The organism is Pedobacter roseus (assembly GCF_014395225.1).
GTDB classification, from domain to species: domain Bacteria; phylum Bacteroidota; class Bacteroidia; order Sphingobacteriales; family Sphingobacteriaceae; genus Pedobacter; species Pedobacter roseus.
This window is the reverse complement of the sequence record NZ_CP060723.1, coordinates 576,716-634,386: the sequence shown is the minus strand read 5'-3', so window position 1 is coordinate 634,386 and position 57,671 is coordinate 576,716. Positions and strand designations below refer to the sequence as shown.

Below are 57,671 nucleotides of genomic sequence, written 5' to 3'. Positions count from 1 at the left end.
GAAAGAAATTTTGATGATTACAAAACCAACTATCAAAAATTCAGCGACACCAGGAACCTGTATGTACAAAACTGGTATTCTACTGAAGAAAAACAGAACAACCCTTATTGGGAATTAAATAACGATCCTAAACTTTCTACCAGCAACAGGGTAATTGCAACGGCAAAAGCATCTTACGCATTTTTACCCCATTTTAAATTTGATGTACGTGGAAACATTGATTATAACGACAGGTTGTTAGACTACCGTTATGCGGCGGGTGGCAACTCGGTAAGCGTAAGTTCTAATGGTACATGGAATTACGCTAAATATAATGACAAGGCCTTATATGGTGATGCTATTGTAAGCTACGACAACAATTTTGGCAAATTCAGCTTGAATGGTGTAGCGGGAGGAAGTATCCAGGATTATACATTTAACGACGGGATGATTTTTGCTAATGGCACAACACCACTACAATACCCTAACTTTTTCAGTTTCTCAAACCTGCCTTATAACCTGGTGATCAACCAGACCTATAGCAGGGTTCAGAAACAAGGTTTATTTGCCAATGCGTCTTTAGGGTTCAAAGATATGATTTATGTAGATCTGTCAGGGCGTAATGACTGGGCCTCTACCCTGGCAACAACCGGGAACGACTCCTATTTTTATTATTCTGCGGGACTTTCTGCCGTAATCAGCCAGATGTTAAGCCTGCCGAAAGAAATTAGTTTCCTTAAATTAAGGGCATCTACCTCGCAGGTTGGAAATGAGGTACCCTATAACATCGTAAATCCTGGTAACGTAATCGGCGGTGCAGGTGGACCGAACGGTATCGGGGGAATTACCAGAAATACACAGACACCTTTTGCGACATTGGTACCTGAAAAAATAATCAGTAACGAAATTGGATTAGAAGGCCGCTTCCTAAACGATAGGTTAAGTATCGATTTTACCTATTATAAAAACACCAGTACCAATCAGTTTCTATCTTTGCCGGCTCCTTCTGGTTCGGGTTATACCTTTTACTACGTAAACGCGGGTAAAGTGACTAACCAGGGTTTTGAGCTGACATTGGGCGGAGATCCAATAAAAAACGAGAATTTCAAGTGGAATACAACAATTAACCTATCGCAGAACAAAAACAAGATCGTTGAACTGATCGCCGATAATCCTACTTATCAGGTAGGTAGCGATAGCGAAGGTTTTAATTCCATCATTAAAGCCGGCGGGTCTTTCAACGACTTATATATTTACAAATTTGCACGCAATGCATCGGGTCAGATTATCTTGGATGATGCTGGAAAACCAACTAAGGCTGCAACTCAGGAATATGTTGGAAATGTAAATCCAAATCTCATCACGGGGTGGAATAACACATTCACCTACAAAAACTTCAGTTTAAGCGCTTTGGTAGCGGCTAAGTTCGGCGGTGTTGCTTTTTCTAAAACTGAAGCTTTCCTTGATTCTTATGGCGTTAGCAAAAGAAGCGGCGAGGCTAGAGATGCAGGGAGTATCCCAATTAATGCCATTAAAGGCACTACCCCGCAAACCTCGATTGACCCTACGTTGTACTATTCAACAATCGGCGATAGAAATGGAATTATGGAGCCTTATGTATTCTCAAGGACCAATGTTCGTTTAGCGCAGGTATCACTTGCCTATACTGTTCCTGTTAAAGGTTCGGCAATTAAATCGGCATCTGTTTCCTTAATCGGCCGTAACTTATTTTTCTTCTATAAAAAATCACCTTTCGATCCAGAGCAAGCGATGAGTACAAGCAATAGCATGCAGGCAAACGACGTTTTTGCAGTACCTGGTACACGTTCTTACGGGCTAAATCTTAAGTTAAACTTCTAATATCTTAAATAATGAAAAAATTATGTTTAATGGTGCTTGCTTTGATCCTACTCAACTCCTGCACTAAGAATTTCGAAGAGATAAATACAAATCCGAATCAAATATCTGACAAGATGTTAGAGCAGGATTTTAACCTGGTTGGATCTTCCTTCTCGGGTATGTTATTTAACCTGATGGGGCACCAGATTGAAGAAGATCTGTGTTATGATAACTGGATGGGATATATGGGTACGCCAACCCCTTTTGTAGCGAATGTTAATAATACAACCTATTACCTGCGTTGGATTGATGCCTATTGGAACCGTATATACGGTAGCGTGATGTCTCCGTCAAAACAGGTAATAGAGCTTTCCGTAGAAAAAAAGCTGCCATTATTTGGCGATTGGGCTAAATTAGTGAGGATATTGGCGATATCTAAATTAACGGCCATTTACGGTCCTGTAATCTATTCGAACTATGGCACTGCAGGCTTAGGTTCTATCAAATACGACAAAGAGTCGGATTTGTACAACAATATGTTTACCCAGTTGGATCAGATCGAAACCAACTTCAAAGCCAACACCTCCTATATCGGCTTTACCAAATTCGATCCCAGCTATAAAGGAAACATCGCTTCATGGTTAAAATTACTCAATTCAGTACGACTGCGTTTGGCTATGCGCCTGGTTAAGGTTAGCCCTGCATTAGCGAAAACTCAAGGAGAAAAAGCCCTTGCCGATCCTGCCGGATTAATTACCACCAATGCCGAGAATTTTCTGATTTCGTTGAATGGGGAGGTTATGCCTGTTTCGATGATTAGTTTTGACTGGAACGATACCCGTATGGGCGCAACCATGGAATCATTTCTGGTAGGGCTGAAAGATGGTCGCATCACCAAATATTTTGCTGAGGTAAGTGATGCAACTTTAGCTGCTGACCATCCAACATACAAATATAAAGGTATCCGCGGAGGTGCTTACATCAATGCCAAAGATGACAGGGTACCATACTCAACGGTGAGCACAGATTTCAAATCTGCCCAGAACAGAAGAGGTTTTACCGCATCGGAAACTGCCTTTTTAAAAGCAGAAGCAGCTTTAAGGGGATGGGCAAATGCGGGGGATGCCAAAACAAATTATGAAAATGGGGTACGCCTCTCGTTTGCAGACTGGGGAGCAGCCGGTGTTGACGCCTACCTTGCTGATGCAACAAGCAAACCGATCAACTACGTCGACCCAAAAGACAGCAGGAATAATTTCACCGCACTTTCTACCATTACAGTAGCCTGGAATGCAGCTGATGGCAATGAACTGAAACTGGAAAAAATCATCACCCAAAAATACCTAGCTACTTTTACCAATACTTTAGAGGCCTGGGTAGATTTCAGGAGGACAGGTTATCCTAAAATCCCACACGTTGCCAAAAACGACAGCAGTCCGGATTGGGGTGTTATTGCCTCCGACCAATGGATAAAAAGGCTGGTTTTTGTGCCTGCAGAAAGAACTGGGAATGCTGCTGCTGTTGGAGAAGCTGCAACTTTTTTAAGCTCGGGCAAAGATGATATTGCCTCGCGCTTATGGTGGGATACCACCACAGCAAGTAATTTTTAAATTTTAAGATCATAAACAACAAGGCCCCTGCAGATTATTAATCCGCAGGGGCCTTATTGTTTATTTTAGATTTTTTGGTTTATCCGTTTATGGCTTTAACACCCGGCAATTCTTTACCTTCCATATATTCAAGCAAAGCACCACCACCGGTAGAAACATAGCTTACCTCATCTTCTAAACCAAATTTAGCAATCGCTGCAGCCGAATCGCCACCACCGATCAATGAGAAGGCACCGTTATCTTTAGTAGCCGCTACAACTGCTTCTGCAACTGCCTTGGTACCTACCTGGAAACTTTCCATTTCGAAAACACCCATCGGGCCGTTCCATAATAAAGTTTTAGAATTTTTGATGACATCCTGGAACAAAGCAACAGATTTAGGGCCGATATCCAGTCCCATCCAATCTGCAGGAATTTCACCAGAAGTCACATCTTTTTTATCTGCATCATTTGCAAAACGGTCGGCAATTACCGTATCAACAGGCAAAATCAGGTTTACCCCTTTGGCTTTTGCTTTTTCGATCAGTTCTAAAGAAAGTTCCTGTTTATCTGCTTCTAATAATGAAGTACCTATTTCCCCGCCTTGTGCTTTGGCGAAAGTATATGCCATACCACCACCAATAATCAGGTTATCTACTTTATCTAATAATTTTTCGATCAAAAGAATTTTGTCAGATACTTTAGCACCGCCCATAATGGCTGTAAATGGTCTTTCTGCATGGTTTAGGATTTTCTCTGCATTTTCCACTTCTGAAGCCATTAAATAACCAAAGTATTTTGCCTCAGGGAAAAACTGCGCAATAATTGAAGTTGAAGCATGTGCACGGTGTGCTGTACCAAAAGCGTCGTTTACGTAAACATCACCTAATTTTGATAATTTCTCGGCGAAGGCAACATCACCTTTTTCTTCTTCTTTGTAGAAGCGAAGGTTTTCCAACAATAAAACTTCACCTGGTTTTAAATCAGCTGCCTGATTTACCGCGCTTTCGCCAATACAATCGTCAGCAAATTTAACTTCAACACCTACCAAAGCAGATAAATCAGTTAAGATATGTTTTAACGAATATTTATCGGTCGGTCCATCTTTGGGACGGCCTAAGTGCGACATTAAAATAACTGAACCACCATCTTTTAAAATTTTAGAAATGGTTGGCAAAGCAGCCCTGATCCTTTTATCATCGGTGATATTAAATTCATCATCCAAAGGCACATTAAAATCTACCCTGATTAAGGCTTTTTTATCTTTAAAGTCGAACTGGTCAATTGTATTCATATTTAATTATTTTGATTTTAAGTTTAATTTCATTTCGTAATGGAACCCGATGCCGGGGATATCAAATTCAGGCGATTCGGTCGTAAAACCGATCTTTTTGTAAAACGCGGCCGCCGTTGAGCGGGCATTACACCATAAATAATCGGTATTGTATTCTTTGAGGTACTCAATGGCAAAAGTAACCAATGCAGCACCGCAGCCCTTCCCTCCTGCTTCGGGATGGGTAGCCATGCCGCGGAGCTGATAGCCCTCGCCTTCGTCAGGAAAAAAATCGTTGCGCATAAAAGTGGCAATGGATTTTATCTCTCCATCTTTTAAAAAGCCAAGGTGAAAGGTATCATAAGCCAAATCGCCATCGAAAACACATGCTTCAAATGGTTTGCCATTGCGTAAAACCAGGCTTCTTAAAGGTAGAACTTCTTCCGGGAGAATAAATTTGACCATACTTTTTTTATCAATTAGCTTATGCCTGATCTCAGGATATTGCTATAGAGTGCGCCGCAAACGTTTGCAAAGTTAATAAAGCAATTGAAACTCAATAATTATAATGCACAGAAAGTGCTAACATTTTGGGGACAAATTCCTTAAACCAGTTATTTTGCACCAAGCTTTGGAAGCGATTGCCACCAGGCCAGTAATTTATTTTTTAGTTCACCTGCTATGTCTGTCCTGCTTTCTGCCAGGTTATTGCTTTCCTTTTTATCCTTATTGATATTGTATAACTGGATATCACTGCCATCACTGTTCATTAACAGTTTCCACTCACCAGAGCGGACTGCCAGATTTGGGCTTTTATCAACCGGCCTGGGGTATTTGAAAGCAATATCATTTCGCCCGTACTCCCAGAACATCTCCCTGATTCTTGCCGAGGGATTTCCCATTAGCACGCTGCTCCGGTCAATACCATCTCCTTTATAACTGCCAGGCAATTTGATTCCGGCCATTTTAGAGAGTGAAGGCAAAAGATCCAGTGCATTCACAACCGATTGGTCATCGGTTTTACCCTGGGCGATGTGGCCAGGCCAGCTTATGATAAATGGCATCCTGGTGCCTCCCTCATAAAGTGAGAGTTTTGATCCCCTTAAACCTTCAGCCCTACTGCCCCTAAAACTTGGTAAAGGCCCGTTATCACTGGTAAAAATAACAATGGTATTTTGATCTGCCCCAAGCTGTTTCAATCCATCCAACAGCCTTCCAATCTGGACATCATATTCTTTCAACACCAGTTTAAATGCGGCTTCTTCTTCCGGATTCATTGGAAATTTGCCAGTATATTCCGTTTCGCTACGGGGTACCCAGGGCGTGTGCACATCATCCGGCCAAAGATTTACAAAGCAGGGCTGCTCAGGGTGCTGCTTTAAAAATTCGAGGGTTTTATCTACAAAATATTTGGTCCGGTCCCAACGTTTGATACTGTCTTTGTCAGACCATATCCAATCAGTTGCAGTTATTGCGGGATCAGGGTCCGGGCTTTCGTAAGTGCTGGCATGTGCATCAAAACCATACTGCTCAAATCCGGGTGCATTTTTAACATCACGTCCGCCGCCCATGTGCCATTTCCCGAAGTGGCCCGTTGCATAACCTGCAGCTTTGAAAAACTTAGCAAAGGTCGGCGCTTTAGGATCGAGGAAATCGGCCTGCTGGGCATTTTTGTTATGCTTTTTATTATCCAGGTAAGTACTAAAATTCCACCTGCCAGGATACATGCCCGTAAGTAATCCTGCCCTTGATGGAGAGCATATTGGTGCTGCGCTATAATACTGGGTTAGTTTTAAACCATTACCGGCAATACGATCTATATTCGGTGTGGGAACAAATTTTCCACCAAAAGCGCCAACATCGCTAAAACCCATATCATCGGTTAGGATAATAATGATATTTGTTGCCTTTGCTTTTTTGATCTGGGCATTCAGACCTGAGCACACCATCATCAGCAAAAGGCCTAAGCTCAAGAAAATAGCAAACCTATTCATACCTGTTTTTATTAGTCTAAATTGTTAAGTTTCCAGATTAAACTACCAAATCTATAGATTTAACTTTTACCATAATGTAATGAATTTGATAGGTAGAAACCCTTAACAACAATGGTCGCGATAAATTTTAAACAGATAGGCAGATTTATTGTTGAATAGTTATTAGCGCGTAATACACCGGTTATGAAAGAAGAAAACATTAAAACTACAGCAAGAATATTATTAGGGGCAGGTTTGATTACCGCCGGGATCGGTCATCTGACCTTTGCGCGTAAACCTTTCCAGGCACAGGTGCCGGATTGGGTTCCCTTAAAAAAAGATGATACAGTCGTATATTCGGGTTTTGTTGAAATTGCATTGGGCACAGCTTTAGTCCTTGCACCCAAAAAATATGAAGATTTAATCGGTAAAGTAGCTGCAGGTTTGTTTGTTGGCGTATTCCCTGGAAATATCTCCCAATACACCCATAAACGCAGCGCCTTCGGACTTAATACTGATAATAAACGACTTTTACGCCTGTTTTTTCAACCGGCATTGGTTTATTGGGCATTAAAATCTACTCAAAAACCTTAAAATCAACCTTTAGAAAGCGTTTCGATTTTTCTGACAACATCGATTAAACGGCTGCTGTAACCATATTCATTATCATACCAGCCTACTACCTTAACCAGATCGCCGACGATGGAGGTTAACAGGGAGTCGAATATACAGGAATGTGGATTATCGATGATATCAATAGATACGATCGGGTCTTCGGTATATTCCAGTAAGTTTTTGAGCTCATTTTCGGCAGCATTTTTAAAGGCGTCATTGATTTCTTCGATGGTTGTTTTCTTTTTCAAAAGACAAGTAAAATCTGTCAGTGAACCGTTTAAAACCGGAACCCTGATGCCAGCGCCACCCAAGCGTCCCTCAAGCTCCGGAAAAATATGGGTAATGGCTTTGGCTGCACCCGTTGTAGTTGGAATAATGGATGAAGATGCTGCCCTTGCCCTGCGCAGGTCCTTATGGTTCGCATCGTGCAGGTTCTGATCGCCCGTCATCGAGTGGATGGTGGTAATGTATCCTTCTTCTACCCCCCAGTTATCGTTCAGGATTTTGATCATCGGGGCAATATTGTTTGTGGTGCAGCTTGCGTTGGAGAGTATCGGACTTTTCAGATCGATCTGATCATCGTTAACACCCAATACCACCATTGGTATATCTTCTGCAGCTGGCGCAGAAATGAGTACCTGCTTTGCGCCTGCGGTAATGTGTTTTTCCGCCGCCGCTCTGGTCAGGTTTTTACCCGTACAATCAATCACCACATCAACCCGCAATGCTGACCATGGCAGCTCATCAGCTTCTTTTATAGCAAATACAGGAATAGAAAGCTGACCGATTACAAGCGAATCAGGCTTTGCTGAAACTTTACCTGCAAAAACACCGTGAACGGTATCGTATTTAAATAAATGGGCCATGGTTTTCGCGTCGGCAAGATCATTGATTGCCACCACTTCGAATCCCTCAGCCAATGCCAAGCGTAAAAATGTTCTTCCTATTCTACCAAAACCATTTATTGCCAGCCTCATTATATATAAAAATTAGAGCGCAAAATTAGTATTTATTTGTGAAAGCATAGTCCTTATAATATAAGATGGAAATGGAATGATAAAAAAGACAAAAAGCAGTAAAACCGGAAATAAACCAGCGCTATTTTTTTGCCTTTCGCAATAGGCTAATGGTGAGCACACTATTGAATACCATGCAGATACCGATAATGATGAGGATTAAAACGAAGTTCCCCAGATGCTGAAGGGCCATAGTGGCGGCGAGGATAATGATATTAAACCCTAAAGTAGAAAGGACGATCAGACTGGGTTTTAAACCCAGTTTTTCCAACCGGTGGTGAATGTGGTTACGGTCGCCCCTAAATGGCGATCTTCCTTTTATAATCCTTACCGTGAAAACCCTTAAAGAATCGAATATCGGTACAATCAATATCGATACTGCAATTGCGGGTGCAGAATAAAAGGCAGGATGGTTTTTGCCGGTAAACTTATTAAGTTCAATAAACTTGATGGCCAATGCCGCAGAAATAAGTCCGATGATCAAAGCCCCGGTATCGCCCATAAAAATCTTTGCCGGGTACCAGTTGTATTTTACAAATCCTCCCACCGCCCCTGCCAGTGCAAAAGCTATAAACGCATAAGGAATCTGTCCCATTAAGGAAAAAAGCAGGCCGAAAGTCAAACTGGTGAAAATACCTATTCCGCCTGCCAGTCCATCAATACCATCAATGAGGTTAAATGCATTGTTGAGGAAAATAATCAGCGCGATGGAAAAAAGTCCGCCGTAAATAGGTGCCATATCACCAATGCCCAGTACTCCATATAAACTGGTTAGGCGGAAAGCACCAAAGAATACGAGGATAAAGGCAACCACAATCTGCAGTACAAACTTGGTACTGGTATTGGTCCCATAAACATCATCCTTTAAACCCAATGCGGAGAGAATGATACTTGAAGCAATTAAAAAATTGGCTTCCCTAAAATTAATGATCGATGAGAAGAGCAGGATACTGATGGTGAAACTACCTACAATGGCCAAACCACCCAAACGGGAAATATTGCGTTTATGGGTTTTACGGTGCAGATCATTTTTATCGAAAAGCCCATACTTCAATGAAGTATAAATTACGCTTGGAATACTTAAAATTACAATAGAGAAGGCCAGTGTAAAAATGGCCAAATAAAAATAAATGGGACTTGTATGCAGGATGCGCTCAAACAAAATTTTCGGGACTTACAAGCAAAGATAAACATACTCCGATACATTAAAGGTGATTATATAATGTTTAACATGATATTAATCAAATCGCAACATAGATGGATAAAGCAGATATTCATTTTATTGTTCAGAGAATAGCTTTTCTACCTCAAGCGTACTTTTATAGTGCTTTCTTGTTAGAACACTAAAACTGGCCGAGTTTGCTGAGTTTCTTTTTAAACAACACAAAAAATGGATTTGGCACTTTGTTTCTTTTTAATGCCTTATAATCATTAATAAAAGCATAATACCTGCTTTTTAACGATTGATTGCTTAACCCACCCATCCGCATCTTCACCATTAACAGCGGCAGATATACTGTCTTTATTCGATGGGTATAAAAATACCGTAATATCAGTTCGTAATCGGCAGCAGTACCTAAATCAAGAGCATAGATTCCGTATTTTTCAAAAAGTTCCTTTCTAAGGTATAAAGTTGGATGAGCAGGCATCCACCCTCTTTTTAAATCAGTAAGGGTTGTTTGTTTTGACCGCCACTTTCTAATCACTTTATTTGTATCCGGATGAATATAATCCAGGTCACCATAAAGTCCATCAATTGTTGGATTGGCCATAAAAGTTTTCGCAACTGAAGTTAACACATCGTTACTTGCAAACATATCATCCGCATTCAAAACTCCGATAATATCACCTGCAGCTTTTTGAATCCCTTTATTAATGGCATCGTAAAGCCCTTTATCTTTCTCCGAAATAAAATAACCGATATGAGATTGGTTCTGACTAATGATACTCAGCGTTTTATCTGTTGATCCTCCGTCAATTACAATATATTCTACATCAGGATAATTCTGTTGGATCACAGAATTAAAACACTCCTGTAAAAAGGCTTCGCCATTATAAATTACGGTGATGAGGGATATTTTCATGACTTACCAAATGGGATTCTTTGGCTTTCTTTTGGGATGAAGGCAAAAAATTGTGGTAAATATAAGAAATTGAAATACCAACCTGGTGGTTTAAGCAGATTGAAAATTTGTCATGGTTTATTTCTTCTTCTAATTACAAATATACCGAAGAGACCAGCAGCGGCACCCAGGGTCCAGGAATAGTCGTCGAGATTGCATTGTACTGTTGGTATATAGGTAACCAGATCTCCATACAAACAATTTGAGCATACAGCCGCTAAGCCAGGCAATGACACAGATGGACTTCCATAAACGCAACCACCACTAGACTGAACAACAACATTACTCGCCCAACTCAATGTACAAGAAACATTTGTATTGATATTTGGATTTAGATTATATACATAGGACCCTAAACCCAAACTTATTCCTCCACCAAGATCAACACCCAAAAGATACTGTGTAGAACTAGTGTATATTACGTTTCCTCCCATTACCTTACACCCAGTTACTGTTCCTTGTGCATACGAAAGCACTGGAGCAACAAAGATTAAAACCCAAAAGTAGAAACTTCTCATGTATCATTTTTAGTGAATACACGAAGTTACTACTGTTAATAACTACAAACTACGTTCGTTTTGTTCAATAACTCGACTAAAGGTTTGTCTCTCACTATAATACAACTTGTCTTACTTTCCAAAAGCCAAAAAAGCCTAGCGGCAAAAGCATAAAGATAATGCTTTGATCTAATGGCAGGTTATTGGTGGGCGCATTGCAAGGATAGTTAGGATCGCTATTTGAATAATAAGCAGGATTATTATAACTATAGTCCAGTTCAAACCCCTCTCCAGTAGCACTTGTAATGTCGGCACTATATGATGTTACTGCGACACATCGATTTGCTGGAATATCTTTATAGTCACGAATTACTTCATTTACTGCAGGGTACGATACATTATTTTTAGTAAGTGCATCATAAACATTAATTGAGCCACATCTATAACCAGCCCAACCCTGGCCCCTGGCTATATTTACAATATTAGCATTGCTATAAACCTGCACGATAACATTACTGTTGCCATAATATGTGGACTGTCCAAGATAGATAGTGGCAACATTATCGCCAATATTACATCCTTTTCCAGTAGTTTGAGCAAATGATAGATTAAAAAAAGATCCTAAAATAAGGATAGAGACAGACAATAAAAACTTCATAAAAACCAAAAATCAGTAGCTTTAAAACTACATTTAATGCAAATATTGCAAATAAAAAGAGGCATATACCCCTCCTTTATTGACTTGGTTTTTGAAAAAGACATTAGAAAAATAAATCACAGCGCCTCTGGCTACTATAATTTGATCAAAAACTTAACCTAATGATAATTAAAGCGATATTCTATAAATTTAGGCAGGATTACCACCATAATCGAACTATTGACAATTATCATGAACAAAATGAACAGAGGATCTTAGTAAAATTATTAATTACGTCATTATCCTAATCCGCTGAGATGATAAAGCTCTTGGTTATGATGATTATGATTTGATTAGCTGTTTTGAAAAACTAAAAGATTGTTTTTTGAAAGACCAAACGCCAATAAGAGAAACCGGCAAGAGCAAAAAAACAACATAATCATCAATTGGCACCCCACATGGAGCTTGAAAAGTTTGTGAAACAGTATAAATCTGACCAGTATGCATCGAGTCGCCTAACAATGTGCAAGTTCCTTGCGATGATCCGGATATTGAAACGTAAGTATGTGGTCCACAAACCCCTTCATATAAAACAAAATTCACACCATTACCAGTTTTGTAAACGGTGCCGGAACTAACTGCATTGAAAACCTTACTGTAGTCAGGACTATCGTAATTTAAAACTAAACAGCCTGTTTGAGCGGTGGCAGTAAAAGAAATAGCAAAAAAAATTAAAGATAATAATATGGGTTTAGGCATCATTAGGAATAATTTGCCCTAAAGATTATAAAAAGCATTTTAAAAATACTCATAAGTAAATAAAATCATACAATAAATATTTTTTTTGATCATTATTTATGAGTATACGAGTGAATCAGGCAATATTTTATGCTATTTTCATAATATTCTATTACAGCAAGAATTTAACAATACCTTTTCAATTATAAAATCTTAGGGCTTAGCCTTATAAAATCTTATATTTGCAGCAATAGTCGTTTATTTCTAGAAGATGCGTAAATTTTTCGGTATAGCCGTTACAATAATTTGTATGGGTTTGTTGTGCAGTTTAAGTTGTTTGGCTTCAATTCCCAAAAGCAGTATTCCTGCACCCCCAAGCGGCTGCCTTGTTGGTGGCAGAATGTATACCAGGTACATTAGAACCGTATATATTGATGATCCAAATAACGCTAATAACGCTAATGAATATCGTTATATATTTAGCGATGATACTTCTGCCCCGGAAGGATGTGTAAGTGGTGGTAATGACTTTTACGGACCAAGCCCGGATGGCTCTAGTAACACAGTTGCGATTGGCTGTGACATTAACAAGCTCGATTATGCATCAACGGTGCACAATCCATCAAAAAATGGATTTACTATTGTATGTCCTTTAGATACAAATATTTATCTGTTACTCTTTTCTTCCTCAATGCTTGTTTTTTTTCATTTTAAAAGAAAGAACAATAATGTTACGCGCTACTCTCCAGAAAATTGAAATTGGACTAGAATATATCAATAAACAGGATGAAATCAAAGATCTTGATTTGATAAAAGCGTTTCAATAGATCGTGTATCTTAACGCTCAAATAGTGATGAAGCGAAATTTATTTCAACAACAACATTTTCAAAATTATTTTTGTCAAAACACAAGCATAATAACGATTTTTATGATTTCGTTACTTAAATGATGAAATACCTGTTTTTTCGCCAAATTGCAAATCATGATTATAAGTTCATATTTTTTTCTTATACTGTAAATAACTATTTTAAAGGTGGCCTGCTTCCACTTTAACTTTTTTTTAAGCATCTTTAACCCATATTTGAGTGTATTGCCATTGGCAATCCTGATACATCCCGATTCCTGATTATGATCCCAACAAAAGCAATTATAAAATTCCTTTGCATCTTATCTGTTTGCGCCATGTTTGTAAGCTGTGCCTCGCGTAAAGAGCATAGTCTGTTTAATGCGGCAAGTGATATTGTTACCGACACCATTAAACAGGTGTATGTGGTAAATGATCAGGGCATTAGTGATGCTTATTATAAAATAAAGGTGAATGATCAATTGGCGATCCGAAATTTGCAAAATAAAGAATTTGGCGCTAACACATCATCCAGCAATAGTACAGGATTCAATCAAACAGCAAGTGGAACCATTAATAACACACTTTCTTACCTGGTAGATACTGATGGAAAAGTAAACCTGCCCGCTATCGGTAAAGTAGAGGTGTTAGGCCTGAGCAGAAGGGATGCAGCAATAAAAATACAAGATCTATATGCCAAACAACTACTGCGCGATCCGATTATAGAACTTAGCGTGGTAAATTTAAAGGTTACCTTATTAGGCGAATTTGGCCGACAAGGTAATTTCTTACTGGAGCGGGAAAATACAACCCTCATTGACATTATTGGTGAAGCAGGTGGCATAAACAAAACAGCAGATCCTAAAACACTCAAAATCATCCGCGGTGACAGAAGTCATCCGGAAATCATCTATGTTAACCTAAATGATATCAATAGTTTGGCGAGTAAAAAGCTTGTGCTTCAAAATAACGACATCATTGTACTTCAGCAAACCAAAAGTGCTGCACTTAGCGAAAAGTTAACAAGTGTAAACAATATTGTACAGCCCTTTCTTGTAGTAGTCAATCTTGCTGTACTAATCTTTACCCTCACCCGCTAATGGATAATACGACACCAACCGAAAATAACAAGTTAGCCAGCCAGACCATTAATTATTGGAAAATTGCCCTGATTTTCCTGAGCAGATGGTATTGGGTTGCGGGAACAGTACTGATCAGTTTTATTCTGGCCTGGTTATACGTGCGCAGTATTACCCCTATTTATATTACTTCTGCTTCGCTAAAATTAGATGGCGATCAGCAGCAACAGATGGCTTCGCTTCCTGGTTCACCGATAAATTACCGTCCTTTTAATCAGAATCAGATACAGACTGAAGGGATTATTATGCGCTCGGAAGATGTAATTTTAAACGCGTTAAAAAATCTTGATTATAAAATCAGTTATTATTTAGAAGGAAGGGTACGCGTAACCGAACTTTATCCTAAACAACCTTTTCAGGTAGATATTTTAACCCAGGATTCTGTTAATTTCAGTAGGGCCACCTATTCGGTTAAACCAGTTGATAGCAAAACTTTCGAGTTATTCAGTAGCGACGATAATAACAAGAATGCAAAAAAATATCGGTATGGTCAGGCAATTAATGCCGGGAATATGGTATTCACGGTTAAAACCGAAATCCCTTCTGCCGGCAATTATAGTTTCAAATTCAACGGGGTTAGAGATTTGTATGGTAGGGCTGCAGGAGGATTAAACGTATTTGAACAGGAGAAAAACACCAATATCATGGGCGTTACCCATACGGACAGCAATCCGGTATTTTCTGCGAATGTGCTCAACGAGATCATCAAACAATATGTAAAGAATGATGCTCAGCTCAAAAAAAGATCAGCCAAACAAACCATTGATTATTTAGATAGCCAGATTGCATTTCTGGATGCACAGGTTAATAAATCAGGCAATAAACTCTCTGCTTTTCAAAGCAATAATAAACTAATCGATCCAAATAGCGACAAGCAAATAAGCAGTTCGAAACTTAGTAATTTACAAAACCAGATTGCCGAACTTCAATTGCAGGAACTTGGCATTCAACAATTAGAAACCCAGGTAAAAAACAATAAAGACCGAATACAACTTAACCTTAACCTGGAAGGTACCAATAGTACGCTGTTGACTGGTTTGATTACCCAACTTAACGGGCTTATTCTGAACCGGGAAAATAAATTACAAAATTTCAATGCCGATGCACAGCCTATTCAGGATATTAACCGACAGATTAATGAAGTAAAACAGGCCATTGTAACCAATATCCGGTTACTCCACGAGCGCAACCAAAAAACCATTAGTTATATTAACGGACAGATTGGCCAGGCCAATCAGGCACTTGGTAGCATACCGGCCAAACAAAATGATTTCGCCAAGTTGCAGAGTAACTTTGATATCAACCAACGGATGTTCTCGATGTTGTTTGAAAGAAAACTCTCAGCGCAGATCAGCTCTGCAGCGGTGATAGCCGGTGCTACCATTATCAGTGTAGCTCAGCCTTCTTTTTATCCTATTTCTCCGGTCCCTAAAAAGATTTATTCTTCTTACCTGTTTATGGGCTTATTTTCGGGCCTGGGCTTAATTTTATTGGTCAGGATTCTAAATCCGTATCTCTACGATATTGAAACCATCGAAGGCTTAACCGCAACACCGATTATTGGTGTAATTTTAAAATATCCGAAAAAGGTTCAGCCAGGTGAAAGTGTTTTATCAATTGAGCGGCCAAAATCAATATTTGCCGAATCCGTTAGATCTGTCAGAACAAACTTAAGCTTTATGGCAAGTGATCAGGATACCAAGGTAATCTGCATCACTTCTGAAGTTTCGGGTGAAGGAAAATCGTTCGTCAGCTTAAATCTTGCCGGTACACTCTCTATTATTGAGAAAAAAGTAATCATTATAGCTGCTGATTTACGTAAATCAAAACTTCACCATGCTTTTGGTTCTGATAACCGGATTGGTTTAAGCAGTTATTTATCTAAACAGGCTGGCTTATCCGATATTATCTTTACAGATGAAAGGCACAACATCGATTACATTACCTCGGGGCCGGTACCGCCAAACCCTTCAGAGCTTTTGCACCACAAAGCAATGGAAACACTCATCGAAAAACTTAGGGAAACCTATGAATATATCATTATAGATACAGCCCCCGTTGGACTGGTATCAGACTCGATACCGTTGATCAGAAAAGCGGATGTGAATCTTTTTATAATCCGTTCGGGTGTTTCGAAATTCAGGGCTGCAACCATCCCCGATCGCTTATCAAAAGAATACGGGCTTAATAACATTGCCATCATCTTAAATTCATTTGGTGATGAAAAATTACATGCCAATATCTACACCACTAACTATGCCCATAGCAATACAGGAACTTATTACTATTCGAATTATACCGGGTATGGAAAAAGTGGCTATTACGATGATGAAAAGAGCTGGTGGGAGTTTTGGAAGAAAAAAGGGTAAAGCTTAAGCTTAATGGTTGATCAAAATTACAGGTGGTATCCGGTTTATACGCGTTCGAGGGCAGAAAAAAAAGCTCATGAAGAATTAAACAGAAAAGGGATTTTAAGCTATTTACCTCTAAAAAAGACAGTTAAACAATGGAGCGATCGTAAAAAAATCGTAGAGGAGCCCTTGATAAAATCGTATCTGTTTGCTTATATTTCGGCTAAAGAATATGCTGAAGTTTTAATGACCAATGGTGTTGCCAGGTTTATTTATTTCTCCAGCCAAATCGCCTCTATCCCTGACCAACAAATTAATGATCTTAAACTCTTACTCGCTACAGATGCAGATCTTGAGCTTATTGATTATGATATAAAACCAGGAGAAAGAGTATTGATTAAGGCCGGGCCTTTTAAGGGGATAATTGCCGAACTGGTATCTTTACAAAACAAACAGCGTATTATTTTGCGTTTACAAAATATGGGCTATTCGATTAATATCAATACATCGATAGCTTTTGTAGAACCGTTGTAGAAATGTAAAAATAGAGTGGGGATGATGTGGAGATGGGTAAATAAAAGTTAAATTAATAAATACCGATGTTTAGGCACCGGTTTATTCATAAAAATAATCGGTTCATTTTGAATATAAAATGTGACTGAAAGGGCGAAGCTGTATCCAGCGCAATCTATAACATTGAAAATTCGTCGAGATCAAAATACTGATGTGCCGTATAGCAGGTATTATAAATAGCAAAAATTCTTTAGAAAAAGTTAACCAACAGGTAAAAGCCATGTGCGATAGTATGCAGCATGGCGGACCAGACGACCATGGTATCTACATGGCTGGTAACGAATCTGTTTGTTTGGGCAATCGGAGATTAGCTATTTTAGACCTCAGCAGCAATGGTCGCCAACCTTTGGTAAGCCATAAAGAAGATATTGCAATTACCTACAATGGCGAAATTTACAACTATCAAAAAATCAGGATTGAATTAATCAATTTAGGATATATATTCAAAACTCAAACAGATACGGAAGTAATACTTTATGCCTATCAACACTGGGGCGAAAGTGCTTTCGAAAGATTGGATGGGATTTTTGCTTTCTGTATTTATGATAAAAGGCAACAATGTGTGTATCTGGTTCGCGATCAGAATGGGATAAAGCCATTGTATTACCATTTTAACAATGAAACCTTAACTTTTGCTTCTGAAGTAAAAGCATTTAAATATGCCAATATCTCACAAGAGAATGAAAATTGGAGGATTTACTATCTTGCATTTGGTCATATTCCCGAACCTTACACCACGATAAAAAACGTCTATAGCTTGGGCAAAGGCTGTTTTCTAAAATATCATGTCAGAAGCGCCGAACACTTCATACAATCCTATCATGAATTTGAAAGCACTTCAAACATTAGAAATGAAAGTTATGCCATCGAGCTCATCCGCGAACAATTGAGGAACTCCATTAAACAGCAAATGATTTCTGATGTTGATGTTGGCGTACTGTTTAGCGGAGGTCTCGATTCGAGCATTATTACCATTTTGGCCAATCAGCATAATGGCAGAAAACTGTCGTGCATTTCGGCCAATTTTGATGAAATAGATTTTTCAGAAAACAAACAACGCAATAGCTTGCTTCAAAAAATTGAGGTACAAAAAATAGAAAAACTCATCACCTACCGCGATTTTGTACAGAATTTTGAGACCGTTTTAAGCAATATGGATCAGCCCACCAACGATGGGATTAACACCTGGTTTGTATGTAAAACGGCAAAAGAACAGGGAATTAAAGTGGTACTTTCTGGCCTTGGGGCCGACGAACTTTTTGGCGGGTACCCCTCTTTTGACCGGATCCATAAAATACAAAACTTAAACTGGTTAAGTAAAAGTGTTTTACGAAGCATGCGTTTCTCCAACAATACCAAGTACAAAAGATTATATTATCTCAGCCTAAATTCTCCCATTGGTGAGTATTTATGTTTGAGGGGCGTTTATTCTCCAGATGTAATAGCGGAGTTACTGGATATCGACATGCGAACCGTTATCGATTGCCTGGAAGAAATTCCACTGCAGCCCGGCATCAAAAAAACCAGTAACGAAACCCGGGCAAGCTGGTTCGAATTTAACATGTACATGCAAAATCAGTTATTAAAAGATACCGATTTTATGAGCATGAGCCATGGCGTTGAAGTGAGGGTCCCCTTTCTCGACCGCAAGTTTGTCGACCTTGTGCTTTCCATCTCAACAGAAATCAAATTCAGCTACGAACAAAAAAAGAAACTTTTGGTAGAGGCATATAAGGAAGATTTGCCGGTTGAAACATGGAAAAGATCTAAGATGGGTTTCACCTTCCCTTTTCAGGAGTGGATGAGGAAAAACAGCGATATTGCAGATCCATCACGCTACCACAACAAAAGGGCAAAATCGCTCATGAAAAGCTTTGGAGAAAACAAACTGCACTGGAGCTCAGCTTTAGCTTTATACCGGACTTACCATGCCAGTTAAAGTATTATTTTTAACACTTAAAACTTTTAGCTTAACAGGCGGCATTGAAAAAGTGTGTCGAAGTTTATCACGTGTTTTATACGATCTGAGCGAGGAAGAAATTGTTCAATCTACCGTATATTCGATGTACGATAAAAATACAGACCGCGATTCGAGGTACCTGAGCAAACAACAGTTTCAAGGTTTTGGCGGAAAAAAAGAAAGATTTGTAGTTCATTCTTTTTTAAGTGGATTAAAAGCCGACGTTATTTTACTCAGCCATATCCATTTAATCAATATTGTTTATTTCATTAAAAAAATACATCCCAATAAAAAAATATATCTGCTGGCTCATGGAATAGAGATATGGAAAAAATTGTCAGATCCTAAGCTAAAAATTTTAAACCAACTGGATAAAATCATCTGCGTCAGCAATTTTACTGCTCAAAAGATAATGGATATGCACCATATCCCAGTCGATAAAATTGAAATATTGAACAATTGCCTCGACCCATTTTATCACCTTTCTACACAGTTTGAAAAACCGAAAGAATTATTGAATAGGTACCGTTTAAATGATGAAAATATAATCTTGTTTTCATTATCACGCCTATCTTCTTCTGAAAAATATAAAGGATACGATCACACCATTGAGCTTTTACCGAACCTATTAGAAAAATATCCAACTCTGGTTTATTTATTAGGGGGTAAGTGGGATGCAATTGAGAAGAAAAGACTGGACGAACTGATCATCAACAATAACCTTCAGGATCACATTAGAATGGTCGGTTTTATTGATGAAACAGAAATTACCGAACACTTTTTACTGTCTGACATGTTTATCCTACCCAGTAAAAAAGAAGGTTTTGGGATTGTATTTATTGAAGCACTGGCCAGCGGCCTCAGGGTTATTGCAGGCAATAAAGATGGAAGTGTAGATGCGCTTAAGGGCGGAACGCTTGGTGTTCTCGTCGATCCCGATGATCAGGAAGGCATTTTAAACAGCATCTGCAATTTATTAAAGCATAAGCATACTGAAAGCGAAAAAAAGAAGTTACAGGAAAAATGCATGGAGACATTTGGATATGCACCTTACCTTCAATCTATAAAAAACTTGCTTTTAAACGGGGCGATCAATCCTACCCAAAAAGTAAATCTAGAACAATATACAGGAATTGATAAGCCAAAAATTTATGGTTAAAGAAGAGCAACAGTGGACCATTGAGGCTAAATCTTCCTTGCTCGACTTAAAGCTGAATGAGGTTTGGGCCTATCGGGATTTATTGGTACTATTGGTAAGAAGGGACTTTGTTTCCTTTTACAAACAGACTATTTTAGGCCCACTCTGGTTTTTTATTCAACCTTTATTTACCACAATCATCTTTACCTTTATATTTGGCAATTTAGCAGGTATATCAACAGATGGATTACCTAAACCCCTATTTTACATGGCAGGCATCACGGCCTGGAACTATTTTGCAGACTGTTTAACCAAAACATCTTCTGTTTTCAGAGATAATGCAGGTATTTTTGGCAAGGTTTATTTTCCTAGATTAATTATGCCTTTGAGTATAGTGGTGAGTAACCTGGTGCGTTTTGGAGTACAAATGCTTTTGTTTCTCATTTTAATGGCTTATTATTATTTCGCTGGTGCCAACTTTAACATAAGCTGGGCAATTTGCCTATTTCCAGTCATCGTAGTATTAATGGCTTTATTGGGTTTGGGTGCAGGAATGATTATTTCTGCTATGACCACAAAGTATAGGGATCTTGCATTCCTGATCAGTTTTGGTGTACAGTTATTGATGTATGCCACCACGGTAATTTACCCTTTATCTGAGGCGATAAACAAATATCCTGCTTACGCCTGGATAATCGAATATAATTCAATGACTCCTATTATAGAAACATTTCGGTATGGTTTTCTTGGCGAAGGCAGCTTTAGCTGGTTTAGTTTAGGCTATGCAACGATTGTTACGATTTTTTTATTGTTGATTGGTACAGTAGTTTTCAATAAAGTAGAGCGCAATTTTGTTGATACGGTATAAATGGGAAATCGAAGATGTAATATGGATGATGGAAAGCATGACTTTAAGCATATTTTAAATGTCGAACATCGCTATAAAAGTAGAAAATCTTAGCAAAGCTTATCAGTTAGGCCAAATTGGAACCGGAACGATTAGCCGGGATTTAGAGCGTTGGTATGCCCGCATTCGGGGTAAGGAAGATCCTTTTCTACGGATTGGTGAAAGCAACGATCAAAACACCAAAAGCGCAAGTGATGTAGTGTGGAGTTTAAAGGATATTAATTTTGAAATTGAACAAGGAGACGCAGTTGGCATTATTGGCAGAAACGGTGCAGGAAAAAGTACTTTGCTTAAAATTTTAAGTAAAGTAACTGCCCCAACCACTGGGAAAATCTCTGGTAAAGGCCGTATAGCGAGTTTACTTGAAGTTGGAACAGGTTTTCATCCAGAACTCAGTGGCCGTGAAAACATATTTCTCAATGGTGCTATTTTAGGCATGCGCAAAAAAGAAATCCAGCGTAAATTGGAGGAAATTGTAGATTTTGCAGGTATAGAACGTTATTTAGATACGCCGGTTAAAAGATATAGCTCTGGCATGTATGTGCGCCTGGCTTTTGCAGTTGCTGCCCATTTGGAAAGTGAGATTTTAATTGTTGATGAAGTATTAGCGGTCGGCGATGCAGAATTCCAACAGAAATGTTTGGGCAAAATGGGCGAAGTGAGTAAAGGAGAAGGCAGGACTGTGCTGTTTGTGAGCCATAATATGGGCGCCGTAAAGCAACTTTGCGACAGTGGAATAGTACTTAAAAATGGCCTTGTGAGTTACAAGTCGGATGTTATATCTGAAGTTATTAATAAATACCTGACTACAGAAGATAGAGAACTGTCAAACAGCCTTAATATTGATGGCGAAAAATACAAAAATCAATATTTCAGACCCATGATGATAAATACTAAAAAAACTTCATATAGCCTGAATGAAGAAGTTGAAATTTCTATTTTGGGGGAAGTTTTGGAACCTAATAGCTCGTTGCAAATAGGATTTTCCTTATTTGATGCTGATGGCAATAACCTATTATGGTCATTTCACACAGACACAATTACTCAAAATAGCTTTCCAAAAGGCAAAATCAAACTGACAACTTCCATTACTCCTTACTTGTTGAACGAGGGAAAATACTACATTTCCCTAGGTGTTGCAATATTTAACCAGTTTTGGATTATAGATCCTGATAATAACAATGATAGAATATATTTTGAAATTAATGGCGGTTTTGATTTTTCAAGCTTTTGGACGGAAAAGAGACCAGGGATTCTCGCAAAAAAATTTAACTGGAAATTAGAAAAATGAAATGGGATCGATAACAATGGGGCCTGATAAAAGGCTTGTTGAATTTATAAAAGAAAAATATCAAATTACCAACTTTATAGAAACCGGCACCTACCAAGGCGGTACTACCGAATGGTCAGCTAATGTTTTCAAAAATGTATATTCAATTGAATTTTCTGAACATTGGTATAACTATACTAAAGAAAGACTAAAATCAAGGGGAAATGTAAATCTTTTATTTGGCGATACAAAAAGTATACTTCCAGATCTCCTTCCAAAAGTAAATAACGCCATTTTATGGCTCGATGCACATTGGTGCGGTGACCATTCTTTTGGCGAAAAAGATCAATGCCCCTTATTAGTTGAGTTGGAAATCATTAACAGGTTTAAACATCTGTTCAACAAATTGTTTATCATGATTGATGATGCTCGTTTGTTTTTATCTCCACCTCATCATCCGCATTCGTTAACAGATTATCCTGATCTTGCTGAAATCATGCAAGCACTTACCCCGAACGTCAAATTTATGTATTTAACGATATTATACTGGCCGTTCCAAAATCCTACAAGCACGAATTTAGTATTCTGCTTCAAAACCTGGCTACAGAAGATTTAAAAGTTGATGTAGTGCCAATACCTTCAATCAAAAAACAAATTGTTAGAAAAATCAGCCATAAAATATCAACAATAATAACCCGGAAAAGATAAATTTTTCCTTAAAAAATCATCAAAGAAAAAATTGTTAAGAAAAATTAAAAATAAACTTCGTTATACTGCAGTAGGAAAGCTGTATGGTTATTTCACTTTAAGAAAATTGTTTAGAAAAAAAGTTGAAACTTTTAATGCTGACTTAGCTAATTTCCGATTGAGTGAAGGAAATACTAATCTCAGATTCAATCAAAATTACGATCATTACCCATTATTAGATGACCGAACATCTATCACCGAAATAGAACCTCACTATACTTATCATCCTGCATGGGCAGCGAGAATTTTAGCGAAAACCCAACCAAAAAAACACGTCGATATTTCTTCAATCTTACACTTTAGCACCATAGTATCTGCATTTATACCCGTAGAATTTTATGATTACAGGCCTGCGGAAATTAAGCTGGAGGGACTAGATAACAAACATGCTGATTTAACACAATTGCCATTCAGAAGTAATACGATCGACTCTTTATCATGTATGCATACACTTGAGCATATTGGACTTGGAAGATATGGAGACGAAATTGATTATGATGGCGACCTCAAGGCAATTAACGAATTGGTTAGGGTATTGGCTGTTAATGGAACTTTACTTATAGTTACTCCGATTGGCAAAGCCAAAATAGCATTTAACGCACACCGGATTTACGCATATGATCAGATCATCTCTTACTTTTCAAAACTCGAACTTATTGAGTTTTCCTTGATTCCTGATAAGTTTGAAAATATTGGTATAATTAGAAATGCCAGCAAAAAACAAGCAGATGAGCAAAGCTGGGGCTGTGGCTGTTTTTGGTTTAAAAAACGTTTAAATGATTAGTGTTGAATTACAAGGCAGATTGGGCAATCAGTTATTCCAGTATGCCTTTGCTTACGCTACCGCTAAAAAACTAAATTCGAGGTTTTATTTTGACAGGAGACTGCAGTCTTTATTTATTCCCAAATATTTTGCACAAACAAAAGATATCTTCTATTACTTAGATAAAACGATATTTTCTTTAAAAGGGTTTGATGGTTTTTTTTCAGTTTATCTCAAACAAAAATTTTATGCGTTGTTAAAAAAAATCCTAAATTATGAAGAAGTATATATATCAGATCAGTTGGAGCCGCAGCTGGAGCGCTTAAAACTGAACGATCGGAAATTATTTACCGGCTTTTTCCAATCAGAGTATTATTTCGCTGACTGTAAAGAAGAAATAAAAGCCAAATTTGTTATTAAAGAAAAATATCAGACAGATTTTAGAAATATATTTAACGATCTGCCCCAGGGATATAAATATGTGGTTATGCATGTTAGACGATCGGACTATTTTCACTATGACATACAATTACCAGCAGAATATTATCACAATGCAATTTCGGCCATTGAAAGCGAAAACAATTATTACATATTAATTAGCGACGATACAGATTTTTTAGAGTCTGAATTTGGATACCTGAATAAAAAATATATTTCCCGATCAACGGAAATTATCGATTTTCAGTTTTTAATGCAGGCAGACATTTGTATCATTTCCAATAGTACTTTTAGTTGGTGGGGGCTTATTTAAATGTTAAAAGTGCACCTGTGTATGCACCAAACAAATGGTTTCCAGATTATGGAAAAATAGAATCTCCTTGCAACATTTTATTAGAGAATTGGAATCTCATCCCGGTCTAATGGTTTGCATATTTACACAAATTAAAAAATGAAAACTGTTTCAGTTATTATTCCGACCTATAACAGAGATTTTTTCATAAAATTAACCCTGGAAAGCTTTGTAACACAAAACTATCCTAATATGCTCGAAATTATTGTAATCGATAATAACTCAACAGACAATACATTAGCGGTAGTAAAAGAATTGTGTGAAAAATACCCAATAATAAAGTATTTTGAGGAACCAAGGCAAGGCGTTCACTATGCACGCAATTCTGCAATAAAATACGCAAAAGGTGAAGTATTATATTATACAGATGACGATATGATTGCCGAACCAGATTTGTTAACGAACCTGGTTCCAACTTTCGAACTGAACGATAAAATTGCAGTAGTAAGTGGGCGGGTACTGCCAAAATGGGATATTCATCCTCCAGACTGGATATTAAAATACTGCTTAAATGCTCACTTAAGCCTAAATCTAGATGAAACTCCGTTAATCATTTCCGATCAGATGATTAATATTTTTAGCTGTCATGAAGCAATTTTAAAAGAAGCAATAATAAATGCCGGGGGCTTTAACCCAGAAAACACCAAAGGCGAATGGATAGGAGATGGAGAAACAGGACTATCCATAAAAATTCTTGATCTGGGTTATCTGCAGGCCTACAATGGTTTATCTGTCATTAACCATATTATTCCAAAAAGCAGGATGACGCAAAGTTATTTAAATAAAAGATTTGCAAACCAGGCTAATTGCGATAGTTTTACAATTTACAGGGCTGCCAATGGGTTAAACAATTCAAAACTGTTCACCAACATTCTTAATAATTTTATTGCTGTTTTATATAAATCCTTAGCTACACCTTGGCACTTCATAAGAGCCAAAGATAATTGGAGAATTACAATGGCCCAGGCTTTTTATCATAGCAATCGCATTGCTTACGACATCAAGTTGATGACCAGACATCATATGAGAGATCTTGTATTGAGAGATAACTGGATTGAACAAACCAACTAAATGAAAGATAGCATAACGCGAAAGTCTATTACGTTTTTTATGTTGGTAACCAACCGGGACTGCATGTTTGGAGATTATGGTGTTAAAAGTTTTAAAAAAATATACGACAAGCTTAATCATTCTGAAAAACAACATTTTAAATTATTCATTTATTTGAATGCCCTCACCACAAAAAATCTTAATGAATATGCAGTAAAATGGGCGGCATATCCTTATGTTCAGATCTTTGACAATACAGAAAAAATAAGGACTAAAAATTTTGTTGCTGGTGAAACGATTACTTCTCCTGAAGGAATTGATCGTGTGAGGGATGATATTAACGAAAATTATGATGAACTCTGGACCTCAGAACTTCCCAAATTTAACACAGATTACATTGCAACTGTTGATGCAGATTTTGAAGTATTAGATGCAGAATTTTACTTTCATCTGCTGCTCGCTTTACAAAATCCTGATTGTTTATTCGCTAGTACCTGTTACAATGAAACTGCATATTGTTTTGATAGTTATTCTAATAGAAACATGCATCTATACGAACGAAACCATACCTGGTTTTGTATTTATAAGAAGGAAGCATTTGAGCTATCCGAAAGATCTCACTTTTATTACGAGGAAATCCGTGATGGCGAGGTACATGCATTTGATTCCGCCGCATATTTTCAAAATGAATTAAGAAAAATACCAGGCAAAAAATTTTACCACCTCCCCAATAAATACCAGGCAAATTTTATTCATTACGGGGCCGGGTCAAAAAACATATCTATAAATAAGTCTAACATTTCCTTTTACCGTAAGTTAATGATCACTTGCAAAATTGGTCCGATACGTAAATGGACAAACATAAAAGTTGTTAATCTACTTAATAGAATTGCGCGAAAATTGATCTCAAAAACCTTCAAAAAAAAGATCAATTCATTAAGTACTGAAAGAAGTAAATTTATTTTTAATCAAGCTTAACTATGATAGAAAGCATCACCATAAATGGACTGTTACTCGCACTAATCATAAGGTCAAATTTTCATAAAGAAGGGATAACTTTCTTCACCCCAGAAGATTATTCGCAACAGTTGGGGTACATGAACCGGCCTAAAGGTTATATGATACCGCCGCATGTGCACAAGCTTGTAGAACGAAAAGTAACCCTTACACAAGAAGTACTATACGTTAAAGCAGGTAAAGTACGTGTAGATTTTTACAATGACGACCAGGTTTATGTCGAGAGCAGGACGGTGGAAACAGGAGATGTAATTTTACTTGCTGCAGGTGGGCACGGCTTTGAAATGTTAGAGTCATCAGAGCTCATAGAAATTAAACAAGGTCCGTACTGCGGCGACGAAGACAAAGTGCATTTCGATCCCATTCTTAAAAACATCAAATAATGATCGAAAACTTTAAACTTTACAGTCAGTATTATAACCTACTGTATTATGATAAAGATTATCCTGCGGAAGCAGCTTATATAATCGAGCTCATTCAAGAATACTTCCCTAATGCCCAAAATATTATTGAATTAGGATGTGGCACAGGAAAACATGCATCAGTTTTTGCAGAAAAGGGGTTTTCAGTATTGGGAATCGAACTTAGTGAAGATATGCTCAACATTGCAAGACAAAATGAAAATAACAGACTGAGGTTCCAAAAAGCTAACATCTCTAATTTTAAAGTCGATCAGAAGTTTGAAATTGCACTATCGCTTTTTCATGTAATTAGCTATCTAACTGACAATTCAAGTTTAATCAGAACTTTTCAACTTGTTCATGAGTCTCTCTATGATGGCGGACTGTTTATTTTCGATGTTTGGCATACACCAGCAGTTGTATCTCAAGTACCAGAAGAGCGGATTAAAAAATTAAGCAATGATCAGATTCAAATTATCCGAAGAGCAACACCATCTATCTTTAGTGAAGAAAATATTGTTGAAGTAAACTACGATATAGAAGTAAGTTCATTAAAAGATCCGACACAACTTTCTTTTAAGGAAATTCATCCAATGCGACATTTTTGCAAAAATGAAATCGACCTATTAGCTTATAGTACAGGTTTTGAAATTTTAAAAAGTGAAGAATTCTTAACAAAGAATGTACCCTCAAATTTGACTTGGGGGGTTGCCTACGTCCTTAAAAAAATTAATTCATGAAACCAATTCCGGTAAATACTCCATTATTAAAAGGAAATGAGTTAAAGTACCTTTCAGAATGTATCAGTACTGGGTGGATAAGCAGTGAAGGTCCGTTTATCGGTGCATTCGAAGAGAATTTCAGCACCTACAACAATCGTAAGTACGGAATTGCAGTAAGCAATGGTTCGGCAGCATTAGATATCGCCGTAAAGGCTTTGGGTATTGGTGTCGGAGATGAGGTTATTATGCCCACTTTTACAATTATTTCGCCAGTTCAATCTGTGGTTACGGCAGATGCAATTCCGGTTCTGATTGATAGTGATCCACTCACCTGGAATATGGATGTAACGCAAATCGAAGCCAAGATTACCGCTCGAACTAAGGCAATTTTAGTGGTGCATATTTATGGTCTTCCTGTTGATATGGATCCGGTATTAGCTTTAGCAAAAAAATATAATCTTAAAATAATTGAAGATGCGGCCGAAATGCACGGGCAAACCTATAACAGTAAAATGTGTGGTAGTTTTGGCGATATCAGTATTTTTAGTTTTTATCCCAATAAACATATTACGACCGGTGAAGGCGGGATGTTGCTAACTGATGACGAGCATCTTGCCGCCAGATGCAAAAAATTGCGCAATCTTTGTTTTGAACCCAATGGGCCAAGATTCGTCCATAATGAATTGGGTTGGAATTATCGGATGACCAATATGCAGGCTGCGCTTGGCTTAGCACAATTGGAACAACTGGAGGAATTTATCAGCATCAAGCGCAATATGGGTTTAAACTATCATAGCGCCCTTTCTCATTTGAAACAGAAAGGATACCAGCTACCACTAACCAGTACATCATATGCAGAAAATATTTATTGGGTTTTCGGAATAGTAGCACCAACTGAAAGTGAAAAAGAAGATTTGGTTGATTACTTAACGAAACATAAAATTGGCACCAGGCCATTTTTCTGGTGCATGCATGAACAACCTGTATTTAAAAAAATGGGCTTATTTAAGAATGAAAAATATCCGGTGGCGGAGAAATTGGCCAGAAATGGTTTTTATCTACCCAGCGGATTAGGTTTAACGACTGATGAGCTTACAGCAATAACAACCTGCATTCATGAAAAAATTGTTTAAAATAGGTATCTGGCATTACCATGGCGGAAGCTATGCAAATGGTGGTGCATTTGCATATACGGAAGCATTGCAAGAAATCCTAGCCAAAACCTCGTTTTCAGGCACTGAAATTGTTCACGTTGGATACAACATTGATCAAATCTTTAAACCCGGGTCAAATGCATTGTCGCTCACCCCTATTTACAGAACCAGATGGCCAAAACTCCTCAACTCCATTTGTATCCGGCTACCATTTTTCGGAATTAAATTAAGCAATAGAATCAAAAAAAAATACAATAATAATTTAATTGACAATTTAAAGCATGCTGGAATTGAAGTAATTTACTACATCAATCCGGGAATTGAGATTGACAATTTTCCGCACATATCAACCCTTTGGGATCTTGGCCATATTTCTATGTTTGCTTTTCCTGAAGTAAGTATGCACGGAAAGCTGGAGAGCAGAATCGAAAATCTAAACCGGGATATCAATAAAGCACTAATTATTTGTGCAGAATCTGAGGCGGGAAAAAAAGAACTGATCCGGTATTGCCCAGTTAATCCCGACAGAATTCACGTGATACCGATGATTCCAGGCCTGATTGTAAAAGATCAGATTGCTACCGAGCAGGTAGATATCTTAGCGAATGACAAGTTTTTCATTTACCCTGCCAGGTATTGGCCACATAAAAACCATTACAATCTGCTACTTGCCTTCCAACAATTTATATTTAATTTTCCAAAGGTAAAACTTGTATTTACAGGAGCAAATCAAAATAATATTGATTACATTAATAGTGTCATCCAAAGCTTAGGCCTCGAAAAAAATGTTATCCAACTCGGTGTGGTGAGCCTGCCGCAACTGAAATGGTTATACAAAAATGCCATTTCACTGGTAATGCCAACTTTCCTTGGTCCAACCAATATGCCATTAGTTGAAGCCTACCATTTGGGCTGTAAAGTAATTTGTAGCCGATTAGATGGACATGTTGAACAACTGGGAGAAGCAGCCCGATATTTTGATCCGTTAGATCCGAACGAAATTTTTGTTCAAATGAAAAGCCTCTACGAAGAGTCGATTGGATATCAAAAAAAGGCTGTCGAAATCTACTATGACGAAACAATAACAATTGCTGCTCTAAATTCTCTTTTTAAGAAAGTAAAACATATTAAAAGAACCTGGGGTGCCTTAGACGAAATTTCATAATTTTTGGAAAAAAGGATTTTTTTTATTTCAAGTTCACTTTATCCGGTAAATAACGCTGCTGGCGGAAGTATTGTGCTATATCGGCATTTAAAACTGTTTGAACAGGAAGGTTATCAGGTTACCTTTATTAATTGCAGCCCGGTTAACAAGGAAAATACCAGCTTCAGGCAAATTAACCTAGAAAAAAAAGTCTGGCACCCACCCCTAAGAAAAGCGACTCCGATTTTAACCAACATGAGAACGCGGTTACAAGCAAGATCTCTGGCCAAGGCACTTCGTTTTACCAAAGGCGATATTTTAATCGGGTTATTGGAAGATTATGTAAGTTACCTGGTCTATTTCCTTGCAAAACAAGCTAATATCCCATTTTATCTCTTTTTTCACGATGATAATATTTTCAACCGGTATTTTAAAGAGAACATTCTCTCTAAAAAACAAATCACCAGAATAATTGAAAATTGCGGGCATTTTTTTGTGGTTTCGGAACCCATGAAAGAGATTATTTCTTTGAATGGCGGGAAAAATGTATCTGTTGTTTATCCAATACCCGATGGTTCTTTTATAGCTCAGGGCAAAAGAATAAAATCCGAGAAATTCAATTTTGTTATTTCAGGCATGCTTTTACCCTATTTTTTTGAAAAAACAGTAGAAAAAATTAATGATGCTGTTGAAGAAACTGATACAAACATAATCCTGATTGGTTCTTTTAATCAGGATTACAAAGATTCTTTACAGAATGCGAGCAAAATTTTTTTTTACAAAAAATTTGAAGAACTCTATGATCTTTTCAGCTTCATGGTTGAAGAAACGGATGTAATCATTGTTTTTTATTCTTCAGATACAAATGAAGAAATCAGATCGAGATACAGCTTTCCAAGTAGATTTGTCGAATTCTGTCACTTAGGTATACCAATACTCATAATAGCTCCCCAATCTGCAGCGATAGGCAAATGGGCCATTAAAAACTCTTGGTTAAGCTATGTTAGCAGTGAAACAAAAACAGATTTGGTAACTATCATAAACAAGCTCAAAAATCCAGATTTCAGATCGGCATGTGTTAAGCAATGCCGGTATTTTGCAGAAGAGGATTTTAACCCTGTAATAATCCATAACAGGCTAAAATTATTAATAGAAAATTAACTGAGCCCATTGAGATGTACATTAAAGCTAATTTACAATTAAAATGACTACCGATGTTTTCAAATCTTTAATCCCACTTTTTGAGCAAAAATCTAATCTTGATTCGATAAAAGATTTTCATGAAAAGGTTAACCTTACCTTCCATAATATTGAAGCAAAATATTATGATAAGATCCATGCCGAAATGTGGATTAATCTTCCCGAACAGATTGACCGCATTATTAATCATCTTTGTGCCTGGCTAGACAAGCAAAAAATACAAAAAATTAAAGTTTTGGATCTGGGTTGCGGAACAGGTTTGGCCGCTCAGCTTTTAATAGACTCTTTAGTTGGCAGAAAAATAGCATCCGTGTTTCTGTTAGATCCATCTCATGCTATGTTAGAGCGAGCAAACAAACGCTCATTGAAATGGAATATACCTATAATTTCAAAATGTGGATATATTGAAGATGTAAACGAAAAATTCGATCTAATTATTACTTCTTCCGTTTTGCATCATATTCCAGATATTCCAAAATTCATCTCGGAAATAGAAAATAGGTTAAATGCGAATGGTGTCTTTATAAGCCTGCATGATCCTCTTGCAGAAGCAATCGACTCCAAAACATACCAAAACAGAACAGCACGCCTTATTCAAACTACGAGGGCTAATTTTAAAAACAGGACGCTTAAACAAAGGATTACTGGAAAAATTATACGCATGCTAAAGGGGAATATTAAACTAGAAACCTATATCGCAGAGGTAAATCAAGAATTGATACACTTAAATGTTATTAATAGCCACCTTACTCCGGCAGAAATATGGAGTATTACAGATATCCATGTAGAAGGGCTACCCTATTCAGCCAACAATGGCATTTCTTTAAAAAATCTGGAGGAATCGGTAAAGGGACTTTCCCTGGCATATTTTAATACCTATTGTTTTTTTGGCACGCTAAAATCTGATCTACCAGAAGAATATATGGTGGAGGAAGATAACCTGAGTTTAACTGATGATAAATTCGGCAGAAATTTTAACAGCATGTGGATCAGGAAATAAAAAAATTAAATATTCTCTTTATCCTACCTGAATATTACCCTCATTCAGGAGGAGGAATTTCGACATATTACCTGCAACACATTGATTTTATGAGATCTCATGTTGCAAAAATAAAAGTTGTGGTAGGTAGTGCTTATACCCAATCATTAGATCGCTTTCTGCATCATGATATTGAAGTCGAATACCTCAAACCAGACCTTTTCCATAAATACCTCGAAAGATTCAAAAAATTCGATTTCATACCACAATATAAGAAAGCTATTGCCTCTGCATGGGCCATGTGGGAACAGGTTAACGCAGGTGCAGGGTTTGATCTGGTAGAATGTACCGATTTTGGACTTGGCTTCATTCCCTGGCTAATTCACCACAACATCCCAGTTGTAACCCGTTTGCACGGAAGTTCGGGTCAAATTGAATTACATGAACGGGAACTTCAGGAAATTTTATTTGGAGACCAGTGTAGACAGACAGAACTTTCCTTACTGGAAAAATCAGATGCGCTTGTTACTCACAGTCAGTCTAATTATACATTTTGGCAAGATATTTTTCCTCATAAACAGATTAATCTTATCTCACCGTTATTTAAAGCGAACGCTACTCCTGCTAAATTTATTCAAAAGGAGAATTTCGCTATCGTATGCAGCCGAATCCAGGAATGGAAAGGGCCGGATATTTTATGCCGGGCAGTTAAAACAATAGCTAAACCAGTATTAATCAAATGGTATGGGCGCAACACCATGTTTACCGAGAGTTTATCCAAATCAGATCAACTTCTCCAAAGATTCCCAGAAGTCTGGAACCACACAGTAATACCTCAAGGACAACTTTCTCACCATCAATTGGAAGCGGTTCAAAAAACAGCAAAATTTGCCATCATTCCATCCACATGGGATATGTACAATTTCACCTGCTTAGAATACATGAGCATTGGCACGCCAGTAATTTGTTCAGATGGCGCGGGTGTTTCATCACTCATTAAAAATGGAGTAAATGGCTTTAAATATGCATCCAATGATCATATTGCGCTTGCGTCGTGTATAGAAGCAGTTAACAACATGGATCAAAGTGCTTTTGAAAAGATGACAAGCGAAGCATTAAAAACGGTTAAAAGTCTGATGTCTACCAATATTATTAATGATAACACTAAATTAATGGTTCAGGTTATTCAAAAATTTGAGTTGATTGCTCCCAATCTATTTAACCAGGCATTATATCTCCCATCAGATAAAAAATACGCCATTGATATCGTTCTAAACCAACAGCCATTGAATAAGCTTTTAAAATATATTACCAAAAGATTGAAGAAAAAAATTTTTGGCGGATAAACCAATGAAAGACTTAGTTTACAACAATTTGCATCAATGAAATCTCTAGCACTTTGTATACCTGCCTACAATGCAGCATGGTGTTTACCAAGATTGTTAACATCGGCGCAAAACCAATACATAAAGTTTGATGAAATTTTGGTATATAATGATTGCAGTTCAGACAATACCCAGGAGATAGCCCTAAAATATGGTGCTGTTGTTATCGATGGCGATGTGAACCGCGGTTGCTCTTTCGGAAAAAATAAACTTGCAGGAATGGTAAAGTCTGAATGGATTCATTTTCATGATGCAGATGATGAATTACTCCCAAATTTTACAAACCTGGCGCACAAATGGATGGCTAGCGAAGAATGTCCGGAAGTTGTTCTTTTCAATTATGAATATCGGGATCATATCACAAACGAATTCATCAGTTTAAGAAAGTTCGATAAACATAAGCTGGAAACCGATCCAATTAAATACGCAATTGCAGAACAGATCAATCCTTTTTGCGGTCTTTATAATAAAACTGCATTTCTAAATGCCGGAGGTTATGATCTGGATCCCAAAGTTTTATATAATGAAGATTGTGCCTTGCATATTTCTCTTGCGCTTCATCACCTTCGCTTTTCAAGCGAAGATGAAATAAGCATTATCAATTACAGGATAAGTAATTCTATGTCGCAAAACAACAAAGACAAATGTTTTCAGGCGCAGTTCTATGTAATGGAGAAAACGGCCAGTGCCGCGGCTCCCAAATATTATATAGATATTGCGCAAAGATTTATAGAAATTGCAACCAACCTGGCCTCGATAAATAATTGGGAGAAAACCAAAGCTTCATTAATGTTTGCAAAAAAATTAGGCCTAAATTCTATAAGTGCAGACAGTAATATTCTGTTTAATGTTGTTAGTAAATTTAGTCCTTTCGCCGCCTTTTGGATCAGGGAAAAAATGATTAGGTTATTAAAACCCAGGTTGAGAAGATGAAAAAGCCATTGGTTTCGATTATTATTCCTGCTTATAATGCAGCAAAACATATCGCAGAAACTATACAATCGGCAATTAGCCAAAGCTGGGCTAACAAAGAAGTTATTGTAATTGATGATGGCTCTACAGATGAAACGCTCGACATCATAAAATCATTCGATAACCAGGTGATAAAGGTTTTTCAGCAAGCCAATAAAGGTGCTGCCGCCACTAGAAACAAAGGACTATTAGAAGCAAAAGGCGATTTTATACAATTTTTAGATGCAGACGACATTCTTTCAACAGATAAAATAGAAAAACAGGTGTTAGCCATTGCAAACCATACTAATACTTTGGCTGTCTGCAGTACCGTTCATTTCGATGAACACCAGCCACATGCTTTATTTACACCTTCTCTTTACGAAGAGGAATTTCTGAAAACAAGTGATGAGCCTATTAAGTTTCTAATCAAACTTTGGGGGGGATTTGATGGAAAAGGATCGATGATCCAACCTAATGCATGGCTAATTCCTACGCCTCTGATCAGAAAATCAGGACTATGGAACGAGGAGCTAAGCTTAGACGACGATGGCGAATTCTTTGCAAGAATTATTTTGAATTCAACAAAAATTGTAAAAGTAAGCGACGTCTTCAATTACTATCGAAAATATAAGAAAGAAGGAAACTTGTCTAGTCAAAAGACCCATAAAGATCTATCAAGTCTTTTGGCATCAATCTTATCTAAAAAAAAAGAACTTTTATCAAAAGAGGATTCATTAGCAGCCCGTTTTGCGATTTACCGCCTTCTATATGATGTGGCCGTCAGAAGCTACCCCCAGTTTAAAGATATTTCAAAAAAAGCAATACACGAATTGCCATTGATAACTCCCTTAACCTATAAATTAGATTTTGGCAGAAAGGTTTTAAGCAAGCTGGCTTCTGTTTTAGGATGGAAATCCATCCGTTTAATACAATATAGTTATCAAAACTTGGCGAATAGAATAAGATGATAAAGAAAGCAGTAGTAACAATTGCGGTTGGAAGAATTTATTATCTTCAGCTAGCAAAAAACCTAATAAAATCTTTCCTTATTTGGAATGGAGAATCGGCAATCAAATTGCTAGTGCTAACGGATAACACTACATATTTTGAAGAGTTCAGGAACAACCCAAAGGTTATTGTCAAATTACTGACATTGGAAGAATCTCAAAAATCATTCACTTCAAAATTCTTATTAATTGACCATATTATTGCTGAAGAAAATCTTTTTATAGATTGTGATTGTCTGATCTATAAACCTTTAGATTCTATTTTCGATACCATGTCTGCCTATGATTTTACAGCGATTGGCGAGGAACAAACGTCTGGTGATTTTTTTTGCGACATAAAGGAGATGATTAATAAATTCAACGTTATTTCCATGCCGGTTTTTGTAGGATCTGTTTACTACTTTAAGAACAATCACATTAGCAAATCGGTTTTTGCAAAAGCATTAGAGCTCAAGGAGAGATATGATGAACTAGATTTTATTCGGCTTAGAGGAAAGGAGAACGAAGAGCCTCTATTTGCACTATCAATGGCTTTATATAATCAACACCCTATTCCAGATAATGAAACTATAAAAGCTGATAGAATGTTTTACAATACCTCTAATACCAATGTTTTAAAAGGAAAAACTAAACTGAAAAGAGTAAATCAAGCTGATCGATCGACGATAGTGTGCGAACCCGCAATAGTGCATTTTAATGATAGTTATAGCGAAAGTGCAAATTATCTGATGGAAGAAGCACGATTAAAAATTGCAGGCAGGAACAGCACTTTAGCTGAGATTGACATTATGTTTAGGTATTACTTTAAAGAAAGGGCAACCTCTATATTCAAATTTGTATTTAGGCCTATTTATCATTTCTTTCTTGGACCTTCAAAGGTTCATGGCAATAAAAGAGTCAAATGAAAATATTTCTCTCGTTTTTACAATCTACCACTAAACATCCTATAGCTGCTTATAGCTTTTGGGAACACTACATCAAAAATGGCATTGAAGAGGCAAAATGTAACTGGACAGAGTGTAAGGAAGTAGATTGGGCAAGAGGTTTAATACCGCAATCAAAAAATCAGCTGGATGAGTGGAAGAGTTTTACCTGGGAGAAAACTGTAAAATTTATTAAACAAAATAAACCCGACTTATTTTTAAGCTATTTATATCCCGAACAAATAGACATACAGGCAATTTCCGAAATAAAAAAAATGGGTATTCCTTGTGTTAACTTCTTTTGCGATAACATCAGGATGTTTAAACAGGCACCAAAAGAATATGCAATATTTGATTTAAATTGGGTACCTGAATACATGGCAACAACGCTTTATCAAAATGCAGGGTACCCATATATTAATCTCCCAATGCCAATGTGGGTCGATTATCAATACCGTGGGCAACCTGTTATAGAAAAAAAAGAAATTTCATTTATTGGTTCAAAAGATGTTCAAAGACATTTATTGTTCGAAAAACTATTAAAGGTATATCCAAATCTTGATTTGAATATACGTGGTACAAGCTGGCTGGAGGAGAATGACAACGCTAAAAAACTATATAACCCTATCTGGAAAAAAGCAAAAAATCAAATTGATTTTATTTCCAGATTCGGGATTAAGTCCTATTTAAACAAAATTAAAGATGGCAGAATTAGTCAGCTATCGTCCAGTGCAATTAAAAGCAAGTTAAAAGCAAAGCCAGATTTTAATGACTATATTAAAATAACGCGAGAAAGCCTGATCACCCTTGGCATAAATCGTTATCAAAGCTTTGATTATCCAATCAATACCCCAAATACTTACTCGCGGTTAAGAGATATTGAAGCCCCCATGTATGGTGCATGTTATTTAACCGAATTAGCACCAGGCTTAGATCAAATTTATGAAATCGGAAAAGACATCGAAGTATTTTCAAATCATACAGAACTTTACGAAAAAATTAAAGAACTAGAGGGGAACACTAAAAAGAGAAAAATGATGAGAATAAATGGCCAGGAGAAGGCTTTGCATACCTTATCTATACCTAATTCAATAGCAAAAATAAACACTTATTTCATATCAAATCAATTCCATACCAAATGATCTGGCTTAACCATTTAGTAGAGTAATTACTAAAATTTCAGAAAATAAATCACTTTAAATTGAAAGGTAGGCTCATCATATACTTTAAAAAACAACATCTAAAAGACCGATGGTTTTGGGGAGACCGTTATCTGCGGCCGTTAGTTCATTTTTTCAGAAAAAAAAACATCAGCAGTTTAGAGCGGGTTTTCATAAATCTTTGCAAAGCACTTGAAGCAAAAAAAATATCATTCGTTAAAAACCTACCCTTTGACAAAATTAAAGATGAAGATAAAATTGTAGTACTTGGAATAGGAAAAAATGTGTTAAGAGGTTACCATAAAAAAAACAAGATTATAGCTGGAATAGGTTTAATGACTCATCCAAATGAGTGGCCAACTTTATTTGAGGATTACCCAATAACAACATATCTGCAGCATTCTACATGGACAGCAAGAATATATAATAAATGGTACGGAGAAAATACCTGTACAATATGGCCAGTTGGCATTGATACTTATTATTGGCAAGTCAAAAAAACATCTGCCAGAAAAGACATTTTAGTTTATGTTAAATTTTTATGGAATAAGGAAAGGAATACAACCGAAATTTTAAAACCAATTCTTAATATTCTTGACAACCACCAAGTAAATTATAAATTGATAATTTATGGATCTTACACCATTAAGCAATACAAAAAAATATTAAAGAGCAGTATTGGGATGATCTTCCTTTGCGAGCATGAAAGCCAAGGACTTGCATATCAAGAAGCAATGGCTATGGATGTTCCTATATTTGCCTGGGATCAAGGATTTTGGTTAGATACCAATCGTTTTACCTGGGAAGAAAAAGAACCTGTACTAGCTAGTTCTGTTCCTTATTTTGATGAAACTTGTGGAGAAAAATTTAAGGACTTAGAAGAATTCAATACTAAACTACCAAAATTTATAGAATTCTCAATAAAGGGAAAATATGAACCTAGAGATTACATATTGAAAAACCTATCATTGGAAAAAAGCGCTGAAAGAATACTAGCGATTTTAAACGAAGCTTAAGGATGAAGATTTTATTAATCATGGATCCAGGCATCCCTATTCCACCACCTCAATATGGTGGCCATGAACGTTTGGTTTATATGTTTGCAGAAGAATATACCCGTTTAGGTCATGAGGTGAGCTTATTGGCGGGGCCTGAATCTCATATCTCCGGACAGGTGTATCCTTTCGGAAAAAACAACCTGAAAAGGTCAAAATGGCAAAAAGCAAAAGAGCTATTACTGGTTTGGCAGTTTTTATTAATAAAAAAAAGAGATTTCGACCTGATCCATAATTTTGGGCGTTTAGCCTACCTTCTTCCGGTACTCAAAAGCCATGTAAAAAAGGTAATGACCTATGGAAGACCTGTGGCGCAGGAAGGAGTAAAAGCCGTTACCGCCTGTCCACATAAGAACCTAATTTTTACCGCATGCAGCGACTATTGCGTTTCAACGGGTAACGTATCGGGCCGTTGGGAAACTGTTTATAACGCTATCGATTTTTCAAAGTATGATCCGGCCGATCAGGTGAAGCCTGATGCTCCATTAATGTTCTTGGGCAGGATGGATCAGATCAAAGGCTTGCATACCGCCATAGAAGTCGCACTTGAAACGGGGAACAGGCTTTTAATTGGTGGAAACATTCCTGATACCGCTGACAATTTGAGCTACTTTAAAGAGCAAATTGAACCAAAATTTGATGGTAAGCAGATCATTTATCTTGGTCCTCTAGACGACAGGCAGAAAAGTCATTATCTGAGCCAGGCTAAAGCTTTACTATTCCCTATAGAGTGGAACGAACCTTTTGGCATGGTAATGGTCGAGGCCATGGCATGCGGCACGCCTGTAATTGGATTTAAAAGAGGTTCAGTACCAGAGGTAATTACCGAAGGCAAAAATGGATTTATTGTCGAAAACAAAGAAGCTATGATCCGGGCCCTTCAAAAAATTATAACAATTGACCGAGCTGCTTGCAGAGCATTTGCCTTTAGCAAATTCGATGTCTCAATTATTGCTAAACACTATCTAAATCTATAAGATGTTTAAAAAACTTATATCCAAATTGATCCCTGCTAAATTTGTCCAAAAGTTAAGAAATGATTTAGGTGTGCCGTCGCAACGGAAAAGTTTAGAGGCACTCAAAAAGCTGGGGTTTTCTCCCAATTATGTACTAGACATCGGTGCTTACGAAGGTAACTGGGCGATAGAATTTAATCAAATATTTCCCGAGTCAAAAATCATGATGATTGAAGGCCAGCGACAAAAACATGAAATATTATTACAAAAGAAAAAACTGCTGCCAAATTCAGAAGTCAAAATTGCATTGTTAGGTGCTGAAAATAAGACGGTCAACTTTAATATTTATGATACGGCCAGTTCGATTTATAAAGAAGATAATGAAACGGGAGCTTTGATTGAAGAAATGGAACTACAACTCTTAGATGATATCTTATTAACCACTGCTTTTTGCAAACCTGATTTCATCAAGATAGATACCCAGGGGTTTGAACTTGAAATATTAAAAGGTGCGGCAAAAACTCTCCAATCTGCCAAGGCCGTTCTGTTAGAAGTATCATTCCTCAATATTTATAAAGGGGCACCTTTAGCTTCTGAAGTGATTGCATTTATGAAAAAAAACAGTTTCGTAGTTTATGATATTTGTTCTTTGATGAGGCGTCCATATGATCGTGCACTATTTCAATCAGACTTCCTCTTTTTACAGAAGGATTTTAACCTGAGATCATCAACGAGGTGGGCCTAAGGGGGAAAATAGTACTTGTTACATCCGGTCAGCCTTCACTAAATCCGCGTTTGGTGAAAGAAGCAGACAGCTTATTTGAAGCAGGGTACGATGTTACGGTTGTATATCTATATTGGAACAATTGGGGAACTGATTTAGATAAACAATTGCTAGCGGAGAAAAAATGGAAGTCAATTCGGGTTGGCGGCCATCCAGAAAATAATAAATGGATATATTTTCTAAGCAGAGCAAGGCATAAACTTGCCAATATATTGGTCTCTAAATTTAGTAATCGTTTTAACGTAGCTGAACATGGTATTGCAAGAGGCAGCCAAAATCTTATACGTAAAGCCAAAAGTTTGAAAGCAGATTTATATATAGCACATAATTTAGGTGCATTGCCTGCAGCTGTTTTAGCCGCTAAAACTCATCAGGTTAAATGTGGATTTGATGCAGAGGATTTCCACAGGCAAGAAGTTACCAACGATTACAATTCAAGAGATTTTAAGCTTAAAAAAATTATTGAGGACAGATATCTGCCCAAGATAGATTACTTAACTACTGCCAGTCCTTTAATTAGTGAAGCTTATAAAAAACTATACCCAACAATCAATCCAATAACGATTCTAAACGTTTTTCCATCTGAAAGAGAAATCTTAAAAAAGACGAAAGAAAGACTCAAATTATTTTGGTTCTCTCAAAATATTGGAAAAAACAGAGGTTTAGAAGGTGTAATAAATTCTTTAGCCTATCAGGAAAATATAGAATTGCACTTACTTGGCTGTAGTACAGCACCAATCAGGGAGCATTTCAAGAAACTGGCAGAACAAAGTTCATTCCGACCTGAAAACATCTATTACTATTCCCCTATTCCTTCAACCGAAATCATAAAATTTGCTTCTCAATTTGATATCGGTTTGGCTACAGAAACAGGCTTCCCGTTAAATCGGGATATCTGCTTAACAAACAAAATATTTACTTATATACAAGCGGGCCAGGCTATAATTGCATCTGATACTTCTGCACAAACAAAATTCCTTAAAAGCTATTCTGAAATGGGCTTCATTTATAATAAGTCTAAGGTTTGTCAGCTAACCAGTATTATTCAGAATTATCTATCAAATCCAGAGTTACTGGAAGAGCACCAGGCAAAGGCTTTAAAATATGCCCAGAGTAAATTAAACTGGGAACACGAAGAAAAAAAATTCCTTAAAAATATTATAGATACAATTGGCAAATAAAAAGCTTTTAATTATTTCTCCTTACTTCCCCCCCTCTAACACTGCAGATATGCAACGCATAAGAATGAGTTTACCATATTTTAAGAGATATGGTTGGGAGCCAGAGGTGGTTGTAGTTGATGAAAGCTATAGTGATATGCTTAAGGATGCACTACTTTCGGATTCTATTCCAAAAGAAATAAAAGTTCATAGAGTAAAAGCTTTTTCAAAAAAATGGACTAGCAAATTTGGATTAGGAAGTATTGCTTTAAGATCGTTGTATTTTTACGAAAAAAAAGTCAATAAACTTTTGAAGTATAACCATTTTGATTTAATCTACTTTTCAACAACTCAATTTCCTGTGTGCATTTTGGGTGCATTTTGGAAGAAAAAGTTCGGCATTCCTTATGTAATTGATGTCCAAGACCCTTGGCACTCAAATTATTATCAGGACAAACCAAAATCTGAACGTCCAAAGAAATATTGGCTATCTTATCGTTTAAATAAATATTTAGAACCTATAGCCATGCGAACCGCAGATGGTTTAATCAGTGTATCTGAAGCATATATTAACACATTAAAAACGCGATACCCTGATTTGGCGCATAAACCTTCTAGCATTATAACATTTGGTGCACATGAGTCCGATTTTGATATTGCAGAACAAAATTCATTTTTATCTGAGTCTGTTTACAAAAGGGATAATGGAAAAGTTAATCTGGTTTATATTGGCCGGGGCGGCTTTGATATGCGACAATCGGTGAGTTTATTATTAAAGATGTTTAAAAGAGGAATAGATCAGAATGTTGATGGATTTGAAAAGGTCCATTTTCATTTTATTGGAACCAGTTATGCCCCAAATGGAAGTGGCACGCAAACACTCATGCCGATTGCAAAGAAATTGGGTCTATCAAAATATGTTTCTGAATATACAGATCGTATTGGCTTTTATGAAAGCATAAACCATTTACAAAATGCTGATGGTTTAATTGTCTTAGGATCAAATGATCCTGCTTATACTGCCTCCAAGCTTTATCCATACATTTTGGCAAAACAAAACTTATTAGCTATCCTCCACCCTAAAAGTAGTGCAGTTCAAATAATTGAAGAATGTAATGCTGGCTTTTTAATCACTTTAAATAGCGACATAGAGCAAGCATTCGATGTATTTAACTCTTTTCTAGAGAATGTGAAACTGAACGTTGCCCCATCAACCAATTGGAAAGAGTTTGATAAATATAGATCAGATTGTCTAACCAAAAAACAAGTTGACCTTTTCAACAGCGTAATATCGACTAACTAGCTTGAAAAAACTAGCCATTATTACTACCCACCCCATCCAATATTACGCACCGGTTTTTAAACTGTTGGCCAAAAAAACACAACTAAAAGTATTTTATACCTGGGGTGAACAATCGATGGTTAAATACGACAAGGGGTTTGCCAAACAAATAGAATGGGATATACCATTATTAGATGGATATGATTATCAGTTCTTAGTAAACGCATCAAAAGATCCTGGAACGCACCATTTCAATGGCATTATTAACCCGGGTTTGCAAAGCACAGTAAAATATTTTGAACCAGATGCCATTTTAATTTACGGTTGGGCCTGGAAAAGTCATTTAAAAGCTTTGCGGTTTTTCAAAGGCAAAATCCCAATTTACTTTAGAGGCGATTCTACTTTGCTGGATAAACAAAAAAACTTTAAGGGCTTACTGCGGAAATTGTTTCTTAAATGGATTTACAGCCATGTTGATAAAGCTTTTTACGTAGGTAGTGCTAATAAAAATTACTACAGTCAATTTGGTTTGAAAGAAAAACAATTGTTTTTTACTCCGCATGCTATCGATAATAGTAGATTTGGGAAAACTGACAGGCAGGAAACGATTAAGATAAGAGAAAAACTATCCATTGGTACAGACGGTATCCTTATTCTTTTTGCAGGCAAATTAGAGCCTAAAAAAGCACCCGATTTACTATTAAAAGCTTTAAAACAACTTGCTAATCCTAAGCTTCAGCTCTTATTTGTAGGCAATGGAGAATTGGAAAAAGAATTAAAATTGATGGCAGATAATCTCACTAATGTCCATTTCATGGATTTTCAAAATCAAAGTAAAATGCCTGCCATTTATCAAGCCTGCGACTTATTTTGTTTGCCTTCTAAGGGTCCGAATGAAACTTGGGGCTTAGCTGTTAATGAAGCCATGGCAGCCGGAAAAGCAGTTTTGGTTTCTACAAAGGTGGGCTGTGCCGTAGATCTTGTTAAGCCAGGAATTAATGGAGAAGTATTTAGATCAAATGACTTAGATGAGCTCATGCAAAAATTAGGAGAACTAACAGACAGTAAAGAAAAATTAACAAAAATGGGCATCCAATCCCAACAGATCATCCAAAACTGGTCATTCGAAAAACAGGTGAAAGCAATTGTAGATACTATTTATAGCGATGCAAAATAATAACCCTACAAGACTTATTTTAACTTTATACTTTCCTGTTCTGATTTGCTATTTATTAATCAATAGCCCTATCATATCTTATTTTGTGGCCTGGTTTGGCTCATTATTTATATTCTATACTACCATATTATCACCGGCTGCGATCATTAAGCAGGATTTACCCATCCATAAGCAAATTATGCGCCCTATATTTCTTACACAGCTCATTTTTGCAGGTTTCATGTGTACCACTTCCATTTTTTATTTTATGGATCATTTGGGCTATCGGTATTTAACTGAAGTTAATTATGGGGCACAATTTAAAGAAAGTGAACAAACTGCACTCATTGCCAGTTGCCAACGAATGAGTTTATTGGCTCATGCGGCCTTAGTTACAGGTATGCTTATGGTTCAAAAGAATCGTATCACCATTAAAAGTGTAAAAACCTTTGAAGGTGATGATTTTTTAATATGGCTTGGTATTATCGTTTTCGGGATTGGTTCATTAGCACAACGTTTCTCGGGACTTAGCCAAATTGCCCTTCCACTAACACTGATCGGAATCTCTTGTGCAGCTGTATTATTTGTTAAAGGCTTCAATACCAAAAACATTAAATACCTCGGCATTGGTGCCACAATTTTCATCCTCAACTTTATACACGCATCATTATCTGGCTATAAGGAACCAATTATCATTAACATTATCGTAATTGCCTGTATATTTTTTCCTTATTACAAAAAGTTAATACTCTACTCAGCAATTCCTGTTGCTTATGTATTGCTTTATTTCCTGCCAACCTATAACAACACAGTTAGGCAAAGCTGGAGTGGTGAGGTAAGTGCAGAAGAAGCACAAAACCAGGCATTTGATAATTTAAATTCAAAAAACGAAGAACAGATTGAAGACACTAACTGGGGCTTTCTAACCAGAAGATTAAGTGAAATTGAAATGTTTACTCAATTCGTGGAATATGTACCTGACCACCATCCTTATTATGATTGGGAAATAGTAGAAAATTCTTTGGAGGGACTTGTTCCAAGGATTTTTTGGGCAGGAAAACCCAACATGGAAACCGTATCCATGCAGCGGGTTTACGATGCAGGTGTGGCACATCAAATGTCTACAGTTTCTGCTAAAACCCGCCCGGTTGTAGATGCCTATTTAAGTTGGGGTATTGTCGGTGTATTTTTCTTTATGCTTTTATATGGGATGCTCGTGCAACATTTTTCTGACCTGGCAGAAAGTTTATTCGGCAGTTATGAGCTGGGCTGCGTAATTATGTTCAACAGTATTTTTCAGGGCCTTTGGAGAGGAAATAACTTCGAATTTATGTTCAATAATATTTTTTGGGGTTATGTAATTATGTGGTTTCTGTTTTATCTGCTTAGAACCATAAAAGTATTAAAACCTACATTTGATTAACAAGGAATAAAATTGAAAATCATCCACGTCACTGCCTCATATAAACCTGCGTATATTTACGGCGGCCCAATACAGAGCGTTGCGAAATTATGTGAAGCGATGGTAGAGGTCCGTGATGGTGAAGACCTACAAGTATTAACAACCACCGCCAACGGAACTGAAGAGTTAGAAGTACAAACAGGTAAAGTTAGTTTAATAGATAGTGTGCCAGTTACCTATTTTAAACGCTGGACAAAAGATCACAGCCATTTTTCCCCTAAACTATTGATTCAGTTAAGGAAAACGATACTCCAGAATCAAGACTCCAAAATCATTATCCACATCCATGCATGGTGGAATTTAGTTTCGGTACTAAGCTGCCTAGTCGCTAAATGGCATAAAATACCTGTAGTGTTATCGCCACGTGGCATGCTTACCTCGTACTCTTTCGGGAACCGGAATTCATTTTCGAAAAATTTGATTCATAAATTCATCGGTAAAAGGCTGTTAAAATATTGCCATATACACGCTACAAGCGAACAGGAGAAACAAGATATTCTTAAAATAATTACGCCGAAAAGCATCACTGTTATTTCTAATCTGGTTAGTTTTCCATCATCTGCTCCCAGTCTGCAATCATCAGCAAATAATATATTCCAATTACTCTTCCTTTCCCGAATAGAAGAAAAAAAAGGGCTAGAATTACTTTTTGAAGCTTTAACTCTTGTTGATATCCCCTGGCAATTCACCATTGCAGGTTCAGGAAAAGCAGAATATGTGGAAAGCCTAAAAATTAAAGCCGAAAAGCTTAAGCTTAGCAACAGGATAAAATGGCTTGGCTTGGTGGATAAAGAAAAGAAATTTGATCTGTTGGCAGATCATGATTTAACCGTACTCACTTCTCACAATGAAAATTTCGCTAATGTGGTCATCGAAAGTTTAAGTGTTGGGACGCCTGTGCTAGTCAGCAAATATGTAGGCTTAGCTGATTACGTAACAGATAAAGAACTAGGCTGGGTAACAAGCCTTAAGATTGATGAGATCAAAACTGAGTTGGTTTCTGCTTGCCGGGAGGTTACGATGAGGGAAAAGATAAGAATAGAATCGCCCTCAATAATTAAGGATGATTTCAACGATGTTAATTTGGCAAAAAAATACATTGAACTTTACAATAGAATCTGATTTAAAGCCAGTATGAATAACAATTTCAGCTTCATCATATTAACTTTTAATGAGGAAATGCATCTTTCCAGGTTGTTAGATTCGATAAAAAATCTCAATGCCAAAACATTCATCCTGGATAGCGGAAGTAGCGATTCTACTTTGAAAATTGCTGAAGCTTATGGTGCAGAAGTGAAACAAAATCCCTTTGAAAATCACCCAAAACAATGGGACTTCGCGCTAAAAAATTTTAAAGTAGAAACCCCATGGACTATTGGGCTGGATGCCGATCATACAGTTACACCTGAACTGTTCGAAATGCTGGCCAACTTTAAAGAAGAAGATTATAAAAACATCAATGGCATCTACTTTAACCGTAAAAACTTCTTCCAAGGCCGCTGGATCAAGTTTGGTACTTTTTATCCCTTTTACCTGTTAAAAATGTTTAGGACGGGGATTGGCTTTTCCGACCTTAATGAAAATATGGACCACAGGTTTATCGCTCCCGGCAAAACCAAAATCTGGAAGAAAGGCTGGATCTTAGAAGAAAACCTAAAAGAAAACAATATTGCATTTTGGAAAGCCAAACATGAACGTTACAGTGACCTGGTTGCGCAGGAAGAAATAGAAAGGATGCTAAAATTAAGACTCCAAAGTTTAAAACCCAATTTGCTGGGCAGTCCTGATGAAAAGCGGGCATGGGTAAAACGCCTGTGGTGGGGACTTCCGCTAGGTTTACGTCCATACCTCTATTTTGGTTACCGGATGTTTTTTAAACTTGGTATATTTGAGGGCAGTACCGGTATTAAATTCCACTATCTGCAGGGCTTTTGGTTTAGGCGACTGGTGGATAGAAAAATTAAAGCCATACAGAAAAACAACCGTTAAATTTATATTTGCCGTTAACAATATGACTCCAGAAGAAGCTAAAAAACAGGCTAATAAAAAAGCCATCAAATTTGTGGTTGCCCTATTTATACTTTATATCTTGTTTAGCCAGGGAAACCTGTTTATGAACAGCGTGATGATGCCTGGCTCCAGGTTTTACACCCCCTTTATCTCTGAGCATTTAAATTATGTGCAGGGTTTAAAGTCGGCATTGATCGTACCTGCTGTGTGGATTATCAAAGCCTTTGGCTTTTATGCCATTCACAATGAAATGGATGTATTGGTGGTATCAGGCCCCTATCTTCGGGTCAATTATTCGTGTCTTGGTTTGGGGGTGATGAGCTTTTTAGCTGCTTTTGTACTGGCATTCCCGGCATCATGGAAATCAACTCTTAAAATGTTGGTGATCGGACTAATAGCTATTTATATATTAAATATACTCCGCATTGCAGGCCTTGGCGTATTGCTTGGTTTTTTTAAATCACAGCGTAACAACTTTACTTATCACCACGAGGTATTCAATATCATTGTATATATATGCGTTTTTACCATGTTATACTTCTGGATCAAAAAAAGCAGTAAACCAACCAAAGCTTAACTCAATTATTATCATTAAATAATTAATATACTTTGTTAGAAACGCAATTACGTAAGGATTTTGATACCGGAAACTTTAAAAGAGGTGCCTCTGCATTCAAACAGTTTTTGTGGTATTTTACCGATGTTTTCCTATTTAAAAGCAGGGTGATGCCCGTTAGTAGCGTGCTGGTTTTCTTTCTAAAATTGTTTGGGGCTAAAATTGGTAAAGAAGTACGTATAAAACCAGGCATCCATATTAAATATCCATGGAAACTGGAGGTGGGCGATTACAGTTGGCTGGCCGATTGTTATATTGATAACCTCGATAAGGTTAAAGTAGGTAAAAACTGCTGTATTTCTCAACAAGCAGTACTCATTACCGGTAACCATAACTATAAAGTGACTGGTTTTGACCTGATAACTGCTCCTATAATCCTTGAAGATGGCGCATGGATTGGTGCAGCAGCAAAGGTTTGCCCAGGCGTAACTTTACATAGCCACTCGGTATTAACGCTGGGAAGTATTGCCACAAAAAACTTGATGCCCTATACCATATATCAGGGTAACCCGGCAATTAAAATCAAAGAACGTTTCATAAAAGCATAAAACTTAAACTTTATCGTTATACATATAAGGCCGCTCGTAGCGGCCTTTGTCTTTACTTCAAAAGGGGATAAAAATATAGTGACAAATATCAATTCTTCAAAGTTCTTTTACATTGCAAATTAGGTACGTATCAATTTTTTTTGGAAATTTGCAAGGTCTGTCATCATAAAACTATTTAAGTTGGTAAATTTCAAACTAATGAAGAACAAGTACTCCTTGTCCTCCAAGCTTATTTTAATTACTTTTTTGATAGGAATCGTAAATCTGTTCCTTTACGATTATGAGAGCACGCAGGAAACTATCATATTTATATTCATCCTGTCCCTGCGCTATATTCTATTCATCCTGATTAAACGTAGGTTTGAATGGAGTAAATATTTATTGGTACTTATTATTATAAGAAGTGTTTACCGGTTGTGGATCGTTATGGGAGATATAGACATAAACCCTGTAACAAAAATAAACCTTACGCTACAGCTGATTATTTCATTACTGGCATTCGCAATCCTCATTGTTTTCCCAAAGCTGAAAGAATGGCTCAGCGATAAAAGGGACTATATAACTCCTCCCAGTATATCCAATCCGCAACACTAGCTTTTTCAAAAGAAAATTTCCTGCTCGTAGTGCGCAGTTTTAGAAACCAATACATTAATACGTAGCTAAAAGCGATTGAAGAGATCTTTTTTGAGAAGGTTCAGTTTCCCTGAAATAAATTTAATTTTCTCCGGATAACCAATACTAAACAAAATCATTTTAACTTAATTCTGTATTAGGAATAAGACTTAATTTCAGTATCTTTAGCAAGAGAAACCTCATTTTGGCGTTAATATATGCAGTTTGTAAATTTTCTGGCTGGTACCACCTGTTTTTTCTTACTCCTCATTTCCTTTCATTTATTTTTCGCAAAAACCGGGAACAGAAAACAGAATATTCTATTATCGATCCTGCTATTTGCCCGTTTTGGACAAATACTCAATTCGCTGTTTATTACCAACGGGCATGCACTGCCGCTATCTATCTTTTTTCAATTTTTCACACCACTATACTTTGCAGCTCCAGCATGTTTTTATCTTTACATTACTGGTTTCGTGTTTGAGAAAAAAACAATTGAGAAAAGGGATTTTTTTCATTTCATCCCGGCGGCTCTTGCAATCATACATATTATTCCATGGCCAGGCTTAGCGCCTTTGGACTGGAATTTAATTCTTGTGCAGCTTCATGTCGATACTTACCACTCACTGGAAGCCAAAAGCGGTTTGTTTCCACCGGCATTTCATTATGCGTTACGCCCCATACTCACGCTGACTTATCTAGGCCTAACCTGGTTCGCAGTAATTAAATCCAAGATTCTATGGAAACAGACAATAGACCATGCCACAAGGGACTGGGTGCTTTTTTTACTTAAAATTGCAACCTTCTTTCAAATTTCAGGACTGATGCCATGGATGTTAAGGCTCTTGGAACTTCCGATCGATAATTCTGTTTTTATTGTCATCAATTGTATCTGCATATTGATGATTATTTTATATGCACTGCACAGACCCAGTATTTTTTATGGTTTTTTACTGGTCGCCATTGATTGGAACAAGAACGAATGGAAAGAGAGACTTGTATCTAATCACCTGACCGTTCCAGAAGATTTTGACCTATCAGAGATCATTAAGGTTCCCAGGCCGCTGCTGCTCCCTGCAAAAAAACCTAACCTCTCAGAAGCGCAAATTTCAGCTTACCTAGGATTGATCAAAAAAGAAATGGAAGATGATCGCCTGTACCTAAATCAGGACCTACAGATTATCGACCTGGCGGCGCGAATCAACATCCCTGTTCACCAGTGTTCCTTTCTAATCAATAACCATATTGGAAAGAATTTCCGCGACTGGATCAATAGCTACCGGATCACATATTTTTTGAGCCAATATCCTATCCTTGCAGACAGGATAACCATAGAAGCCATTGCGCAGAAAGCCGGTTTTAAAAACCAGGCCACTTTTTACAATGCGTTTAAAAAAGAGAAAGGTGTTATGCCAACTGCCTATTTTTCTCATGGCGAAAACGTTTCAGGCTAATTTTAGTTTTTATTTTGCTCTAACGGCTGAATCATTAGACACATATCGCTGCTTTTAGTTCCATTTTTTAGGGAATAGCCAATACTTTTGGATAGTCGTTTTCGGGTTACCTAGCGTTGCCCAAAAATATTATTCCCTATCCCTTATTATGATAATTGATTTTGAGAACCGTCTTTTTATGAAGCCATTTTTCAACTATTTGGAAAAGCTTCATCCCCTATCCAATGAGCTCATGGCGTATTATGGGACAAACTGCCAACTCATTGCGGTAAAAAAATACAAACATATACTCTCTCCTATAGATTCAAATAATGCCATGTATTTTATAAATAAGGGCGTGGTGAGGGGTTTTATCAAAGATAAAAAAAAGGATATCAGCACCTGGTTTGGTTTCGAAAACCAGATCATAGAAGCCATCAGTCATCCCGAGCAGCAATCGGCCCATTCTGTTGAGTACCTGCAGGCCCTTGAAGACTGCGAGCTGATCCGTATTCCCTATACCATTACTGACTTCTTATATTCCTACCATCCAGAATCGCATGTTATTGCTCGGAAGATTTTGGAAATACAATATTACCAGGCATCCGAAAGATCAATCATAGCCAGGATACCAAATGCATCGGCCAGGTACCTGAAGCTTGAAAGTACAGCTTTTAACATAGATAGAATACCACAACGCTACCTGGCCAGTTATTTGGGTATGAGACTGGAAACCCTGAGCAGAATACGGAACAGGGCAATCGATCAGGACATAAAAATGTTGGCTTGATTTAAACTAAGATTCAGTTTATCTAAGCTTCTTTGGCAAAAAAATGTCTGTCTATTTTCTAACTTTGCGCCAAGAAATTTACAGAAATGAACGTTATACTGGCCTCAACTTCCAGCCTTTTTGGCGGAAACTACCTGGAATACTTAACAGATGAGCTTATTACCTTATTTAACGGGATAGATGAAATCATTTTTATTCCCTTTGCAAGGCCTGGAGGTATTTCGCACGAAGCCTATACCGAAAAAGCCAGGGATTTTTTCTCCTCAATAAATATCAGCGTAAAAGGATTGCATGAATTTGCCGATCCAACTGAAGCAGTAAATCAGGCTAAAGGTTATTTTACCGGTGGAGGGAATACTTTTCTTTTGGTAAAAACATTGCACGAACTCGGCCTGATGGGGGTTTTGAGTGAGAATATCAAACAGGGTAAAGCCTATTTGGGCTGCAGTGCCGGTAGCAATATTGGCGGCATTAATATGAAGACCACTAATGATATGCCTATTGTTTATCCTTCATCGTTTGACTGTATGGGACTGGTTCCGTTCAACCTTAACCCGCATTACCTGGATCCAAATCCGGAGTTGAAACATAACGGGGAGACCAGGGAAACCAGGATCAATGAGTTTTTAACGCAGAATACAATAAAGGTAGTCGGTCTCCGCGAGGGAAACTGGATCAGGGTAGTGGGCGATAAAATAACTACTGAGGGATCGGAGATGAGCAGGATTTTTGAACCTGGCAAAAGCCCGTATGAGCTTCAGCCAGGAGCATCATTGCTCTAAATAAATATTTAGTGATGTAGTCCTCTTTCTTTCAGGTAGATCAACAGCTCGGCCGGACGATCCGTTTGCAGAATTACAGGGTGATAATTGATCAGCCAGCCCCAGCTTTCTTCCTTCTCACCTTTTTCTACAGCGCGGTCATCATCATGGCCTCCATTTAGCGATGGCCACAAACTGTTCAGCCAGATCAAGGGCTTACCATTCAATTCCTTTATAGTTTTTAGATTGGTTAAAGTATCGGTATCAAAAATAGGCTGCACAATTATTTTTTGGTTAGGCGCATAAGACTTGATGATATCCTGCATTTCATTTTTTTTCACATTAACCACCACCATCAGATAAGCATCCTGCGGAATATTGTTTTTTGCTTTCAAATCTCCGTAAGGCACATCATCGCCCACATTGACTATGGCCTGATCGATGGTAGAGGTTTCGCGCAGTACCTTAAATACCAGATCAAGATGATCATTTCCCTTATCTACATTAATCAGGATTTTACCTTTTGCCGCCAGCATCATCTCGCTCATGCTTGGGATCTGATTTTCTGTAACACGGCCCAGACCGTTCTTGAGCCTGAACTTTTTTAGCTCTTCCAGCGTATAATCACCCACTTTGCCTTTTGCATTGGTGGTGCGGTCGATTGTATTATCATGCATCACCACCATCTGGCTATCCTTGCTCATCTTCACATCAAGTTCCATAATGTCGAAACCTTTTCTGATACTGTTGTAAAGTGCATTTAATGAATTTTCAGGTGCATTTCTCCAATCGCCACGATGTGCGGCAACTAGAATCTGCTTATTATTCCCTTTAAAGACGGTTTTTAGTTTTTCAGCCGGAGTTTGGGCAAGTGAAATGATTGTAATGGTATTCAACACTAGAAAAAGGATACTACGGGAGGTTTTCATACAAAATTGGAAAAAATGATTGATGCGCAAAAGTATTAACCCACCGTTAAGCTGTTGTTTTGGGAATGTTAATTCTAATGCATTAGAATGACAGCTCTTAAAATTCCCTTGAAAACGAACACTTTTTCGCCTGATTTTAAAACCCGTTCGTCGAGAATTTATCAGCGTTGGTATAATACGGGCAAAACGGCTGAAACGTTTCTCAAACCTCAGCGTCTCATTATCAAACAATCACAAATTATTAATTAAAAATATAAATAAAATATTATGAAAACTTTATTCTCAACCTCAGCAAAATCTTTAATGGCAGCTTTAGTATTAAGCGCTTCAATCTTCAGCACTAGCGTAATGGCCGGCGAAAAACAACCTGTGAAAATCTCTGCACCAAAAAACTTTGATAGAGTGGTGGTAAGTGGAAAAGTAGAAGTTACCCTGATCCAGAACGGCAGCGAAGGGATAAGCTACGCAGATGAAAATACCGGAAACGTAAAAGTAATCCAGGACGGATCAGCACTCAAAATTACCTCAACTGATAACAGTCCGGCAAAAATCACTGTATATGTGAAAAACATTTACCGCGTTCAGGCTTCTGATGAGGCTACAGTAAAAACTGAAGGCAAACTTGATGTAAAATATCTTCAGGTGTTCTTATCGGGAAATGCTACCGCAAAAATCAATTCGAAAACAGAAAGTTTATATACTGTAATGGAAGGCAATGCTGATCTGAAATTGAGCGGAGCCACCGGAAACCACAATGTGGTAATGGGCAGTACTCCAAAATTAAACTTAGATAAGTTTGCTGCCTTGAAAACAGAAATGAGCGCGCCACTAGCTGCTACAGTTCAAACTGCAGCACTCTCAAAATAAGTCAACACTAAGACAGAAAAGAGCGGTGGCCATCCACCGCTCTTTTTTTGCGTTTAGGGCACGCAAAAAATATAAAAGAAAAGGCTGGAATTGAAGACGAAACTTACAGTTTCTTTGCATGGACGGTATCACCCTGGATAAAAATCATTTCTCTGACCTCGCCGGCCTTATCTTTTATAAATTCCATTGTTGCCTGGATATCCTTGAAAACAAACTTCGAAGCGGTTTCTGCAAAAGCTTCAATCTTTGATGGTCCGGTGGCCGATGCAAATACCTTTTTCCCTTCCCTGATGATGGTCAACACAAGTTCGGGTGTAAGCTGGTATTTGCCCTGATAACTGTCCAGCTCATGATTTGTAACCGATGCTATGGTAATCGTCCCTTGATCACAATTCTACGAAAGGCACCTCGTGCCAAATGTTTATAGGCTTCCATGACAAAATGCTGTTCGGATAAATAATCAAAGATGCCTATCCGATATCATGTGAGGTAGATGAAGCGCAGGAAGAAGTTGTGCTAAACAGCCTGAAATTCACCTATAACACATTGGTGAGGATATATCCTTAACGACGTTGGCTATTTCTTAAAGATCCATCTAGAGCGTATTTACCTCAAAAGCACCATAACTTACCATTTCCGCGTTGTGGGAAACCTGGAGGTTCAGCTTGAGCTTCTCAATAAGCCTTTTGGCCGTTTCAATTGCATCGTGAATATTATTCATTCCCCTCACCTCTATGCCTGAACGCATTACCTTGAACTTATTCGGTTCAAACTTTTCGATGAATTTTTGGAGGTCTTTAGATAGATTGTTAGCCGTGCTCATAATTTAATATTTACCTAACAATCCCAGATGTCCCACATTTGTTTTGCCTTTTCTTAAGATTGCTACTCCAAATAAAACTAAAATTGCCATTTAGCCTAAACCAAGGATGAGATGAGAATCTATTGAACCTTTTTCAGCACCCATAGGCTGCGCATATAGCTATAACATCTGAACCGCTTGAGCGGCAATCAGAAGAGCAGGTTCCTCATCAACCATGTCCGTACTATCCGCTTCTTATCTGTGCTCCCCGATTATTTCCGCAGGGATATACCTTAAAATGGCGCTTATTAGAAGAATTGGGCATCTGTGGGCAAACCAACTTATTTTACCCCATTGCAGTAATCTATAATTATTTGTAAACTCATTAATAAACAGGACGTTTGGAGAAAAATATCTTTGTTGAGAAGGGGTCAATGAGCTTCGGTTTATCCACTTAATAACGGTTAGCAGCAAAATTGGGGTTTTGATTTTTTTTTGATTCTCAAATCCTGATCAGACCGATGGAAAAGTTTCTGCTTTTTGACTGATTATAATGGCCGTTCGTCGAGAACTTAACCTTGTTGGTATAATACAGCCGAAATGGCTGAAACGTTTCTCAAATCCTTGCGTCTCATTATCAAACAATCACAAATTATTAATTAAAAATATAAATAAAAATATTATGAAAACTTTATTCTCAACCTCAGCAAAATCATTAATGGCAGCTTTAGTATTAAGCGCTTCAATCTTCAGCACTAGCGTGATGGCTGGCGAAAAACAACCTGTGAAAATATCTGCACCAAAAAACTTTGATAAAGTGGTGGTAAGCGGAAAAGTAGAAGTTACCCTGATCCAGAACGGCAGCGAAGGGGTAAGTTATGCAGATGAAAATACCGGAAATGTGAAAGTGATCCAGGACGGATCAGCACTAAAAATTACCTCAACTGATAACAGTCCGGCAAAAATCACTGTATATGTGAAAAACATTTACCGCGTTCAGGCTTCTGATGAGGCTACAGTAAAAACTCAAGGCAAACTTGATGTAAAATATCTTCAAGTATTCTTATCGGGAAATGCTACCGCAAAAATCAATTCGAAAACAGAAAGTTTATATACTGTAATGGAAGGCAATGCTGATCTGAAATTGAGCGGAGCTACCGGAAACCACAATGTGGTAATGGGCAGTACTCCAAAATTAAACTTAGATAAGTTTGCTGCCTTGAAAACAGAAATGAGCGCGCCACTAGCTGCTACAGTTCAAACTGCAGCACTCTCAAAATAAGTCAACACTAAAAACACAAAAAAAGAGCGGTGGCCATCCACCGCTCTTTTTTTTGCGTTTTAACTACGCTAAAGACGAAAAGCTAAAAATACTCCTACGGCGTAGCGGCTAACAGAAGATCAGCGACCGGCCCTATTTCCCTTTTCTCCACCCTGATGCTGCCAGGGAAACTGTTTTGCTACTTTCGGCGGGGGAAGTACCCCATCAAATGGCCGTTTTTTTCCCGGCGGGGGATTTTCCATTGCGGACTGTGTAGCGCCGAAGATATGCTCATCCCTGATGGCTTTCATATCCCTGGAATAAATATCGAGGGTTTTGGCCTTAGGATTTGCAGCTAAATAGACTGGTTCTTCCCTTTCTGCGATTTTGAGAGGAAGTTCTACCAGGTTCCCGAAACGGAGCGCCTTGAGCAAGGCCTCTTTTTTTTCAGGATCTTCAAGCCCTAAAAAAGGATATTTGTCAACTGCCCTTTCAAGATCGTAGCCATATCCCGGGAAAAACCGGTTCATTGGATGGTTTCCCCTGTCATCGCTCACCGATAGATCAAGCTTGAACCATACTGGCACTTTGCTTCGCTGTTCATCCATTGCCTGCGCATTGTTTTTAATGTATATCTCTTTTTGCAGGGAAAGCCCGCAAAGCAGTTTATAACTCTGGAGGGCACTCATCCTGTTATCCCGCTCGAGCTCAAAATTCTGCACAACTGCATCAGCGCTGTTGTACCGCCGCAGTTCTGCCCGGTAGCTATTAAGAAAGTAGACATCTGCATCCTTTGCTTTTGAAAAATGAAGTTCAAAATGCATCTGATCAACCCCCTGACCGGGATCGGACCTGAACTCCCAGGGAATGTAACGCTGGTTGATGCCCAGGGAGAATTTTTCAGGCTTACGGTATATCGAGGAGGCCAGAACTTCGTTGAGGCGCGTTCCAAAACCAAGATAATCAAGTGTTTTCTGCAGGTAGGCTAAATTATTCTCATCCATAATATTCTAATTTTAGTTTATCTGATACCATTCATATGCGCCTGATCAGCGCACTGATATGATTTGTTTATCTCGACAGCCCCCGTTCCCGGTTTGACACGGCAGGGAACTGCCCCATTTCCACCATCTTCTGGGCGCTGTATTTTTGGCCTTCCATCTGCTGATAAGCGCTGTTAAAGGATGGCGTGGCGTAATCGACCTGCCGGGCATTGTCCTTTAGGGAGTTGATCCCACGCAGCAGCAGGTAAGAGATTCCCCCATCCAACAATACCGATAAGATCAGTGCTTTCCTGTCCGAAAGTATACCCAAAGGCTCCGAGGCACG

At 37.6% G+C, this 57,671-nt stretch carries 56 protein-coding genes (2 of these 56 running past the window's edge); 43 read left to right on the top strand and 13 right to left on the bottom strand.

What is annotated here, in order from left to right:
* A protein-coding gene (locus H9L23_RS02810; RefSeq protein ID WP_223191034.1) for a SusC/RagA family TonB-linked outer membrane protein crosses the window boundary here: on the top strand, positions 1 to 1,839 show its 3' portion. 1,317 nt of this gene lie to the left of the window's left edge; 1,839 of the gene's 3,156 nt are visible here — the last part of the coding sequence; the start codon falls outside the window, past its left edge; the stop codon is at positions 1,837 to 1,839.
* 11 nt (positions 1,840 to 1,850) lie between these two features.
* Entirely contained in the window at positions 1,851 to 3,428 is a 1,578-nt protein-coding gene (locus H9L23_RS02805) for a SusD/RagB family nutrient-binding outer membrane lipoprotein (RefSeq protein ID WP_187593573.1), read from the top strand.
* Between the two features lie 79 nt (positions 3,429 to 3,507).
* On the opposite strand, the gene H9L23_RS02800 is transcribed toward H9L23_RS02805, so the two are convergent.
* From H9L23_RS02800 to H9L23_RS02790, 3 genes are all read right to left on the bottom strand, one after another.
* On the bottom strand, positions 3,508 to 4,701 hold the full coding sequence (locus H9L23_RS02800) for a phosphoglycerate kinase (RefSeq protein ID WP_187593572.1): 1,194 nt from the start codon (positions 4,699 to 4,701) through the stop codon (positions 3,508 to 3,510).
* Positions 4,702 to 4,707: 6 nt separating this feature from the next.
* A complete protein-coding gene (locus tag H9L23_RS02795) occupies positions 4,708 to 5,145 on the bottom strand; it encodes a GNAT family N-acetyltransferase (RefSeq protein WP_187593571.1) in 438 nt (145 codons plus the stop codon).
* 149 nt (positions 5,146 to 5,294) lie between these two features.
* On the bottom strand, positions 5,295 to 6,674 hold the full coding sequence (locus H9L23_RS02790; protein ID WP_187593570.1) for a sulfatase-like hydrolase/transferase: 1,380 nt from the start codon (positions 6,672 to 6,674) through the stop codon (positions 5,295 to 5,297).
* A 183-nt stretch (positions 6,675 to 6,857) separates the two neighbouring features.
* Here H9L23_RS02790 and H9L23_RS02785 point away from each other — a divergent pair, with 183 nt between their 5' ends.
* Positions 6,858 to 7,247, top strand: coding sequence for a DoxX family protein (locus H9L23_RS02785; protein WP_187593569.1), 390 nt, complete (start codon positions 6,858 to 6,860; stop codon positions 7,245 to 7,247).
* A 2-nt stretch (positions 7,248 to 7,249) separates the two neighbouring features.
* Here the strand turns inward: H9L23_RS02785 and gap are convergent, their stop codons facing one another.
* From gap to H9L23_RS02760, 5 genes are all read right to left on the bottom strand, one after another.
* Positions 7,250 to 8,245, bottom strand: coding sequence for a type I glyceraldehyde-3-phosphate dehydrogenase (gap, locus tag H9L23_RS02780; RefSeq protein ID WP_187593568.1), 996 nt, complete (start codon positions 8,243 to 8,245; stop codon positions 7,250 to 7,252).
* Positions 8,246 to 8,366: 121 nt separating this feature from the next.
* Positions 8,367 to 9,404, bottom strand: coding sequence for an MraY family glycosyltransferase (locus H9L23_RS02775; RefSeq protein WP_246474825.1), 1,038 nt, complete (start codon positions 9,402 to 9,404; stop codon positions 8,367 to 8,369).
* A gap of 223 nt (positions 9,405 to 9,627) precedes the next feature.
* Positions 9,628 to 10,368, bottom strand: a complete 741-nt coding sequence (locus H9L23_RS02770) for a glycosyltransferase family 2 protein (RefSeq protein ID WP_187593567.1) — start codon at positions 10,366 to 10,368, stop codon at positions 9,628 to 9,630.
* Between the two features lie 651 nt (positions 10,369 to 11,019).
* The gene (locus H9L23_RS02765; protein WP_187593566.1) at positions 11,020 to 11,562 is read right to left on the bottom strand and encodes a hypothetical protein; all 543 of its coding nucleotides are present in this window, start codon (positions 11,560 to 11,562) and stop codon (positions 11,020 to 11,022) included.
* A gap of 321 nt (positions 11,563 to 11,883) precedes the next feature.
* Positions 11,884 to 12,303 carry a hypothetical protein gene (locus H9L23_RS02760; protein WP_187593565.1) on the bottom strand — a complete coding sequence of 140 codons (420 nt, stop codon included), beginning with the start codon at positions 12,301 to 12,303 and terminating at the stop codon, positions 11,884 to 11,886.
* Positions 12,304 to 12,550: 247 nt separating this feature from the next.
* Between H9L23_RS02760 and H9L23_RS02755 the strand changes: the two genes are divergently transcribed.
* From H9L23_RS02755 to pepE, 38 genes are all read left to right on the top strand, one after another.
* Positions 12,551 to 13,036 (top strand): hypothetical protein, encoded by a 486-nt coding sequence (locus tag H9L23_RS02755; RefSeq protein ID WP_187593564.1) that lies wholly within the window; start codon positions 12,551 to 12,553, stop codon positions 13,034 to 13,036.
* Between the two features lie 426 nt (positions 13,037 to 13,462).
* Positions 13,463 to 14,224: a polysaccharide biosynthesis/export family protein gene (locus H9L23_RS02750; RefSeq protein WP_187593563.1), complete on the top strand. Its 762-nt coding sequence runs from the start codon at positions 13,463 to 13,465 to the stop codon at positions 14,222 to 14,224.
* Positions 14,224 to 16,632: a GumC family protein gene (locus tag H9L23_RS02745; protein WP_187593562.1), complete on the top strand. Its 2,409-nt coding sequence runs from the start codon at positions 14,224 to 14,226 to the stop codon at positions 16,630 to 16,632. The genes H9L23_RS02750 and H9L23_RS02745 overlap by 1 nt, the downstream gene beginning before the upstream one ends.
* A gap of 12 nt (positions 16,633 to 16,644) precedes the next feature.
* Positions 16,645 to 17,148: a UpxY family transcription antiterminator gene (locus H9L23_RS02740; RefSeq protein ID WP_187593561.1), complete on the top strand. Its 504-nt coding sequence runs from the start codon at positions 16,645 to 16,647 to the stop codon at positions 17,146 to 17,148.
* 190 nt (positions 17,149 to 17,338) lie between these two features.
* On the top strand, positions 17,339 to 19,126 hold the full coding sequence (asnB, locus tag H9L23_RS02735; protein WP_187593560.1) for an asparagine synthase (glutamine-hydrolyzing): 1,788 nt from the start codon (positions 17,339 to 17,341) through the stop codon (positions 19,124 to 19,126).
* Positions 19,116 to 20,306 (top strand): glycosyltransferase family 4 protein, encoded by a 1,191-nt coding sequence (locus H9L23_RS02730; protein WP_187593559.1) that lies wholly within the window; start codon positions 19,116 to 19,118, stop codon positions 20,304 to 20,306. Before asnB ends, H9L23_RS02730 begins: the two co-directional genes overlap by 11 nt.
* The gene (locus H9L23_RS02725; protein ID WP_187593558.1) at positions 20,299 to 21,153 is read left to right on the top strand and encodes an ABC transporter permease; all 855 of its coding nucleotides are present in this window, start codon (positions 20,299 to 20,301) and stop codon (positions 21,151 to 21,153) included. The genes H9L23_RS02730 and H9L23_RS02725 overlap by 8 nt, the downstream gene beginning before the upstream one ends.
* Before the next feature lie 58 nt (positions 21,154 to 21,211).
* On the top strand, positions 21,212 to 22,483 hold the full coding sequence (locus H9L23_RS02720) for an ABC transporter ATP-binding protein (RefSeq protein ID WP_187593557.1): 1,272 nt from the start codon (positions 21,212 to 21,214) through the stop codon (positions 22,481 to 22,483).
* A gap of 16 nt (positions 22,484 to 22,499) precedes the next feature.
* Positions 22,500 to 23,078, top strand: a complete 579-nt coding sequence (locus H9L23_RS02715) for a class I SAM-dependent methyltransferase (protein ID WP_187593556.1) — start codon at positions 22,500 to 22,502, stop codon at positions 23,076 to 23,078.
* Between the two features lie 123 nt (positions 23,079 to 23,201).
* Entirely contained in the window at positions 23,202 to 23,993 is a 792-nt protein-coding gene (locus H9L23_RS02710; protein ID WP_223191033.1) for a DUF268 domain-containing protein, read from the top strand.
* A complete protein-coding gene (locus H9L23_RS02705) occupies positions 23,986 to 24,723 on the top strand; it encodes an alpha-1,2-fucosyltransferase (RefSeq protein ID WP_187593555.1) in 738 nt (245 codons plus the stop codon). The genes H9L23_RS02710 and H9L23_RS02705 overlap by 8 nt, the downstream gene beginning before the upstream one ends.
* Positions 24,724 to 24,861: 138 nt before the next feature.
* Positions 24,862 to 25,833, top strand: coding sequence for a glycosyltransferase family 2 protein (locus H9L23_RS02700; protein WP_187593554.1), 972 nt, complete (start codon positions 24,862 to 24,864; stop codon positions 25,831 to 25,833).
* Positions 25,834 to 26,790, top strand: coding sequence for a hypothetical protein (locus H9L23_RS02695; protein WP_187593553.1), 957 nt, complete (start codon positions 25,834 to 25,836; stop codon positions 26,788 to 26,790).
* A 140-nt stretch (positions 26,791 to 26,930) separates the two neighbouring features.
* Positions 26,931 to 27,212: a cupin domain-containing protein gene (locus H9L23_RS02690; RefSeq protein ID WP_223191032.1), complete on the top strand. Its 282-nt coding sequence runs from the start codon at positions 26,931 to 26,933 to the stop codon at positions 27,210 to 27,212.
* The gene (locus H9L23_RS02685; RefSeq protein WP_187593551.1) at positions 27,212 to 27,970 is read left to right on the top strand and encodes a class I SAM-dependent DNA methyltransferase; all 759 of its coding nucleotides are present in this window, start codon (positions 27,212 to 27,214) and stop codon (positions 27,968 to 27,970) included. The genes H9L23_RS02690 and H9L23_RS02685 overlap by 1 nt, the downstream gene beginning before the upstream one ends.
* Positions 27,967 to 29,085 (top strand): DegT/DnrJ/EryC1/StrS family aminotransferase, encoded by a 1,119-nt coding sequence (locus H9L23_RS02680; RefSeq protein ID WP_187593550.1) that lies wholly within the window; start codon positions 27,967 to 27,969, stop codon positions 29,083 to 29,085. The genes H9L23_RS02685 and H9L23_RS02680 overlap by 4 nt, the downstream gene beginning before the upstream one ends.
* Complete coding sequence (locus H9L23_RS02675) at positions 29,078 to 30,271, top strand: glycosyltransferase (RefSeq protein ID WP_187593549.1); 1,194 nt, start codon at positions 29,078 to 29,080, stop codon at positions 30,269 to 30,271. Before H9L23_RS02680 ends, H9L23_RS02675 begins: the two co-directional genes overlap by 8 nt.
* Before the next feature lie 309 nt (positions 30,272 to 30,580).
* Positions 30,581 to 31,411: a glycosyltransferase family protein gene (locus H9L23_RS02670; protein ID WP_187593548.1), complete on the top strand. Its 831-nt coding sequence runs from the start codon at positions 30,581 to 30,583 to the stop codon at positions 31,409 to 31,411.
* Between the two features lie 43 nt (positions 31,412 to 31,454).
* The gene (locus H9L23_RS02665) at positions 31,455 to 32,450 is read left to right on the top strand and encodes a class I SAM-dependent methyltransferase (RefSeq protein WP_246474824.1); all 996 of its coding nucleotides are present in this window, start codon (positions 31,455 to 31,457) and stop codon (positions 32,448 to 32,450) included.
* A complete protein-coding gene (locus H9L23_RS02660) occupies positions 32,435 to 33,775 on the top strand; it encodes a glycosyltransferase family 4 protein (RefSeq protein ID WP_187593546.1) in 1,341 nt (446 codons plus the stop codon). Before H9L23_RS02665 ends, H9L23_RS02660 begins: the two co-directional genes overlap by 16 nt.
* Before the next feature lie 36 nt (positions 33,776 to 33,811).
* Entirely contained in the window at positions 33,812 to 34,747 is a 936-nt protein-coding gene (locus H9L23_RS02655; protein WP_187593545.1) for a glycosyltransferase family 2 protein, read from the top strand.
* Positions 34,744 to 35,736, top strand: a complete 993-nt coding sequence (locus H9L23_RS02650; RefSeq protein WP_187593544.1) for a glycosyltransferase family 2 protein — start codon at positions 34,744 to 34,746, stop codon at positions 35,734 to 35,736. Before H9L23_RS02655 ends, H9L23_RS02650 begins: the two co-directional genes overlap by 4 nt.
* A complete protein-coding gene (locus H9L23_RS02645; RefSeq protein WP_187593543.1) occupies positions 35,733 to 36,680 on the top strand; it encodes a hypothetical protein in 948 nt (315 codons plus the stop codon). Before H9L23_RS02650 ends, H9L23_RS02645 begins: the two co-directional genes overlap by 4 nt.
* Positions 36,677 to 37,840, top strand: coding sequence for a glycosyltransferase family protein (locus H9L23_RS02640; RefSeq protein ID WP_187593542.1), 1,164 nt, complete (start codon positions 36,677 to 36,679; stop codon positions 37,838 to 37,840). The genes H9L23_RS02645 and H9L23_RS02640 overlap by 4 nt, the downstream gene beginning before the upstream one ends.
* A gap of 59 nt (positions 37,841 to 37,899) precedes the next feature.
* On the top strand, positions 37,900 to 38,874 hold the full coding sequence (locus H9L23_RS02635) for a glycosyltransferase family protein (RefSeq protein ID WP_187593541.1): 975 nt from the start codon (positions 37,900 to 37,902) through the stop codon (positions 38,872 to 38,874).
* Positions 38,875 to 38,876: 2 nt separating this feature from the next.
* Positions 38,877 to 39,890, top strand: coding sequence for a glycosyltransferase (locus tag H9L23_RS02630; RefSeq protein WP_187593540.1), 1,014 nt, complete (start codon positions 38,877 to 38,879; stop codon positions 39,888 to 39,890).
* A 1-nt stretch (position 39,891) separates the two neighbouring features.
* The gene (locus tag H9L23_RS02625) at positions 39,892 to 40,614 is read left to right on the top strand and encodes an FkbM family methyltransferase (protein WP_187593539.1); all 723 of its coding nucleotides are present in this window, start codon (positions 39,892 to 39,894) and stop codon (positions 40,612 to 40,614) included.
* Positions 40,615 to 40,667: 53 nt separating this feature from the next.
* Complete coding sequence (locus tag H9L23_RS02620; protein ID WP_187593538.1) at positions 40,668 to 41,834, top strand: glycosyltransferase family protein; 1,167 nt, start codon at positions 40,668 to 40,670, stop codon at positions 41,832 to 41,834.
* Positions 41,824 to 43,116 carry a glycosyltransferase gene (locus tag H9L23_RS02615; RefSeq protein WP_246474823.1) on the top strand — a complete coding sequence of 431 codons (1,293 nt, stop codon included), beginning with the start codon at positions 41,824 to 41,826 and terminating at the stop codon, positions 43,114 to 43,116. The genes H9L23_RS02620 and H9L23_RS02615 overlap by 11 nt, the downstream gene beginning before the upstream one ends.
* 64 nt (positions 43,117 to 43,180) lie before the next feature.
* Entirely contained in the window at positions 43,181 to 44,272 is a 1,092-nt protein-coding gene (locus H9L23_RS02610) for a glycosyltransferase family 4 protein (RefSeq protein ID WP_223191031.1), read from the top strand.
* Positions 44,262 to 45,674 (top strand): exosortase Y-associated Wzy-like protein, encoded by a 1,413-nt coding sequence (locus H9L23_RS02605; protein WP_394355234.1) that lies wholly within the window; start codon positions 44,262 to 44,264, stop codon positions 45,672 to 45,674. Before H9L23_RS02610 ends, H9L23_RS02605 begins: the two co-directional genes overlap by 11 nt.
* Before the next feature lie 12 nt (positions 45,675 to 45,686).
* The gene (locus H9L23_RS02600; protein WP_187593535.1) at positions 45,687 to 46,835 is read left to right on the top strand and encodes an XrtY-associated glycosyltransferase XYAG1; all 1,149 of its coding nucleotides are present in this window, start codon (positions 45,687 to 45,689) and stop codon (positions 46,833 to 46,835) included.
* A 12-nt stretch (positions 46,836 to 46,847) separates the two neighbouring features.
* Positions 46,848 to 47,702, top strand: a complete 855-nt coding sequence (locus H9L23_RS02595) for a glycosyltransferase family 2 protein (RefSeq protein ID WP_187593534.1) — start codon at positions 46,848 to 46,850, stop codon at positions 47,700 to 47,702.
* A gap of 22 nt (positions 47,703 to 47,724) precedes the next feature.
* Positions 47,725 to 48,300 carry an exosortase Y gene (gene xrtY, locus H9L23_RS02590; RefSeq protein ID WP_187593533.1) on the top strand — a complete coding sequence of 192 codons (576 nt, stop codon included), beginning with the start codon at positions 47,725 to 47,727 and terminating at the stop codon, positions 48,298 to 48,300.
* Between the two features lie 32 nt (positions 48,301 to 48,332).
* Positions 48,333 to 48,887 (top strand): WcaF family extracellular polysaccharide biosynthesis acetyltransferase, encoded by a 555-nt coding sequence (locus H9L23_RS02585; RefSeq protein ID WP_187593532.1) that lies wholly within the window; start codon positions 48,333 to 48,335, stop codon positions 48,885 to 48,887.
* A gap of 1,088 nt (positions 48,888 to 49,975) precedes the next feature.
* A complete protein-coding gene (locus tag H9L23_RS02580) occupies positions 49,976 to 50,953 on the top strand; it encodes a helix-turn-helix domain-containing protein (protein ID WP_187593531.1) in 978 nt (325 codons plus the stop codon).
* Between the two features lie 178 nt (positions 50,954 to 51,131).
* Entirely contained in the window at positions 51,132 to 51,722 is a 591-nt protein-coding gene (locus tag H9L23_RS02575) for a Crp/Fnr family transcriptional regulator (RefSeq protein WP_187593530.1), read from the top strand.
* An 86-nt stretch (positions 51,723 to 51,808) separates the two neighbouring features.
* Positions 51,809 to 52,504, top strand: coding sequence for a dipeptidase PepE (gene pepE, locus H9L23_RS02570; RefSeq protein WP_187593529.1), 696 nt, complete (start codon positions 51,809 to 51,811; stop codon positions 52,502 to 52,504).
* Positions 52,505 to 52,512: 8 nt separating this feature from the next.
* Here pepE and H9L23_RS02565 read toward each other — a convergent pair whose 3' ends face one another.
* On the bottom strand, positions 52,513 to 53,412 hold the full coding sequence (locus H9L23_RS02565) for a glycerophosphodiester phosphodiesterase family protein (RefSeq protein WP_187593528.1): 900 nt from the start codon (positions 53,410 to 53,412) through the stop codon (positions 52,513 to 52,515).
* 267 nt (positions 53,413 to 53,679) lie between these two features.
* Between H9L23_RS02565 and H9L23_RS02560 the strand changes: the two genes are divergently transcribed.
* Positions 53,680 to 54,279, top strand: a complete 600-nt coding sequence (locus tag H9L23_RS02560; RefSeq protein WP_187593527.1) for a GIN domain-containing protein — start codon at positions 53,680 to 53,682, stop codon at positions 54,277 to 54,279.
* A gap of 103 nt (positions 54,280 to 54,382) precedes the next feature.
* Here H9L23_RS02560 and H9L23_RS02555 read toward each other — a convergent pair whose 3' ends face one another.
* Together H9L23_RS02555 and H9L23_RS02550 are read right to left on the bottom strand one after the other, a co-directional pair.
* Positions 54,383 to 54,583 carry a hypothetical protein gene (locus tag H9L23_RS02555; RefSeq protein ID WP_246474822.1) on the bottom strand — a complete coding sequence of 67 codons (201 nt, stop codon included), beginning with the start codon at positions 54,581 to 54,583 and terminating at the stop codon, positions 54,383 to 54,385.
* 291 nt (positions 54,584 to 54,874) lie between these two features.
* Entirely contained in the window at positions 54,875 to 55,102 is a 228-nt protein-coding gene (locus H9L23_RS02550; protein WP_187593526.1) for a hypothetical protein, read from the bottom strand.
* 661 nt (positions 55,103 to 55,763) lie between these two features.
* On the opposite strand from H9L23_RS02550, the gene H9L23_RS02545 reads away from it, so the two are divergent.
* The gene (locus tag H9L23_RS02545) at positions 55,764 to 56,363 is read left to right on the top strand and encodes a GIN domain-containing protein (RefSeq protein WP_187593525.1); all 600 of its coding nucleotides are present in this window, start codon (positions 55,764 to 55,766) and stop codon (positions 56,361 to 56,363) included.
* Between the two features lie 119 nt (positions 56,364 to 56,482).
* On the opposite strand, the gene H9L23_RS02540 is transcribed toward H9L23_RS02545, so the two are convergent.
* Together H9L23_RS02540 and H9L23_RS02535 are read right to left on the bottom strand one after the other, a co-directional pair.
* Positions 56,483 to 57,346, bottom strand: coding sequence for a hypothetical protein (locus H9L23_RS02540; protein WP_187593524.1), 864 nt, complete (start codon positions 57,344 to 57,346; stop codon positions 56,483 to 56,485).
* A 67-nt stretch (positions 57,347 to 57,413) separates the two neighbouring features.
* Positions 57,414 to 57,671: the final stretch of a DUF4099 domain-containing protein gene (locus H9L23_RS02535; protein ID WP_187593523.1), read on the bottom strand. The gene runs 525 nt beyond the window's last position; only the last 258 of its 783 coding nucleotides appear in the window; the start codon falls outside the window, past its right edge; its stop codon occupies positions 57,414 to 57,416.

What these genes read in the sequence shown, in the direction of transcription:
- H9L23_RS02785 (WP_187593569.1), top strand. Translation starts at nt 6,858, where the DNA reads ATGAAAGAAGAAAACATTAAAACTACAGCAAGAATATTATTAGGGGCA.
- H9L23_RS02690 (WP_223191032.1), top strand. Translation starts at nt 26,931, where the DNA reads ATGATACCGCCGCATGTGCACAAGCTTGTAGAACGAAAAGTAACCCTT.
- xrtY (WP_187593533.1), top strand. Translation starts at nt 47,725, where the DNA reads ATGACTCCAGAAGAAGCTAAAAAACAGGCTAATAAAAAAGCCATCAAA.
- H9L23_RS02655 (WP_187593545.1), top strand. Translation starts at nt 33,812, where the DNA reads ATGAAATCTCTAGCACTTTGTATACCTGCCTACAATGCAGCATGGTGT.
- H9L23_RS02545 (WP_187593525.1), top strand. Translation starts at nt 55,764, where the DNA reads ATGAAAACTTTATTCTCAACCTCAGCAAAATCATTAATGGCAGCTTTA.
- pepE (WP_187593529.1), top strand. Translation starts at nt 51,809, where the DNA reads ATGAACGTTATACTGGCCTCAACTTCCAGCCTTTTTGGCGGAAACTAC.
- H9L23_RS02550 (WP_187593526.1), bottom strand. Translation starts at nt 55,102, where the DNA reads ATGAGCACGGCTAACAATCTATCTAAAGACCTCCAAAAATTCATCGAA.
- H9L23_RS02540 (WP_187593524.1), bottom strand. Translation starts at nt 57,346, where the DNA reads ATGGATGAGAATAATTTAGCCTACCTGCAGAAAACACTTGATTATCTT.
- H9L23_RS02770 (WP_187593567.1), bottom strand. Translation starts at nt 10,368, where the DNA reads ATGAAAATATCCCTCATCACCGTAATTTATAATGGCGAAGCCTTTTTA.
- H9L23_RS02595 (WP_187593534.1), top strand. Translation starts at nt 46,848, where the DNA reads ATGAATAACAATTTCAGCTTCATCATATTAACTTTTAATGAGGAAATG.
- H9L23_RS02725 (WP_187593558.1), top strand. Translation starts at nt 20,299, where the DNA reads ATGGTTAAAGAAGAGCAACAGTGGACCATTGAGGCTAAATCTTCCTTG.
- H9L23_RS02625 (WP_187593539.1), top strand. Translation starts at nt 39,892, where the DNA reads ATGTTTAAAAAACTTATATCCAAATTGATCCCTGCTAAATTTGTCCAA.
- H9L23_RS02665 (WP_246474824.1), top strand. Translation starts at nt 31,455, where the DNA reads ATGACTACCGATGTTTTCAAATCTTTAATCCCACTTTTTGAGCAAAAA.
- H9L23_RS02650 (WP_187593544.1), top strand. Translation starts at nt 34,744, where the DNA reads ATGAAAAAGCCATTGGTTTCGATTATTATTCCTGCTTATAATGCAGCA.
- H9L23_RS02805 (WP_187593573.1), top strand. Translation starts at nt 1,851, where the DNA reads ATGAAAAAATTATGTTTAATGGTGCTTGCTTTGATCCTACTCAACTCC.
- H9L23_RS02700 (WP_187593554.1), top strand. Translation starts at nt 24,862, where the DNA reads ATGAAAACTGTTTCAGTTATTATTCCGACCTATAACAGAGATTTTTTC.
- asnB (WP_187593560.1), top strand. Translation starts at nt 17,339, where the DNA reads ATGTGCCGTATAGCAGGTATTATAAATAGCAAAAATTCTTTAGAAAAA.
- H9L23_RS02705 (WP_187593555.1), top strand. Translation starts at nt 23,986, where the DNA reads ATGATTAGTGTTGAATTACAAGGCAGATTGGGCAATCAGTTATTCCAG.
- H9L23_RS02740 (WP_187593561.1), top strand. Translation starts at nt 16,645, where the DNA reads ATGGTTGATCAAAATTACAGGTGGTATCCGGTTTATACGCGTTCGAGG.
- H9L23_RS02760 (WP_187593565.1), bottom strand. Translation starts at nt 12,303, where the DNA reads ATGATGCCTAAACCCATATTATTATCTTTAATTTTTTTTGCTATTTCT.
- H9L23_RS02715 (WP_187593556.1), top strand. Translation starts at nt 22,500, where the DNA reads ATGGGGCCTGATAAAAGGCTTGTTGAATTTATAAAAGAAAAATATCAA.
- H9L23_RS02645 (WP_187593543.1), top strand. Translation starts at nt 35,733, where the DNA reads ATGATAAAGAAAGCAGTAGTAACAATTGCGGTTGGAAGAATTTATTAT.
- H9L23_RS02720 (WP_187593557.1), top strand. Translation starts at nt 21,212, where the DNA reads ATGTCGAACATCGCTATAAAAGTAGAAAATCTTAGCAAAGCTTATCAG.
- H9L23_RS02695 (WP_187593553.1), top strand. Translation starts at nt 25,834, where the DNA reads ATGAAAGATAGCATAACGCGAAAGTCTATTACGTTTTTTATGTTGGTA.
- H9L23_RS02795 (WP_187593571.1), bottom strand. Translation starts at nt 5,145, where the DNA reads ATGGTCAAATTTATTCTCCCGGAAGAAGTTCTACCTTTAAGAAGCCTG.
- H9L23_RS02730 (WP_187593559.1), top strand. Translation starts at nt 19,116, where the DNA reads ATGCCAGTTAAAGTATTATTTTTAACACTTAAAACTTTTAGCTTAACA.
- H9L23_RS02685 (WP_187593551.1), top strand. Translation starts at nt 27,212, where the DNA reads ATGATCGAAAACTTTAAACTTTACAGTCAGTATTATAACCTACTGTAT.
- H9L23_RS02750 (WP_187593563.1), top strand. Translation starts at nt 13,463, where the DNA reads ATGTTTGTAAGCTGTGCCTCGCGTAAAGAGCATAGTCTGTTTAATGCG.
- H9L23_RS02790 (WP_187593570.1), bottom strand. Translation starts at nt 6,674, where the DNA reads ATGAATAGGTTTGCTATTTTCTTGAGCTTAGGCCTTTTGCTGATGATG.
- H9L23_RS02680 (WP_187593550.1), top strand. Translation starts at nt 27,967, where the DNA reads ATGAAACCAATTCCGGTAAATACTCCATTATTAAAAGGAAATGAGTTA.
- H9L23_RS02565 (WP_187593528.1), bottom strand. Translation starts at nt 53,412, where the DNA reads ATGAAAACCTCCCGTAGTATCCTTTTTCTAGTGTTGAATACCATTACA.
- H9L23_RS02630 (WP_187593540.1), top strand. Translation starts at nt 38,877, where the DNA reads ATGAAGATTTTATTAATCATGGATCCAGGCATCCCTATTCCACCACCT.
- H9L23_RS02745 (WP_187593562.1), top strand. Translation starts at nt 14,224, where the DNA reads ATGGATAATACGACACCAACCGAAAATAACAAGTTAGCCAGCCAGACC.
- H9L23_RS02800 (WP_187593572.1), bottom strand. Translation starts at nt 4,701, where the DNA reads ATGAATACAATTGACCAGTTCGACTTTAAAGATAAAAAAGCCTTAATC.
- gap (WP_187593568.1), bottom strand. Translation starts at nt 8,245, where the DNA reads ATGAGGCTGGCAATAAATGGTTTTGGTAGAATAGGAAGAACATTTTTA.
- H9L23_RS02765 (WP_187593566.1), bottom strand. Translation starts at nt 11,562, where the DNA reads ATGAAGTTTTTATTGTCTGTCTCTATCCTTATTTTAGGATCTTTTTTT.
- H9L23_RS02640 (WP_187593542.1), top strand. Translation starts at nt 36,677, where the DNA reads ATGAAAATATTTCTCTCGTTTTTACAATCTACCACTAAACATCCTATA.
- H9L23_RS02755 (WP_187593564.1), top strand. Translation starts at nt 12,551, where the DNA reads ATGCGTAAATTTTTCGGTATAGCCGTTACAATAATTTGTATGGGTTTG.
- H9L23_RS02560 (WP_187593527.1), top strand. Translation starts at nt 53,680, where the DNA reads ATGAAAACTTTATTCTCAACCTCAGCAAAATCTTTAATGGCAGCTTTA.
- H9L23_RS02575 (WP_187593530.1), top strand. Translation starts at nt 51,132, where the DNA reads ATGAAGCCATTTTTCAACTATTTGGAAAAGCTTCATCCCCTATCCAAT.
- H9L23_RS02605 (WP_394355234.1), top strand. Translation starts at nt 44,262, where the DNA reads ATGCAAAATAATAACCCTACAAGACTTATTTTAACTTTATACTTTCCT.